This is a genomic window from Streptomyces sp. NBC_01275 (genome assembly GCF_026340655.1).
In the GTDB taxonomy this organism is placed as follows: Bacteria; Actinomycetota; Actinomycetes; order Streptomycetales; family Streptomycetaceae; genus Streptomyces.
Genome location: NZ_JAPEOZ010000001.1, coordinates 2,064,589 through 2,121,680, shown reverse-complemented (window position 1 = coordinate 2,121,680; position 57,092 = coordinate 2,064,589). Strand labels below are relative to the sequence as shown.

The window sequence follows — 57,092 nt, the reverse complement described above, 5'->3', positions numbered from 1 at the left end:
TCCCAGACCAGCCCGCGGGCCCCGGTCCCGGCACTCGTGTCCGCCCCCGTGCCGGCGCCCGCGTCGCCGCCCCTTGCGGCGGTACACGGTACGGCCGGTCCGGTCCGGCCCCGCTTGACGTCGGCGATGTCGGCCAGGTCGGTCGCCAGCGTCAGCTCGACGTGCAGGAGCCGGGAGACGATGCCGACGTTGCGCAGCAGGACGCTCTCGCCCGCACCGGCGGTGCGCACCCGCTCGATGATCACGGTGGGGTCGTCGGTGCTGTCCTCGGGGTAGCGGTGCACCGAGGTGAACCGCACCTGGTCGGGGCCGAGCGGCTGCACGCCGATGGGCTCCGGCTCACGGCGGTCGATCAGCAGCCGGGCCGTGTGCAGCAGCCTGCGGTCATGGCCGTAGAAGCCCTCCGCCCGCTCGCCCCGGAGCTGGCCGTCCCGGGGCGAGGCGGCGAAGGCCGGGGCCGCGACGCAGATCACCACGTCGTGCAGGAGGGGTTGCAGAGCACGCACACTCGAGGAATCCGCGGACTCGTACACGGGGCGTCTCTTCCCACTCCGTACGAACGTCACTCACACGGCGTATGCCGACAGGTTCCCCAGGGGCTGAAACGAGCCTCACGGCCGACGGGGCGCTCGCGCGTCACTCCCAGCGGAAGAACCGTCCCGCCGCCGCCAGCCCCACGACCGCCCAGACGGCCAGAATCCCCAGGTCGCCCCAGGGCAGGCCGGCGCCGTGCTGGAGGACGTCCCGCAGGCCGTCGGAGAGGGCGGAGATCGGCAGCAGGCCGAGCACGTCCTGGGCGGCGGGCGGGAACTTGTCCAGCGGGACGATGACCCCGCCGGCCACCAGCAGCAGCAGGAAGACCAGGTTGGCGGCGGCCAGGGTCGCCTCCGCCTTCAGGGTGCCCGCCATCAGCAGACCGAGCCCCGAGAAGGCGGCCGTGCCGAGGACGAGGAGCAGCAGCACGGCGACCGGGTTGCCGTGCGGCGACCAGCCGAGCGCGAAGGCGATCGCCGTCAGGAGGATCACCTGGAGGACCTCGGTGACCAGGACCGACAGCGTCTTCGCCGTCATCAGCCCCCAGCGGGGGAGCGGAGAGGAGGCGAGGCGCTTCAGGACGCCGTACCGGCGCTCGAAGCCCGTCGCGATGGCCTGACCGGTGAACGCCGTCGACATCACGGCGAGCGCGAGGATGCCCGGGGCGAGGAAGTCCACGGCCTCGCCCGCGCCCGTGTCGACGACGTCCACGCTGCTGAACAGCACCAGCAGCAGCGTCGGGATCACGACGGTGAGCAGCAGCTGCTCGCCGTTGCGCAGCAGCATCTTCGTCTCCAGCACCGCCTGCGCCGCGATCATGCGGGGGAGGGGGGCGGCCCCGGGCCTGGGCGCGTAGGCGCCGGTGCCCGCGGAGGCGGAGGGGGAAGTGGTCATGAGCGCAGCTCCTTGCCGGTCAGCTCCAGGCTGTGTCTTCCCGGGGGGCGACCCCCGGACCCCCAGCAGAGGTCCGTGTCGACGGAAGTCATGAGCGCAGCTCCTTGCCGGTCAGCTCCAGGAAGACGTCCTCCAGGGTGTGCCGTTCGACCGAGATCCGGTCCGGCATCACCCCGTGCTGCGCGCACCACGACGTGACCGTCGCCAGCAGCTGCGGGTCGACCTTGCCCATGACCCGGTAGGAGCCCGGGGTCAGCTCGGCGGCGGAGCTGTCGGCGGGCAGGGCCTTGAGCAGGGAGCTCACGTCGAGCCCGGGGCGGCCGGTGAAGCGCAGGGTGTTCTCGGCGCCGCCGCGGCACAGCTCCTCGGGGGAGCCCTGGGCGATGACCCGGCCGGCGTCGATGATCGCGACGTCGTCGGCGAGCTGCTCGGCCTCGTCCATGTAGTGGGTGGTCAGGATGACCGAGACGCCGTCGGCGCGCAGATCCCGGACCAGGTCCCAGGCGGCGCGGCGGGCCTGCGGGTCGAGTCCGGCCGTCGGCTCGTCCAGGAACACCAGTTCCGGACGCCCCACGACGGCCATCGCCAGCGCGAGCCGCTGCTGCTGGCCGCCGGAGAGCCTGCGGTACGTCGTGCGGCCGCAGCCGCCCAGCCCCAGCCGCTCGATCAGCGCGTCCACGTCCAGCGGGTGGGCGTGCAGCTTGGCGACGTGGCGGAGCATCTCGTCGGCCCGCGCGCCCGAGTAGACCCCGCCGGACTGGAGCATCACGCCGATGCGCGGACGCAGGTCCGCGGACTGCCGGACCGGGTCGAGGCCCAGGACGCGCACCGTGCCGGAGTCCGGCTTCCGGTACCCCTCGCAGGTCTCGACCGTGGTCGTCTTGCCCGCTCCGTTGGGGCCGAGCACGGCCGTGACGCCCGTCTTGGCCACCAGGTCTAGGCCGTCCACCGCGGTCTTCGTGCCGTACCGCTTCACCAGGGCCTGGACCTGGACCACGGGCTCACTTCGCATGGTCCCAGAGTCTAGGTAGCCGAACCCGGCCTCAGACCGGGGGGTACAGGAACTCCTCCTCACGGGGCCGGTGCACCGCCAGCCACCGCGCCGCGTACGCCACGGCGTCCGCCACCGGGAACAGCCGCACGTCCGCCGCGCCCACCTTCCCGCGTACGACGGGACGGTCCCGTTCGAAGTCGTGGCCCAGCTCGTCGAAGCGGTCCGAGGAGACGGCCACCTCGGTCACCGTCTCCCAGCCGTCGGGGCCCGGCCGGCCGACCTCGGCCAGCGGCGAGGGGATCCGGTACTCGGCGAGATGGAAGCTCGTGCACGTGTCGTAGCCCGCGCCGAGCAGCAGCACGCGCGCGTGGAGGGCTTCCAGCCGGGCCAGCGGGCTGCGCTCGCCGAGCCGGCAGTCGGGTGCGTGGCCGTCGACGACCTCGGCCGCGCGCGGGCCGAGGGCGGCGAAGGAGGTCTGCGGATGAGCGGAGCGCAGGGCGCCGGGCCAGGTGCGGACGGTCTCCGGGAGGACGCCGACCCCGCGCGAGGGCGTGACGAGGGGGTCGTAGGCGGGCATGGAGGCCCGGATCGGCGCCCACCACTCCCGGGGCACCGGAGGGTTTCCCCAGGCGGCGGGGTCGGAGAGGTCGCCGGACTGGGTGGGGACGACCAGCGTGCCGTCCGGGCCGAGCGCGTCGAGAAGTCCCTGGACGACCGCGACGGCCCCGCCGCACACCCAGCCGAGTGAGCTGAGCGAGGAGTGCGCGAGGAGGATCTCACCGGGTCGCACGCCCAGCTCGCGCAGCTGCGCGGCGACGGTGTCCCGGGTGACAAGAGGGCCGGTCGGAGGGGGTGTGGGCATGGTTGTGGAGTGTCCCGGAAAGGGGTCGGCGCTGCCACCTGATCGATCGATCAAAGATCGTTTCCGCAGGTCAGATTAGGTATGCCTAAGTGACGCAGGGCACCGTCCACCCGTCCGGACGCGGCTTGCCTGCGTCTGAGGAATTACGCAACAATGGCGTTGTGAAAAACGTTGGCGAGGCTCCGCAGGAGGAACTCGCGACCGGTGAGCGGTCCACCCGCAACCGTGTCGCGCGCTCCATCCTGGACCACGGCCCCTCCACCGTGGCCGACCTCGCGGGCCGGCTGGGCCTGACCCAGGCCGCCGTGCGCCGCCATCTCGACGCGCTCGCCGCCGACGACGTCGTGGAAGCACGTGAGCAGCGGGTCTACGGAGCGCGCACGCGCGGCCGGCCCGCCAAGGTGTTCGCCCTGACCGACTGCGGCCGGGACGCCTTCGACCAGTCCTACGACAAGCTCGCCGTGGACGCGCTGCGCTGGATCGCGGCGCGCGAGGGCGGGGACGAGGCCGTCGTGGCCTTCGCGCGTTCCCGGATGGCCGCCCAGGCCGCCGCCTACCGCAAGTCCGTCGAGGCCGCCGCCCCCGAGAACCGCACGGAAGCCCTGGCCAAGGCCTTGAGCGCGGACGGGTACGCTGCTACGGCGCGCAGCGCACCGGTCGGTGAACAGCTCTGCCAGCACCACTGCCCGGTCGCCCATGTCGCCGAGCAGTTCCCGCAACTGTGCGAGGCGGAGACCGAGATCTTCTCCCAGCTGCTCGGCACGCATGTCCAGCGGCTGGCCACCATCGCCCACGGCGACGGCGTATGCACCACGTTCATCCCCAAGACCACCCATCACGCATCTGCAAGCACCGCCGGGAGGAACCCCGCATGACGCTCCCCATCGAGGAGACTGCCCACCCCGAGCTCGAGGGTCTGGGCAACTACGAATACGGCTGGGCCGACTCCGACGTGGCTGGTGCCTCTGCCAAGCGAGGCATCAACGAGGACGTCGTCCGCGACATCTCCGGCAAGAAGTCCGAGCCGGAGTGGATGACCAAGCTCCGCCTCAAGGGCCTGCGCCTCTTCGAGAAGAAGCCCATGCCGAACTGGGGTTCCGACCTCTCCGGCATCGACTTCGACAACATCAAGTACTTCGTGCGCTCCACCGAGAAGCAGGCGGAGTCCTGGGAGGACCTGCCCGAGGACATCAAGAACACGTACGACAAGCTCGGCATCCCCGAGGCGGAGAAGCAGCGCCTCGTCGCGGGCGTCGCGGCCCAGTACGAGTCCGAGGTCGTCTACCACCAGATCCGTGAGGACCTGGAGGAGCAGGGCGTCATCTTCCTCGACACCGACACCGCGCTGAAGGAGCACCCGGAGCTCTTCAAGGAGTACTTCGGCACCGTCATCCCGGTCGGCGACAACAAGTTCGCGTCGCTGAACACGGCCGTGTGGTCCGGCGGCTCCTTCATCTACGTGCCGAAGGGCGTGCACGTCGAGATCCCGCTCCAGGCCTACTTCCGCATCAACACGGAGAACATGGGCCAGTTCGAGCGGACCCTGATCATCGTCGACGAGGGCGCCTACGTGCACTACGTCGAGGGCTGTACGGCCCCGATCTACAAGTCGGACTCGCTGCACAGCGCGGTCGTCGAGATCATCGTCAAGAAGAACGCCCGCTGCCGCTACACGACCATCCAGAACTGGTCGAACAACGTCTACAACCTGGTCACCAAGCGCGCCGTGGCGTACGAGGGCGCGACCATGGAGTGGATCGACGGCAACATCGGCTCCAAGGTGACGATGAAGTACCCGGCCGTCTACCTGATGGGCGAGCACGCCAAGGGCGAGACCCTCTCCATCGCCTTCGCGGGCGAGGGCCAGCACCAGGACGCCGGCTCCAAGATGGTCCACATGGCGCCGAACACGTCGTCGAACATCGTCTCGAAGTCCGTCGCGCGCGGCGGCGGCCGCACCTCCTACCGCGGTCTCGTCGAGATCGGCGAAGGCGCCCACGGCTCCAAGTCCAACGTGCTGTGCGACGCGCTGCTCGTCGACACCATCTCCCGCTCCGACACCTACCCCTACGTGGACGTCCGCGAGGACGACGTGTCCATGGGCCACGAGGCCACCGTCTCCAAGGTCAGCGACGACCAGCTCTTCTACCTGATGAGCCGGGGCATGACCGAGTTCGAGGCGATGGCGATGATCGTGCGCGGCTTCGTCGAGCCCATCGCGAAGGAACTCCCCATGGAGTACGCCCTCGAGCTCAACCGGCTGATCGAGCTGCAGATGGAAGGCGCGGTCGGCTGACCCCGCCCTCCGGCCAGCACACATCTTGACTTCAGAAAGCGAGCACTACGACAGCCATGGCTGAGGCTCAGAACTCCACGGTGGGCTCCTCCACCACCGCCGGATCGATCGCGGTGGCCGCTGAGTCGACCGTCGCCACGCGCATGAGCGCGCCCCCCTCCTTCGACGTGGCGGACTTCCCCGTCCCCCACGGCCGCGAGGAGGAGTGGCGGTTCACCCCGCTGGAGCGCCTGCGCGGGCTGCACGACGGCACCGCGGTCGCCACCGGCCAGGGCGTGAAGGTGGACGTCCAGGCCCCCGAGGGCGTCACCGTCGAGACCGTGGGCCGCGACGACGCGCGCCTGGGCAGGGCGGGCACCCCCGTGGACCGCGTCGCCGCCCAGGCGTACTCGGCGTTCGAGAAGGCCGGCGTGATCACCGTCCCCAAGGAGACGGTCCTCACCGAGCCGATCCGGATCTCCGTGCACGGCCAGGGCGGGGTCGCCTACGGCCACCAGGTCGTCGAGCTGGGAGCCTTCGCCGAGGCCGTCGTCGTCATCGACCACACCGGTGACGCGGTGCTCGCCGCCAACGTCGACTACCTCCTCGGCGACGGCGCCAAGCTGACCGTCGTCTCCGTCCAGGACTGGGACGACAAGGCCGTCCACGTCGGCCAGCACAACGCGCTGATCGGCCGCGACGCCACCTTCAAGTCCTTCGTGGTCACCTTCGGCGGCGACGTCGTACGTCTCCACCCGCGGGTCGCCTACGCGGGCACCGGCGGCGAGGCCGAGCTGTTCGGCCTGTACTTCACGGACGCCGGCCAGCACCAGGAGCACCGCCTCCTGGTCGACCACAACGTCCCGCACTGCAAGTCCAACGCCGTGTACAAGGGCGCCCTCCAGGGCGAGGGCGCGCACGCCGTCTGGATCGGCGACGTGCTCATCGAGGCCACGGCCGAGGGCACCGACACCTACGAGATGAACCGCAACCTGGTGCTGACCGACGGCGCCCGGGTCGACTCCGTGCCCAACCTGGAGATCGAGACCGGCGAGATCGTCGGCGCCGGCCACGCCTCCGCGACCGGCCGCTTCGACGACGAGCAGCTCTTCTATCTGATGGCCCGAGGCATCCCGGCCGACGAGGCCCGCCGCCTGGTGGTCCGCGGCTTCTTCGCCGAGCTTGTCCAGCAGATCGGCGTCGACGACATCCAGGCGCGACTGCTCGAGAAGATCGACGAGGAGCTGGAGGCGTCGCTCTGATGACTGCCTTCCTTCGCGTCTGCGGGCTGAGCGAGCTGGAGGAGGACACCCCCAAGCGGGTGGAACTCGACGGCACGCCGGTCTCGGTCGTGCGGACCGAGGGAGAGGTGTTCGCCATCCACGACATCTGCTCCCACGCGAACGTCTCGCTCTCCGAGGGCGAGGTCGAGGACTGCCAGATCGAGTGCTGGCTGCACGGCTCCTCGTTCGACCTCCGCACCGGCAAGCCGTCCGGCCTTCCCGCGACGCGCCCCGTCCCCGTATACCCCGTAAAGATCGAAGGGGACGACGTGCTCGTCTCCCTCACCCAGGAGTCCTGAGGCACCCATGGCAACGCTTGAAATCCACGACCTGCACGTCACCGTCGAGGCCGACAACGCCACGAAGGAGATCCTCAAGGGCGTCGACCTGACCGTGAAGCAGGGCGAGACGCACGCCATCATGGGCCCCAACGGCTCCGGCAAGTCGACCCTCGCCTACTCGCTCGCCGGTCACCCGAAGTACACGATCACCGGCGGCACCGTCACCCTCGACGGCGAGGACGTCCTGGAGATGTCCGTCGACGAGCGCGCCCGCGCGGGCCTGTTCCTGGCGATGCAGTACCCGGTCGAGGTGCCCGGCGTCTCGGTCTCCAACTTCCTGCGCACCTCCGCCACCGCCATCCGCGGCGAGGCCCCCAAGCTGCGCACCTGGGTGAAGGAGGTCCGCGAGGCCATGGAGCGCCTCAACATGGACCCCGCCTTCGCCGAGCGCAACGTCAACGAGGGCTTCTCCGGCGGTGAGAAGAAGCGCCACGAGATCCTTCAGCTGGAGCTGCTCCGCCCGAAGGTCGCGATCCTCGACGAGACCGACTCCGGTCTGGACGTCGACGCCCTTCGCATCGTCTCCGAGGGCGTCAACCGCGTCCGCGAGACCGGCGAGGTCGGCACCCTGCTGATCACGCACTACACGCGCATCCTGCGCTACATCAAGCCCGACCACGTCCATGTCTTCTCCGGCGGCCGGATCGTCGAGTCCGGCGGCGCCGAGCTCGCCGACAAGCTGGAGAACGAGGGCTACGAGGTCTACACGAAGGGTGGCGCATCCGCGTGACACAGCTGCCGGGCCTCCTCGACACTGAGGCGATCCGCAAGGACTTCCCCATCCTGGACCGTGTGATCCACGACGGCAGGAAGCTCGTGTACCTGGACAACGCGGCGACCTCGCAGAAGCCGCGCCAGGTGCTGGACGCCCTGAACGAGTACTACGAGCGCTACAACGCCAACGTCCACCGCGGTGTGCATGTGCTCGCCGAGGAGGCCACGGCACTGTACGAGGGCGCGCGCGACAAGGTCGCCGCGTTCGTCAACGCTCCCAGCCGCGACGAGGTGATCTTCACCAAGAACGCCTCGGAGTCCCTCAACCTCGTGGCGAACATGCTCGGCTGGGCCGACGAGCCCTACCGGGTGGACCGCGAGACCGAGATCGTCATCACGGAGATGGAGCACCACTCCAACATCGTGCCGTGGCAGCTGCTGTCGCAGCGCACGGGCGCGAAGCTGAAGTGGTTCGGCCTCACCGACGACGGCCGCCTCGACCTCTCCAACATCGACGAGATCATCACCGAGAAGACGAAGATCGTCTCCTTCGTGCTGGTGTCGAACATCCTCGGCACCGTGAACCCGGTCGAGGCGATAGTGCGCCGCGCCCAGGAGGTCGGCGCCCTGGTCTGCATCGACGCCTCGCAGGCGGCGCCCCACATGCCCCTCGACGTCCAGGCCCTCCAGGCCGACTTCGTGGCCTTCACCGGCCACAAGATGTGCGGCCCGACCGGCATCGGCGTCCTCTGGGGCCGCCAGGAGCTGCTCGAGGACCTCCCCCCCTTCCTGGGCGGCGGCGAGATGATCGAGACGGTGTCGATGCACTCGTCGACGTACGCCCCGGCGCCCCACAAGTTCGAGGCGGGCACCCCGCCGATCGCCCAGGCGGTAGGCCTGGGCGCGGCGATCGACTACCTGTCGGCGATCGGCATGGACAAGATCCTCGCCCATGAGCACGCGCTCACCGAGTACGCGGTGCAGCGCCTGACCCAGGTCCCCGACCTGCGGATCATCGGCCCGGCCACGGCCGAGGACCGAGGCGCGGCGATCTCCTTCACGCTCGGCGACATCCACCCGCACGACGTGGGCCAGGTCCTCGACGAGCAGGGCATCGCGGTCCGGGTCGGCCACCACTGCGCCCGCCCGGTCTGCCTGCGCTACGGAATTCCCGCGACCACGCGAGCGTCGTTCTATCTGTACTCCACACCGGCCGAGATCGACGCACTGGTCGACGGCCTGGAGCACGTACGGAACTTCTTCGGGTGAGGGGTGTACTGAAACCGTGAAGCTGGATTCCATGTACCAGGAAGTCATCCTGGACCACTACAAGCACCCGCACGGGCGTGGTCTTCGGGACGGCGACGCCGAGGTGCACCATGTGAACCCCACGTGCGGCGACGAGATCACCCTGCGCGTGAAGTACGACGGCACGAAGATCGAGGACGTCTCGTACGAGGGCCAGGGCTGCTCGATCAGCCAGGCCTCGGCCTCCGTGCTGAACGACCTCCTCGTCGGCAAGGACCTCGCCGAGGCGCAGAAGATCCAGGAGACGTTCCTGGAGCTGATGCAGTCCAAGGGAAAGATCGAGCCCGACGACGCGATGGAGGAGGTGCTGGAGGACGCGGTCGCGTTCGCCGGCGTCTCCAAGTACCCGGCCCGGGTCAAGTGCGCCCTCCTCAGCTGGATGGCGTGGAAGGACGCGACGGCCCAGGCCCTGGGCGGAGCCGACGCCGAAAGGAAGACGGCATGAGCGAGACCGTTGAGATGAAGCCGGCCTCGGAGGAAGAACTCCGCGAGGCGCTGTACGACGTGGTCGACCCCGAGTTGGGCATCGACGTCGTCAACCTCGGTCTGATCTACGGCATTCACATCGACGACGCGAACATCGCGACGATCGACATGACGCTGACCTCGGCGGCCTGCCCGCTGACGGACGTCATCGAGGACCAGGCCAAGTCCGCCACGGACGGTCTCGTCAACGAGCTGCGCATCAACTGGGTCTGGATGCCGCCGTGGGGTCCGGACAAGATCACGGACGACGGACGCGAGCAGCTGAGGGCGCTGGGCTTCAACGTCTGAGACCGTCTGAGACGTCTGAAGACCCGCAAGCGAACACAGGAGAGCGGCGGCACCCGACAGGTGCCGCCGCTCTCCTGTGTATGCGGTTCAGGACAGTGCGTCCACCACGCGGAACGACGCGTCCGCACGGTAGAGGTCGCTGTTCTGGTACGAGTCCAGCCGGAGCTGGAAGTTCTTGTGACGCAGGTAGCGACCCGGGTAGTTCACCGACTCCAGCATGACCGCACCGGAGTACGAGGAGGCGCGGGAGCAGAAGGTGGCGTCCTTCTGGAACAGGGTCGAGCCGTCGTTGCGTTCGGCGCGCAGCACGAAGTTGCGGTGACGCAGATAGGTGCCGTCGGCCGTCTTGAAGGAGTAACAGGAGCTGTCGGCCAGACCCTTGACCACGGTGAAGGTGGAGTCCTCACGGGACTCCGAGCCGCGGACCGGGTCGAGCTTCACGACGCCGTCGCTGACGTGCCAGTAACGGTCCGGGTAGTTGACCGACCGTACCGACCGCTCGTAGCTGGTCGGCGGCTTGGGGTCGGCCGGCTTCCTGGTCGGCGAGGCGGAGGCCTCGGCCGAGGTGTGCGGCGTGGCGCCGCCACCCGCGGCGGGAGACGACGAGGCACTGCCGCCCGCGGACGGCGAGGCGCTCTCCCCGCCCCCAGTCGCTGTCGCCGTCGCCTTGGCCGTCGACGACGACGTCGATGACGAGGTGCTGCCGGCGGAGGGCGTGGCGAAGGAGATGAGCCCGCCCCCCGAGGTCTCGTCCGACTTGGTCTGCCCCTGACGCGCTTCCGAGTTCTCGTCCTTCTTGTCGGAAGCCTTGTCGTTCACGGCGATCGCGGTCACGCACGCCACGATGGTGGCCACGGCGAGAGCACCGGCCAGCCAGAGGCGTCGTGTTCCGGGAGCCCGGGAGGTGTCGGGTGCCCAGCCGTTCTCCCAGGGTTCTTCCTGGGGAGGCCGGGACTTGTTGTCTGGCATGCGCTGTTCCTCCAGCGGCACCTCTTGAGGCGGCCGCGGCTGCGATGGCCCGGTGTGTATGAACGGTGAAACACTAGTGGACCGTGTGACCCACGAGCAGCCGTTTCAGAGAGCGGTTTCGATAACACTTTCGCACTCCCGCGGCCGCCCCAAAATCTGACATGGCATCAGATCGGCCTCCATGAGGCGGTGTTGAGCGCCCGCCGAACAGGCATTCAGCACGCAACCCCACCCCCGCCACGCACACCCGTACGTATCGGGCGATGTCGTTGTGTACGCTAGTACACATGGGATACCTGACGCTCGCCGGAGCCATCGCCGCCGAGGTGGCCGCGACGACCGCCATGAAGTACAGCGAGGGCTTCAGCAAGCTCTTGCCCACGGTCCTGACGGCCATCGGCTACGTGATCTCCTTCCTCCTCCTGGCCCAGACCCTGAAGTCCGTGGGCATCGGCACCGCCTACGCGATCTGGTCCGGCGTGGGCACCGCGACCATCGCCGTTCTGGGGCTCGCGCTCTTCGGCGAGGCCCTGACCCTCACCAAGGTCGCCGGGATCGTGCTGATAGTCGGCGGAGTAGTGGTGCTGAACCTGGGAGGCGCGCACTGATGCCCCGCCGCCACGACCCCGAGCGCCGCCAGCGGATCATCGACGCGGCGATCCGCGTCGTAGGCAAGAAGGGCCTGGCCGGGCTGACCCACCGTTCGGTCGCGGCCGAGGCGGACGTCCCGCTCGGCTCCACGACGTACCACTTCAAAACCCTCGACGACCTGATGATCGCCGCCCTGCGCCAGGCAAACGAGGGCTTCGCCAAGGCCGTGGCCGCACGCGAGGGCCTCCGCGCCCCCCATCCGGACCTGCCCGCCGAACTGGCGGCCCTCCTCGCCGACTGGCTGTCCGGCGACCGCACCGGCGTGGAACTCGAGTACGAGCTCTATCTGGCCGCCCTGCGCCGCCCGGCACTGCGCCCGGTGGCCGCCGAGTGGACCGAGGACGTGACCGACCTGCTGTCCGCCCACACGGACCCCGTCACCGCCCGGGCCCTGGCAGCCCTGATGGACGGCATCTGCCTCCAGACCCTCCTGACGGACACCCCGTACGACGAGACGTACACACGACAGACCCTGGCCAGACTCATCCCCACACCCCACTGACCGTGGGACCGACCACAGCCTCCACCGTGGCCCTCGACGGCGGGACGGCCGCAGGACGACGGGAGCGGGCCGTGGCGGTACGTCGCAGTCCGCCGCTTAGCTCGTCACTGCCAAGTTCAACTGTGGCAGCAGGCAGCAGTACGTCCGACACGCGGCGGACTCGACGTACCGCCACGGCCCCGACCCACGACGAAAGAGCCTGCGAAACCGCTTGCGAAACCCCTTGTGAGACGGCGCGCACCCGACCCCGACGGCCCGCCACCTGAGACACAACCCCGCTGGTTAGCCTCCGCACCCCGCCTCCGGTTAGGTTGCCCTCATGACCGACACGACTGCTCCTCGCACCACCGGCGCGGTGGCCGCCGGCCTCGCCACCATCGCCGCCGACGGCACTGTTCTCGACACCTGGTTCCCCGCCCCCGAGCTCTCCCCCGAGCCCGGCCCGTCCGGCACCGAGCGCCTGTCCGCCGAGAAAGCCGTGGAGCTGCTCGGCGAGGGCGCCGCGAAGGCGATCGGTCAGGACGCCCGCCGCGGCGTCGAGGTGGTCGCGGTCCGCACGGTCATCGCCGCCCTCGACGACAAGCCGCTCGACGCACACGACGTCTACCTCCGGCTGCACCTCCTCTCCCACCGCCTGGTCAAGCCGCACGGCCAGAGCCTGGACGGCATGTTCGCCCACCTCGCGAACGTCGCCTGGACCTCCCTCGGCCCGGTCGCCGTCGACGACGTCGAGCAGGTCCGTCTGAACGCCCGCGCCGAGGGCCTGCACCTCCAGGTGACCTCCCTCGACAAGTTCCCCCGCATGACGGACTACGTGGCACCCAAGGGCGTCCGCATCGCCGACGCCGACCGCGTCCGCCTGGGCGCGCACCTCGCCGAGGGCACGACGGTCATGCACGAGGGCTTCGTCAACTTCAACGCGGGCACGCTGGGCACCTCGATGGTCGAGGGCCGCATCTCGGCCGGCGTCATCGTCGGCGACGGCTCGGACATCGGCGGCGGCGCGTCCACGATGGGCACGCTCTCCGGCGGCGGCAACGTGATCATCTCCATCGGCGAGCGCTGCCTCATCGGCGCCGAGGCGGGCGTGGGCATCGCCCTCGGCGACGAGTGCGTGGTCGAGGCCGGCCTGTACGTCACGGCGGGCACCCGCGTCACCATGCCGGACGGCCAGATCGTCAAGGCCCGCGAACTCTCCGGCGCCTCGAACATCCTCTTCCGCCGCAACTCGGTCACCGGCACGGTGGAGGCCCGCCCGAACAACGCGGTCTGGGGCGGCCTGAACGAGATCCTGCACAGCCACAACTGACACCAGGCGCTCCCCGCCCCTCACCCCTGGCCCCCGCCACCCCCGAAGCGCCCTGCCCCCGCCCGCGGCAGGGTGCTTCGTCAGGAACTCGTGAGGACGACGAGTTGCCGGGTGGCCCGGGTCATCGCGACATAGCGGTCGACCGCTCCTTCGACGCCCGTGCCGAACGCCTCCGGGTCGACGAGGACGACCAGGTCGAACTCGAGCCCCTTGGACAGCTCCGGGGTCAGCGACCGGACGCGGGAGGTCGCTCGGAAGGCGGGATCGCCGATGACACAGGCGATCCCGTCGGCATGGTCGGCGAGCCAGGCGTCGAGGATCGAGCGCAGCTCCGAGACGGCGCCGTGCACGACGGGTACGGCGCTGCTGCGGATGGAGGTCGGCACGTTGGCGTCCGGGAGAACGGCCCGGATGACCGGCTCGGCCTCCGCCATGATCTCTTCCGGCGTCCGGTAGTTGACGGTCAGGGACGCCTGGTCGATCCGGTCGAACCCGACCCGCTCGAGCCGTTCCCGCCACGACTCGGTGAATCCGTGTCTGGCCTGGGCCCGGTCCCCGACGATGGTGAAACTCCGGGACGGGCACCGCACCAGCAGCATCTGCCACTCCGCGTCGGTGAGTTCCTGAGCCTCGTCCACGACGACGTGCGCGAACGGGCCGGCGAGCAGGTCGGGTTCGACGCCGGGCAGTGCGCTCTCGTCGACCAGGGCGTCCCGCAGGTCCTGTCCGTGCAGCATGCCCAGCGCGCCTTCGCTCTCGTCGATCTCGACGTTCTGCAGCAGGCCGTCGATGACATCGGCCCTGCGCGAGCGTTCGGCGGCGACGGCGGCTTCGTTCCGACGCTTACGCCGCGCCGCCTCGGGGTCGCCGAGCCGCTGCCGTGCCGCGTCCAGGATCGGCAGGTCGGACACGGTCCAGGCCTGGGCGTCCGCGCGCTGCAACCGCTGAACCTCGTCGGGGCCGAGCCAGGGGGCGCACCTGCGCAGATAGGCGGGCACCGACCACAGGTCGGAGACGAGATCGGCCGCTTCGAGCAGCGGCCACGCCCGGTTGAAGGCCGCGCGCAACTCCCTGTTCCGCAGCAGCGACCTGCGGAGCAGATCGGCCGAGACCTCGTCGTCCCGCGCCGAGGCGGCGTCGTCGTGCTTGTCGACGAGGATCGTGAGCAGCTCCTCCCAGACCTGGTCGCGCGCTTCGTTGTGCGGAGTGCCGGGCTCCGCGGCTTCGAAGGCGACGGCCCAGTCGTCGGCGCTCAGCCAGATGTCGGACCAGTGGGTCGTGACCGTCATTCCCTTGGCGGGCGGCTCCTCGTAGAACCTGACGGCCGTCTCGATCGCCTGCAGCAGATCAGCGGACGATTTCAGGCGAGCCACGTCCGGATCGGCCTCGGCCTCGACCGCGGCCGAGGCTCCCTCGGCGACGAGGTCCCGCAGGGTGCAGGTCTGCACGCCCTCCTCGCCGAGGCTGGGGAGGACGTCGGCGACGTAGCCCAGGTAGGGCCGGCTCGGGCCGACGAACAGCACGCCGCCCCGGCGGTGCCCGAGACGGGGGTCGGAATACAGCAGGTAGGCGGAGCGGTGCAGGGCGACGACGGTCTTGCCCGTGCCCGGACCGCCGTCGACGACGAGGGCGCCGCGGGATCCCGCGCGGATGACGGCGTCCTGGTCGGCCTGGATGGTGCCGAGGACGTCTCGCATCCGTGCCGAGCGGTTGCCGCCGAGGCTGGCGATGAAGGCGGACTGGTCGTCGAGGGCGGCGTGCCCGACGAACCCGTCCGAGGTGAACACCTCGTCCCAGTAGTCGCCGATCCGGCCGCGGGTCCAGCGGTACCGGCGGCGGCTCGCCAGACCCATCGGGTTGGCGTGGGTGGCTCCGAAGAACGGCTCGGCCGCGGGGGAGCGCCAGTCGAGCAGCAGCCGACGCCCCGTGCTGTCCGTGAGGCCGAGCCGTCCGACGTAGACGGGCTCGGGGCCGTCCGCGGCGACCATGTGTCCGAGGCACAGGTCCAGGCCGAAGCGGCGCAGTGTGCGCAGGCGGCCGGTCAGCCGGTGGATCTCCATGTCCCGGTCCATGGCCTGCCGGCCGATGCCGCCGGGCGTGCGGCGCTCGGCGTCGAGGCGGTCGGTCAGCTCGGCGATCGACTGCTCGAGGCATTCCGCGACGGCCGCGAAGTGCCGTTCGTCGCCGCCGATCAGTGTCGGGTCGGCCTTGGGGGAGAGGCGGTCGGGAAGGTCGAACGCGCTGGTGGTCAGGGGGTTCACTGCATCAGCTCCCGGCTGACGGTGTCGAGCAGCAGCCTCGCGGCCACCGTCGCACCGTCGGTTCGGATCGTGTCGGCCACGGCGGTGGCCCGTACGCGGGTCTCGGGGTCGAGGGCGGTCTCGAGCGCGGCCGACAGGGACGCGAGGGTCGGCGTCGGACCGTCGTGCGCAGCGCCGATGCCCAACCGGGCCACCCGGTCGGCCCAGTACGGCTGGTCCACGATCTGGGGCACCACCACCTGAGGCGCGCCGGCCCGGGCGGCCGTCGTCGTGGTGCCCGCGCCGCCGTGGTGCACGACGGCGGCGACCCGGCCGAACAGCGCCTGCTGGTTGACCTCGCCGACGGCGAAGCAGTCGTCTCCCGCGTCGATCAGGCCGAGGTCGGCCCAGCCGCGCGCGACGATCGCCCGGCGGCCCTGCGCGCGGACCGCCTCGATGGCCACCTGGGCGACGTCCTTCGAGCCGTGCATGGGCATGCTGCCGAAGCCCACGTACACCGGTGGTTCGCCGGCCGCCAGGAACGCCTCCAGCTCGGCCGGCAGCGGGCGTTCGTCGGGCAGGAGCCACGCGCCGGTCTGCACCACGTCGAGGTCCGACGGCTGCGGCCACGGACCCAGGACCGGGTCGGCCGCCAGCCACGGGCGGTCGGTGAACACATGGCGGCGGACGTCGTCCACCGCAGGCCGGCCGATCGACATCCGGTGGGCGTTGATTCCCGGGCCGTACAGGGCGTTGAAGCTGTGGGCGTTCAGCTCCCACAGCGCCCGGTTGTCGGTCGTGTCCGGGGGGAGCGGCCAGAGCGGCAGCGGGTGCGGCGCGTGGTGCGGGGACGGCAGCATGGTCGGGAAGCAGGCCACGTACACGAAGGGGACGCCCAGCTCCTCGGCCACCGACCGTGCCCCGGCCACGGCCGGGACCAGGCCGGTCGCCACCACCGCGTCACATCCCTCGGCGGCCGCGGCGACCGCCTCGTACTGCGCGGCGACCAACGCCGCCGCGCGCTGCGGCAGGCCCTCCGGCGTCATCGGCGTCGTCCCGGTCACCAGCGTGCGCACGGGCGCTGCGGCCGGCGCCAGTTCCACGCCGACACCGGCCAGCAGCTTCGCGAACTCCTCGTCCGACGGCGCGCACACCCGTACCTGCGCACCGAGCTCCCGCAACCGCACCGCGAGCCCCGCCATCGGCTGGACATCCCCGCGCGACCCATACGTCGACAACAACACACGCACTTCGCGACCCCCGTTTTCCGCAGATTGTGGCCTCGGCCGGAGATTCTGCGGCACGACGGGGGCCTTGCCGCAAGGCCCCCCATGCGCTATACGTTGAGAGTGGAAAGGAGTGGGTACTCCCCTTTCCCTCTCGTCCGCAGTCTCGTGCGCGGTGAACGGACACCCTCCCCGCGAAGCGGCGCCGTCGCCCTTCCCGACTTTTCGGCAGAGTCGTCGTCGGAGTCCTCTCAGATCTTCTTCGGTTTTTCTTCGGAGCGGCAGGCATAGCCGGGGCGCACCGCAGGCGTCACAAGGGGCGCAGGGGCCGGGCACAGGGCCGGCCCCCGGGGGAAGTGAAGGTGACGATGGATGCCGCAGGACTCGAGAGTTTCCGGGACTTCGTGGACAGCAGGTCGTCGGCGCTGCTGAGGACGGCGGTCCTGCTCAGCGGCGGCGACCGGCACGCAGGCGAGGATCTGCTCCAGAACGCCCTGGTCAGGGCGGCGGGCCGCTGGCACCGCATCGACGAGCCCGAGGCCTACGTACGGCAGATCCTCTACCGTCAGCAGATCAGCCGCTGGCGGCTGAAGTGGCCGCGACGCGAGGTCAGCGTCGCCGAGCCGCCGGAGAGCCGCGCCGACACGGACGCCTCCGCCGCCGCCGAACTGCGCGTCGTGATGCGCGCGGCCCTGTCCCGGCTGACCGCCCGTCAGCGCACGGTGCTGGTGCTGCGCTACTTCGAGGATCTGCCGGAGTCGGAGGTGGCCGCCCTCCTCGGCTGCTCCGTGGGCACCGTACGGTCCACCACTCACCGCTCGCTCGCCCGGCTGCGCTCCCTCGCGCCGGAACTCGCAGCCCTCGGCCCCGCGGACGCCGAGCAGGCGTCGTCCCGTGACTTCTCGCCCGTGGAGGTGCGTCCGTGAACGTCGACGAACTCGTGCGCGACTCCCTGCGCGAACAGGCCGACCAGCAGATTCCCGCGGTGGCGGGACTCGCCGACCGGGTGCTGGCCCTGCGCCGGCGCCGCCGGACCCGCCGGATCGCGTCCGTCGCGGCCGCGACCGCCGCCGTGGTGGCGGTCGCCGTGGCCGTGCCGCTGCTGAAGCCCGGCGGTACGACCGACGTACGTCCCGCCGACGTCATGGAGCCGGACCGGATCACCGCGCACCCGGACCAGTCGCCGCCGCGCGATCTGATCGCGGCGGGACGGACGGCGCTGGCCGCGTACTTCTCGCGCGCCGTCGTCCCGGTCCCGCACACGGCCGACCAGGCGATCTCGACGCACACCTACTGGCTGCTGAACCCGACGACGAAGAAGTACGTGAAGACCACCAAGTGGTCATGGGTCGCCGTCGCCCCGGGGCTGCAGACCGCCGCCGTCCTGGAGCAGAACCTCCCCGCCCACCGCATCGGCCTGCTCGACCTGGCCAGCGGCGAGGTCAAGCGGTGGATCCCCGTCGACCACACCGTCGGCGGACTGGCGTTCTCAGGCGACGGCAGCAAGCTCGTGGCGACGACGTACAGCGCGAACCCCGATCTGGTGATCACACCGAAGGACGACTCGGAAGGCGAGCAGCCGGTCGTGGAGCAGTCGCACCGCACCGGCTTCTACGTCCTGGACGTGGCCTCCGGGCAGGGCTCCTGGAGCGAGGTGCAGTCGGGCGATCCGAACGACCCCAGCTCCTTCCTCAACAGCCGTCAGGACTTCGCCTTCAGCCGCGACGGCGGCCTCGTCTGGTCGGGCCTGCCCTCGGAGCCCGGCTACCAGTACTACGACCTGAAGGGCAGGCAGGTCGACGCGCCCGCCGACGGCAAGCACGTGCAGTGGTACGTCGACGCGGGCTTCTCGCCCGACGGCACGAAGCTCGCCGGCGACTTCGCGGGCAAGAAGTACAAGACGTCCTCCTGGATCGTGGACCCCCGCACCGGGAAGAACCTCACCGAAACGCACGGTCAGCAGTTGCTGGCCTGGGCCGACGACTCCTCGCTCGTCGCCTGGGACATCGGAAAGGACGGCAACGAGTTTCACCAGCGGCTGGTGCTGGTGACGCTGAACAGCGACAAGGTGGTCCCGCTCAGCGACTTCCGGGCGACCAAGGACAACACGCCGGGACGTTGGGAGCCGGTCTTTGCGGACCGCTGACCGCCCCCTGCCGCGGACCGCCGACCGCCCCATGCCGCGGACCGCCGACCGGCCTTTGCCGCGGACCGCCGACCGCCCCATGCCACGGATCGCCGACCGGCCTTCGTCGCGCACCGCCGACTGGCCCTCGCCAGGCGTCCGTCCGCGTCTTCGTCCGCGTTTCCACCCGTGTCTCCGTCAGGCGGCCATGAGCCGCTCATAGACCGCCCGCAGCCCGTCGACCGTCTCCCGGTCGGCGGGCCGCAGCGGCGCCCGGACCGGCCCGGCCGGCAGCCCGAGCGCGCTGAGGAGTCCCTTGACGGTCACGGTCCCGGGCAGCCCCGAGGACATGACCGACTCGATGAGCTCCGTGGCCCGTTGCTGAAGCCGGGCCGCCTCGGCCGTCCCGCCCGCGTCGAACGCGTCCACAACCGCCCGGAGTCGGTCCGGGACCAGGTTCGCGACGGTGCTGACATAGCCCGTCGCGCCCACCGCGTACAGGGCGAGGTTGTGCTCGTCGCAGCCCGCGTAGTACGCCAACTCCGTGCGGGACAGCACCTTCTGGACGCCGAGGAAATCGTAGGAGCAGTCCTTGACCGCCACGATCCGGGGGTGCTCGGCGAGCCGGACCACCGTCTCCGGCTCGATGCGGACGCCGGTGCGGCCGGGGATGTCGTACAGCATGACCGGCAGTCCGGAGGCGTCCGCGACCTCCCGGAAGTGCGCCTCCAGGGCGTCCTGCGGGGGTCGGCTGTAGTACGGGCTGACGACGAGCGCCCCGTCCGCGCCCGCCTTCTCCGCGGCGAGGGCGAGGGCGACGGTGTGCCGGGTGTCGAAGGTGCCCACGCCCGCCACGATCGAGGCCCGCTCGCCCACCGCCTCCCGCACCGCCGCGATCAGCTCCGCCTTCTCGGCGTCCGAGGTGGTCGGCGACTCGCCCGTGGTGCCGGACAGCACCAGCCCGTCGCAGCCCCCTGCCACCAGCCGGTCGGCGAGCCGCTGGGCGCCGTCGAGGTCCAGCGCGCCGGTCTCGGTGAAGGGAGTGATCATCGCGCAGAGGGTGCGGCCGAAGGGAGAGTTCCCGGAGCGTGCGTTCGTCATGGAAGCAGTCTCGGTAACACAACCGTGAAGCTCCACTTAAATCTTCTACGAGGTATCGGTAAGGGATGCTGCGAAGAGAGTGTCGTCGGCCGGCGGCCTCGGTCGGCAGCGCCCGGCCGCCAACCGAAAGCTGAAGTCGTCTGGACAAAAAAAGTGTTCGGTGAGACGGTGGACGCATGCTGGACGTGACCGTGATCGAGGACCCCGAGGCCGCAGCGGTCTCCCTGGACCCCATACGGGGCCGACTGCTGGCCGAGCTGGCGGCGGGACCCGCGTCGGCGGCGATGCTGGCCGGCAAGGTCGGCCTGCCGCGACAGAAGGTGAACTACCACCTCAAGGCCCTGGAGCGGCACGGCCTGGTGGAGCTGGCAGGCGAGCGCCGCAAGGGCAATGTCACCGAGCGCCTGATGCGCGCGACCGCGGCCTCGTACGTGATCTCGCCGCTCGCCCTCGCCCAGGTGCAGCCGGACCCGGACCGGTTCCGCGACCAGCTCTCCGCGCGCTGGCTGCTCGCGCTCGGCGCCCGCCTGGTGCGGGACGTCGGCTCGCTGATCACCGGCGCGACGAAGGCCCGCAAGGGGCTGGCGACCTACGCGCTGGACGGCGAGGTCCGCTTCGCCTCGGCCGCCGACCGGGCCGCCTTCATCCAGGAGCTGACGGCCGGGGTCGCCGCCCTCGTCCGCAAGTACGACGCCCCGGACGTCGACGGCGGCCGCGACCACCGGATCGTCGTGGCCGTCCACCCCACGGTCAAGGACCGGACCGCCCCCGAGCTGGACCAGTAATCGAACTAGTAGTCGATCCGGTAGTCGAGCCAGCAACCGAGCCAGTAACCGAACCACCAGGAGCACGTCATGCCGCAGGACAAGGCAAAGGCAAAGGAATTCGAGATCGCCCGCGAGTTCGAGGTCGACGCCACGCCCGAGGAGGTGTGGGCGGCGATCACCAGCGGCACCGGCGGCTATCTGTGGCCGATGGAGCCGCCCGAGCCCCGGGTCGGCGGCACGGGACCCTTCGGGTCGAAGGTCACCGCCTGGGACCCGCCCCACCGCTACACCAACCGGGTCGAGGACGTCGAGGGCATCTCCCAGCAGACCCTCAACCAGCTCGACTACACCGTCGAGCCGCGCGACGACGGCCGGCGTGCCTGGGTGCGGTACGTGCACAGCGGCATCTTCGTCGACGACTGGGACAACCAGTACGACGGTGCGGGCCGGCACACGGACTTCTATCTGCACACCCTGCGCGAGTATCTGGCGCACTTCGCGCCCCGGCCGGTGGCCTTCGCGACCCTGGACGGCCCCGAGCCGTCGACGGCCTCCGACGCCTTCACCGCCGTCGGCCGGGCGCTCGGTCTCGCGGACGACACCGCCGAGGGGGAGCGGGTCCGGGCCCAGGGTCCTGACGGGCGGGTCCTGGACGCCGTACTCGACTACCGGAACCCGTACTTCATCGGGCTGCGCACCGACAGCGCTCTCATCCGTTTCTTCGGACGCAACCACTGGGGCGCGCCGGTCGGGATCAGCGTCCACGACTTCGCGCCGGACGCCGATCCCAAGGCGAACGAACTCGCCTGGCAGGGCTGGCTGGACGAAACGTTCAGCCAGCCCCGGTAGCCACTTCCGAAAGCCCTACGGCAAGCCCTACGGCAAGGCCTACGGCTCGAAGCGCAGCACCTGCGGGTCGTGGTCGCTGATCTGGTCGTGGAACTCCGAGTTGATGTGCACGCTGTCGTACTCGAAGTCGCAGCCGCGCCGGATCGACGGGCTCACCAGGATCTGGTCCAGGACCTGCTGGTTGCCCTGGTAGTCGTAGGAGTAACGCTCGCTCCTGGGCAGCGACTTGATCGCCGACCACAGCGCGCCGTCACTCTCGAGGATCTGCGCGGTGCCGGAGAACTCGAAGTCGTTGATGTCGCCCAGGGCGATGACGTCGGCGTTCTTCTGCACGTCGAGGATGTCCTTGACGAACGCGTTGACCAGCGTCGCCTGCTGGTGGCGCTGGGTCTCCGAGCTGCGCACCACCGGCTGGTACTGCGCGGTCAGCCCCTGGTCGCCGCCCTTGGAGTTGAAGTGGTTGGCGATCACGAAGACCGTGCGGCCCCGGAAGACGAACTCGCCGACCAGCGGCTTGCGGCTGGCGTTCCAGGCGGTGTTCGCAGGATCGATGCGCCCCGGCGAGGCGGTCAGCTGCGGCTTGCCGTGCACCTTCGTCACGCCGACGGCCGTGGTCGCGTCGCCGCCCGCGCGGTCGGTGAAGGAGACCCGCTCGGGGTTGAACAGGAACACCTGACGGATGTTTCCGCCCGGCTCGCCGCCGTCGGCGCCGTTGACGGGGTCGATCGAACGCCACTCGTACCGGGGGCCGCCCGCCGCGACGATCGCGTCGATCAGCTTGTTCACGGTCACGTCGGCGGCGGTCGTGCCGTCGTTCGTCGCGCCGTTGTCGTCCTGGATCTCCTCCAGGGACACGATGTCGGGCGACTTCAGGTTGTTCACGATCGCGGAGGCGTGCTCCTCGAAGGTGGCGTCGGACGGGTCGAGGTTCTCGACGTTGTACGTCGCGACCGCCAGCTCGCCCTTCTTCTGCTTCTGCGTCGTCTCGCGCTCCAGCCCGCCGCTCTTCAGCGTGCCGAGCTGGCTCGCGACGAGCGTGTAACCGCCGAACTGGTTGTAGTCCAGTGGGCCGGTCGTGGCGCCGGTGAGCTGGTCGCCGACGTTCGCGGCGGGGAAGTCGGCCGTGGCGCCGAGCGACTGGATCTGGAGCCGGCCGGTGTTCTGCGAGGTGTACGAGCCGTACACGGTGCCACCGCGGCGGCTGGTGTTCTCGTGCGGCTTCACCGTGACCCACAGCTCGCTGTACGGGTCGGTGCCGGTGACCACCCGGGCGTCCGTGACCTGGACGTTCATGCCCTCGAGGGACTCGTAGTAGTCCAGGGCGTACTTCTTGGGCTCAAGCGTGAGGGCGTTGATCGAGTTGCTCGCCGCGGCGTCGCCCTCCGGGGCGTACGCGGCCGGGACCGAGCGCGCATTCACGACGGTCGCGGCCGGAACCGCGTTGCCGCTGGAGACGACGGTCACCGTCGGCTTGGTGATCTCGGTCACCGACTGGTTGCCGGTCGAGGCGCCGCCCGGGACGAACTCCGAGACCGTGCCGGTGACCGTGACGGAGTCGCCGACGGCGACCTTCGGGGTGGAGCTGGTGAAGACGAAGACGCCCTCACTGGTGGCCGGGTCGGCGTCCGGGTTCGGATCCTGGATCCAGAACCCTCTGGACGAGCCGTAGGTGCGCACACCGGTGACGATTCCGGCCACACCTGTGACCGCCTTGCCGGCGTACGGGGAGATCCGGGTGGTGCCCTGGATGTCGTGGACGGCCACCGTGTCCGCCTGCGCGGGCGCGGTGAGGGCGACGGTGGAGGCCGCGGAACAGACGGCGGCGACGGTGAGCGCGGCGAGACGCGCGGACTTGTTGCTCGGCAACGGGATCCCTCCGGGGACGTGCATGGGCGCCGGGACGAGGGTGCAGCATGAATCGGGGGGCCGCGACCTGTGGGGCGGTGCGCGACGCGCGTAGAAAATACAGTGAACAGATGTCCAGCTGATTTCTACGCGCGTCAATCTCGTGCCTGGTCAGGCCAGTTGTCAAGGTTTCGGCCATGTACGGGACCCGACGGAGACGTGAACCGGGCGGCATGGGTCCATATCCGTCTAGGCTGAGCGCTTGGGCCGTACGCCGTCCAGGCAGCCGTACGGCGTACATGGCGTTCTAGGAGAAACAGTCGATGTCAGACAGCTCCCCCCTGCCGCCGGTGCGGCTGCATCCCGAAGCGGAGCTGGCGCGCGACGCGCTGTCCACGCCGTTGCTCTCCCGCGCCGCCAGGCTCGCCCGCTGGGCCGGTCCCGAGACCCGGGTCGACGCCGGAGGCGGGCTCGCGCAGGAGCAGTTGGAGGCCGCCGCAGAGGTGCTCGGACTGACCGGGGAGGACGCGGTCGCCTACGCGAGCGAGTCCTGGCGGGTCGCGGTGGACGCAGGTCTCGTCGAGGTCGTCGACGAGGAGGCGGGCACCGTCACGGCCGGCGAGGACCTGGCCCTGCTCACCGGCGGCGCCCCGCACGACGTCCTCGCCGTCTGGCTCGGCGCCCTGGAGACCGTCCTCGCCGACGCCAGCGTCCCCGACCTCGACGAGCTGATGGACGCCATGGACGAGGGCGGCGACATCGATTTCTCCCGGCTCGACTGGGACCCCGAGGCCGAGGCCGCGTTCCTGGACGGCGTGCTCGGCAACCTCTATCTCCTCACCGCCAACGAGGACGGCCCCGGCGACGGCCCCGTCCCGCTCCCCGCGCTCGCCGCCTCCATGATCGTCCCCGGCGACATGGACGAGCCCACCAACGACGTCCTGGAGCAGGTCTCCGACGCGATGATGCGACTCGACGACCAGTTCCGGCTGCTGGAGCCGATCGGCCTCGTCGCCTACCAGCCCGTCGACGAGGCGCTCATGGCGGACCCCGAGGAGGAGCCCGCCGCACCGGTCGACGAGACCGACGTCTCCCGCTACGGCATGGTCCGCCTCACCCCGCTCGGCGTGTACGGGCTGCGGGCGAGGCTGCTGGAGTCCGGCTTCGAGGCCCCGGCCGTCGGCGACCTCGCCGACAAGGGCGCCGACGTCCTCCTCGACGGCAGCGCCGGCTTCGGTCCGCGGGCCGCCCGCGCCGAGACCGAGCAGTGGCTGGACCGCCGCGAACCCGTCTCCGCCGCACGGGAGTTGCTGGCCGCCGCCCGCGGCTCGGACCCCGGCGCACCGCTGCGCCGGCTGCGCTGCCAGCAGGCGCTCTCCCTGGTCGGTGCGCAGGCCGAGCCGGCCGTGCGCGAGGTCCTCGACGACGCCGAGCTCGGCGGACTCGCACGCGTCTGGCTGAGCGAGCTCGGCGCGAGCGACGTACCGGCCCCCTCCGAGGACCTGGTCTTCTGGCTGACCATCGACACCCTGGCCGCGCAGCTCGCCGCCGAGGGCAACTCCGAGGAACTCCAGGCCCTCGTCGAGGGGTTGGCCCAGCAGCACAGCGGGTTCTTCGCGGCGGCCTGGCGCGTGGAACACCCGGCGACGCCGGACGTCCTGGAGGCGATGGGCCGCCTCCACCCGGACAAGCGGATCGCGAAGGAGGCGCGCAAGGCGGCGTTCAAGGCACGCTCACAGCAGGGCGGGTGAGCCGACGCCTGGACCGAGGGGCGGACTGAGAGACGATCCGAGCGACGGTCTGAGCGACGGACTGAGAGACGGTCTGAGCGACGGACTTTTTGAGATCCCGTGGGCCGGTCCGTACGGATTCATGGAAGCGGGTCTCTCGAAGTCGCCCTCCGTTCAACTCCCGTTCAGGCATGGGCGGGACGGTGGCGCCGAACCGCGGTCCGCCACCCTCCACGGCACGCCCACCGTCTCAGGAGACACCATGTCGCTCACCCGCAGGGACTTCGCCAGACAATCCGCGATCACCGGCGCCGGGGTCGCGCTGGCGGGCAGCGTAGGCGCCCTCGCCACCGCGCCGAACGCCCTCGCCGCCACGGACACCGAGGTCGCCGGGGACGCCGCGCAGCAGTCGGCCGCCGCGCACGGAGGGGTCGGCTACGGACCGCTGATCCCCGACCCCGACGGCATCCTCGCGCTGCCCGCCGGGTTCAAGTACCGGATCATCACCTACAGCGGGAAGACCACGCTGGAGTCCGGCGAGATCACCCCGTCCAACCACGACGGCACCGCCGCCTTCGACGGCCCGCGCGGCGCGACCCTCCTCGTCAACAACCACGAGCTCAAGGGCCCGCGCTCCGCCTGGGCCCACCCCGTCCCGCTCACCGAGGGCCTGGTCTACGACCCGGCGGCCTCCGGCGGCTGCACGGTCGTCGAGGTCCGCCCCGGCGGCCAGGTCGCCGAGTGGGTCGGCATCGCCGGCACCTCCACCAACTGCGCGGGCGGCAGCACCCCTTGGGACACCTGGCTCACCTGCGAGGAGACCGAGGACAAGGCCGGCCAGAACGGCATGACCAAGGACCACGGCTACGTCTTCGAGGTCGACCCCGAGGACCGCCGCGCCAACCGCGGTCCCAAGCCGATCAAGGCGCTGGGCCGGTACGCCCACGAGGCCGTGGTCATCGACCCCAAGCGCGGTCACGCCTACCTCACCGAGGACGCCTCGGGCCCCAACGGCCTGCTCTACCGCTGGACCCCGCCGGAGGGCCACTGCCACGGCCGCGGCGCGCTGCGCGGCCTCGCCGACGACGCCGGCGTGCTCCAGGCCTTCAAGTGCTTCGACTCCGGCGGCCAGTTCGTCGACGACCTCTCCCGCGCCACGAAGATCGGCACGGTGTACGGCGTCGACTGGGTGACCGTCCCCGACCGCGACGCGAAGACCGTATCCGTCCGCAAGCAGTTCGCCGCCGGCCAGATCACCCGCGCCCGCAAGCTGGAGGGCATGTGGTGGGCCGACGGCGGCACCTACATCGTCTCCTCCTACGCCCGTGAGGAGAGCCCCGGCGCCCAGCACGACGGCGCCGTCTGGTTCTACGACCCCAAGCGCCGCACCCTGACCCTCAAGGTCCTGCTCGGCGTGAACCCCGACCCGTCCGTCGACGGCGCCTTCGACGGCCCCGACAACATCACCGTGTCCCCCTACGGCGGCCTCGTCATCGCCGAGGACGGCGAGGGAATCCAGCACCTCTTCGGCGCGACCGACAGCGGCCGCACCTACCCCATCGCCCGCAACGAACTCAACCTCGGCACCGAAGACGCCCCGGAATACAGCGAGTTCACCGGCGTCACCTTCTCCCCCGACGGCCGCACCCTGTTCGCCAACATCCAGACGCCGGGCATCATGCTGGCGATCACGGGGCCGTGGAAGCGGCAGAAGCGCGGGTAACCCCTCCAGCCAAGGGGCCTCTCCAGCCAAGGGCCCCCTCCAGGGTCTGGCGAAGCGGGGGACTGACATCTAACATTTCAGTTCATGGAGGCCGTGCCACGCACTCTGCTCAGGGACCGCGCCTACGCGGCGATCCGGGACGCCATCGTGACCGGGGCGATCGAGCCCGGGGCGGTGGTGCGTGACGCCGATCTCGCGGAGCGGCTCGGGCTGTCCCGGGCGCCGGTGCGGGAGGCGTTCGCCCGGCTCGTCGACGAGGGGCTCCTGGAGAGCAAGCCGCAGAGCTACACACGGGTGACCCCGGTCGTGGCCGCCGACGTACGGGACGCGGCGGCCGTGGTCGGGGCCATGCACGAGCTGGTCGCGCGGGTCGCGGTGGTCCGGCTGCGGGACGCGGACGTCGAGGGGATGCGCGCGGCCAACGAGCGGTTCGCCGCCGCCGTGCGCGTCGGCGACGTGGACGCCGCCCTGCGCGCCGACGACGAGCTGCACGACGTCCTCGTCCGGGTGAGCGGCAACCGCGCCGCGGCCGCCACCGTCGCCCGCTACACCCCGCTCATCCGCCGGCTGGAGCGACACCGCTTCGGCGAGGGCGGCAACTGTCGTTCGGCCGGGCTGCACGAGCGGCTCATCGAGGCCTGCGCCGCCGGTGACGTGGACGAAGCGGTCCGCGTCACCGCGGAGATCTGGCGGGGTCTCGCGGACCTCGCCGAAGGCGACTGACCCCGGGAGGACCCATGTCCCTTTCCTCGTACGACCGTTACCCCTTCCTCTTCGGCCCCTCGCCCGTGCACCCGCTGGAGCGCCTCACCGCCCACCTCGGCGGCGCCGCCCTGTGGGCCAAGCGCGAGGACTGCAACTCCGGTGTCGCGTACGGCGGGAACAAGACCCGCAAGCTGGAGTACCTGGTCGCCGACGCCCTCGCGCAGGGCTGCGACACGCTCGTCTCGATCGGCGGCGTGCAGTCCAACCACACCCGCCAGGTCGCCGCCTGCGCCGCCCGCGCCGGGCTCAAGTGCGTGCTGATCCAGGAGAGTTGGGTGGAGTGGCCCGACTCCGTCTACGACAAGGTCGGCAACATCCTGATCAGCCGGCTCGCCGGCGCCGACGTACGTCTGGTCCGGGCCGGGTTCGGGATCGGCTTCAAGGAGAGCTGGGAGCAGGCGCTGCGCGAGGTCGAGGAGTCGGGCGGCAAGCCGTACGCCATCCCGGCCGGGGCCTCCGACCATCCGCTCGGCGGCCTCGGATTCGCCGGATGGGCGCAAGAGGTCGCCGAGCAGGAGCGGGAGTCGGGCGTCTTCTTCGACACCGTGATCGTGTGTTCCGTGACCGGGTCGACCCAGGCCGGCATGGTCGCCGGGTTCGCGGCGCTGGAGGAGGCGGGCGGGCGGCCCCGGCGGGTGCTCGGCGTCGACGCCTCCGCCAAGCCCGCCGAGACCCGGGAGCAGATCGCCCGCATCGCCCACCGCACCGGACAGCTCATCGGCGTCAAGCGGGAGTTGACCGTCGAGGACGTCGAGCTGGACGAGCGGTACCACGCGGGCGTCTACGGCGTCCCGGACGAGCCGACCCTGGAGGCGATGCGGCTGGCCGCCCGGACCGAGGGCATGGTCACCGACCCCGTCTACGAGGGGAAGTCGATGGCCGGGATGATCGACCTGGTCGGGCGCGGGGAGATCGGCCGGGACTCCACCGTGCTCTACGCCCACCTCGGCGGGCAGCCCGCGCTGAACGCGTACAGCGCGCTGTTCTAGGCGAGCGGGTGGCCGGGTGGCCGGGTGGCCCAGCGGCTGGGTGGCCGGACGGCCGGGGCGTCACGTGGTGGGCTTCGGCCGGGCGCCGGTGATCACCGAGGCGCACACAAGGAGCGCGGTCAGGGCGATCAGCGCGCCGACGCCGAACGCGCGGGACGCGCCGTGGACGAGGATCTCGGAGGGCGACCCGGTCGTGTGCCGGGTCGCCGTGCCGAACACCGTGACCAGGACGGACAGTCCGAGCGTGCCGCCCAGCCACTGCAGGGTCTGCAGCAGACCGGACGCGGAGCCCGCCTCCCGGGGTTCGACGCCCGCGAGGATCGTCGCGTTGAGCGGCATGAAGCTGAGGCCCACGCCCGCGCCCATCAGCAGCATCGGGCCGAGCAGGCCGGTCGCATAGCCGTCGTCGGGTCGCAGCCGCCACAGCCACGCGGCCGACGAGACGAGCAGGGTCATGCCGGTGAGCAGGACCGGCTTGGCGCCGAAGCGGGCCAGCAGCCGGGGCACGAGGCGGACGACCGTGAACAGCGCGAGGGTCAGCGGCAGGAAGGCGAACCCCGCGCGCAACGGGCTGTAGTCCAGAACCTGTTGGCAGATCAGGGTGAGGAAGTAGAACGCGCCGAACATGCCCGCGGGCAGCAGCAGGACGCCCGCGTAGCCACCCGCGCGGTCGCGGTTGGCGAACAGCCGCAGCGGCATGATCGGCTGGCCCGCGCGGGACTCGACCAGGGCGAAGCCGGCCAGCAGGGCCGCCGCCGCGCTGAACCCGAGCTGTGCCTGGAGGTCGCCCCAACCGTCCGAGGAGACCCGGATGAACGCGTACACCAGCGAGGTCGTCCCGGCCGTGCCGGTGAGCGCGCCCGCCACGTCGAACCGGCCCGCGTGGCGCGGGGTCTCGGCGACGAAGCGGGGCAGGGCGAGGGCCACCGCGACGCCGATCGGCACATTGATCAGCAGGGACCAGCGCCAGGACGCCCAGGAGGTGAGCAGGCCGCCGAGGACCAGGCCGATCGAGGCGCCGATGCCCGCCATGGAGGTGTAGACGCCGAGTGCGTGGTGCCGGCGCGGGCCCTCCGGGAAGTTGGTGGTGATCAGGGCGAGGGTGCTGGGCGCGATGAGCGCGGCGCCGACGCCCTGGAGCGCGCGGGCGGCGAGCAGCCAGGCGCTGTCGGCGGCGAGCCCGCCGAGCAGGGAGGAGCAGGCGAAGAGCAGGGCGCCGGCGCCGAGCGTACGGCGGCGGCCGACGATGTCGCCGACCCGCCCGCCGAGCAGCAGCAGACCGCCGAAGGCGAGCGTGTAGGCGTTGAGCACCCAGGACAGCCCGGTGGGGCTGAAGTCGAGGTCCTTCTGGAGGGCGGGCAGCGCGACGTTGACGACGGTGGAGTCGACGCCGACCATCAGATAGGCGGTCACGATGACTAAGAGAGCGGCGCCGAGCCTGGCGGGTCGGGGTGGTGCGGAGAGAGCATCGGTGGTGGTGGACGGGGTGGACATGGAAGTGCTCCCTGTCTGGCGTCCCCGAGTGAGAGGCGTGCGGGCAGCACGGACGGCCCGTCGCGCACCCGACGACAAGCGGGGACTGTCTCCGTTTAGTACCGGGTAAGATACGGAGGCGGTCCCCGCTTTGCAAGGAGTATGTGGATGACGCAGGTCAAGCCCATGCGTGCGGACGCTCGGCGCAACTATGAGCGGTTGCTGAAGGTGGCGGCGGAGGCGTTCGCCGAGCATGGGGAAGGCGCGTCCCTCGACGACATCGCCAAACGCGCGGGGGTCGGGTCCGGCACGCTGTACCGGCACTTCCCGACCCGGCAGGCGCTGCTGGAGGCGGCGTACGTCGAGCGGATCGAGGCGCTCGGGGCGCGGGCCGACGAGATCGCGAAGGAGCTGCCGCCCGGTGAGGCGCTGACGGAGTGGCTCTACGAGCTCTGTGTCGGCACGATCCAGGTACGCGGCCTGAAGGCCCTGCTGGGCTCGGCCGTCACGGACGGCAGCAAGGCCGCGCTCACGGCCTGCAGCACCTCCATGAAGGGCGCGGCGCAGCGGCTGGTCGAGGCGGCGCAGCGGGAGGGGACCCTGCGGCCGGACATCGAGTCGGTCGAGGTCCTGCGGCTGGCCCACGGAGTGTCCACGGCGTCGGAGCTGGCGAACGGTCAGGGCCGGCAGATCCGCCGGTATCTGTCCCTGCTGACGGAGGGGCTGCGGCCCTCGACGGAGGAGTGAACGCCGGGCGCCCCCTGTGGCCGGGGGCGCCCGCAGCGGTCGTACGGCTGTCTACAGGGACTGGGCCGCCGGCTTCACCATGTTGCGCACGGTGCGGGCCTTGACGAAGTCGCCCATGGCGGTCATCTCCCACTCGCCGGAGAACTGCCGGATGAGCTTGGCCATCATCACGCCCGTCTGCGCCTCGGCACTGGTCAGGTCGAAGCGGACCAACTCCTCGCCGGTCGCCGGGTCCACCAGACGGCAGTAGGCCTTGGCGACCTCGGTGAACTTCTGGCCGGAGAAGGAGTTCACCGTGAAGACCAGGCCCGACACCTCCTGCGGGAGCCGGCCGAGATCGACCGTGATCACCTCGTCGTCGCCGCCGCCCTCGCCGGTGAGATTGTCGCCGGAGTGCTTGATCGCGCCGTTCACGATGGAGAGCTTGCCGAAGTAGCAGCTGTCGACGTGGTTGCGCTGCGGGCCGAAGGCGATGACCGAGGCGTCCAGGTCGATGTCCTTGCCGCGGTACGCCGGCTCCCAGCCGAGGCCCATCTGGACCAGCGAGAGCAGCGGGCGGCCGCCCTTGACCAGGGACACGGTCTGGTTCTTCTGCAGGCTCACCCGGCCCTTGTCCAGGTTGATCTTCCCGGCGCCGGGGGCGGGGGCGGCGGCCGGGGTCGCCGCCGCCGGGGAGGCCGCCGGCTGCGCGGGCGCGGCGGCGGGCTCCTCCACGGTGACGCCGAAGTCGGTCGCGATGCCGGCCAGGCCGTTGGCGTACCCCTGGCCGACGGCGCGCGCCTTCCAGGCGCCGCCCCGCTGATAGATCTCCACGACCACCAGGGCCGTCTCGGCGGCGAGTTGCGGGGGCGTGAACGTGGCCAGGACGCTGTCGTCGTCCGCGCTGCGGATCGTGGCGGTCGGTTCGACGCCCTGGAACGTCTGGCCCGCGGCGTCCGGGCTCGCCGTGACGACGATCTTCTCGATGCCCGGGGGCAGAGCGGAGGTGTCGACCGTGATCGCGTCCGGAGCCGAGCCGCCGCCGGAGCGGTACGTCACGCCCGGGCCGCTCGGCTGGTTGTAGAAGATGAAGTCGTCGTCGGAGCGCACCTTGCCGTCGGCGGTGAGCAGCAGGCCCGATACGTCGAGCCGCACCGGGGCGGCGACGTCCACCGTCACGCGCACGACGGGGAGAGGGATGTTCGAGCCGGGGGTCATAGCGGTCATGCCGGGTGAACGAACGACACCACTTTGCCGTTCCCTTACCTGGGCTACGGATACCTGGGCTACGGAACCACGACGATCCCGCTCGCGAAGAGTTCGGGCGCCTCCGGTCTCCTTGGTGAAGTGGGCGGTGGCTGCGCCCTACGGAGAGAGTCGGTTGGATTTTCAGACGCGGATGACCTGTGGCCCCAGCAGTGAGTAGCGGTGGGCCTCGGCCGACGGGAGGAGCGTGCTCGTCACGATCGTCTCCAGCGCGCCGATCTCGGCGAACCGGCAGAAGCTGACCGCCCCGAACTTGGTGTGCACGCCCGCGAACACCGTGCGGCGCGCGGCCCTGACGGCCTGCGCCTTGACCTCGCCGACAGCCGGGTCCGGGGTGGTCAGACCGTGTTCGCGGGAGATGCCGTTGGCGCCGAGGCAGGCGAGGTCGACGGCGAAGCCGGCCAGCATCTTCGTCGTCCAGTGGTCGACGGTGGCCGGCGTTCCGGAGCGGACCCGGCCGCCGAGGAGCAGCACGGAGACGTTCTCGGCCTCGGCGAGCGCGCCCGCGACCGGCAGGGACGCGGTGACCACGGTCAGCGGTCGGTCCCCGGGCAGCGCCTCGGCGATGAGCTGCGGGGTGAAGCCCTCGTCGACGAAGACCGTCTCGGCGTCCCCGAGCAGCCGGCCGCCGCGGCGGCGATCCGGCGCTTCTCGGGCACATGGCTGGTGGCGCGGAAGGCGAGCGTCGTCTCGAAGCCGGCGCTCTCCACGGGATACGCGCCGCCGTGCGTGCGGCGGACCAGTCCGTGGTCCTCCAGGGCGCGCAGATCCCGTCGTACGGTCTCCCTGGCCACGCCCAGTGCGGCGGCGAGCGCGGCGACGTCGACCGAGCCGGTGGCGCGGGCGGCGCGCACGAATCTCGCGCTGGCGTTCCTCCGCCGTTCTCGGGGGCATGCCGTCACCTCGCTTCCCTGCCCGTTCGGGCCCGCCTGGGGTCCGGTGGGATCCATGGGGGAAGTTCTACCGCCGGGGAGCGGCACTGACCAGGCCTGTTGCACGTTCGATGCTGCCCGGGCGCGCCCGTTTCCCGGGGCGGGTGACCGCCTCGGACCTGCGGGGCGGCCGGAAGGCGTGTGCGATCGGGCAGCACGCGTGCCCGGATGCGGCGACGGGCGGGCCCGTTCGGCGCCCGCCCGTGTCCCGAAAGGTCCGCAGGACCGTGTCCGTACGGGTCAGTACGGCCAGATCGGCGGGTCGTTGACGAAGTGGCCGCCCAGGTGGGCGTGGGCGATGTTCTCCGGGTCCAGCTCGCCCTGCTCGGCGATCAGCTTCTCGGCGTACGGTTCGGAGTCGTCCTGCGGCTCGTAGCCGAGGGCCCGCGCGCTCGACAGGTCCCACCACAGGCGGGTGTTGGCGGAGGAGCCGTAGACGATCGTGTGGCCGACGTGCTCGGCGGTCAGCGCCGCGTGGAAGAGGCGGGCGCCGTCGGCCGGGCTCATCCACAGCGACAGCATGCGCACGCTGGTCGGCTCGGCGAAGCAGGAGCCGATGCGCACCGAGACCGTCTCCAGGCCGTGCCTGTCCCAGTAGAGCTGGGCGAGGTCCTCGCCGAAGGCCTTGGACAGGCCGTAGAAGGTGTCCGGGCGATGAGGGGTGTCGATCGGGATCAGGGGAGCGTCTCCCCGGGGGCGGGGGGCGTAGCCGACCGCGTGGTTGGAGGAGGCGAAGACGATCCGTGCGACGCCCTCCTCGCGGGCGGCCTCGTACAGGTGGTACGTGCCCTCGATGTTCGCGCCGAGGATCTTCTCGAAGGAGGATTCCAGGGAGATGCCCGCGAGGTGGACGATCGCGTCGACGCCCCGCACGGCCTCGCGCACGGCGTCCCTGTCGGCCAGGTCCGCGACGATCGCGTCCGGCGCGTCGTCGATCGGGCGCAGGTCGAGCAGCCGCAGCTCGTAGCCGTAGGCCGGGAGCAGGTCCCGCATCAGGGTGCCGAGGCCGCCGGCGGCGCCGGTGAGCAGGACGGTGCGGGGAGCGGGCATCCTCGGGTCTCCTTGGATCACTTGACTGAGTGGACGCATGCATGGCCGTGGTTCACATGCGTGGACACGCTAAGGAGCGGCGGCGACACCCGTCAAGTGTCCTACAGGAGCGGCAAAACTGCTGGTGTCTGAGGGGTTGCCGTGCTTGACCCGGCCAGATCGGTCGCCTTAGCGTGGGCCTGTTCAGGAATATGGACGCTGCTCAAGAATATGGACCGGGAGAGCCCGTGACGCCAGCCCCCCTCGCCGCCCGCCTCCGCGTCCCCAGCGGACCGCTGTTCTTCCCCGTCACGGCCTACGGCCCCGACGGCTCCCTCGATCTCGACGCCTACCGCGCGCACGTCCGCCGCGGGGTCGAGGCCGGGGCGGCGGCCGTCTTCGCCTGCTGCGGCACCGGGGAGTTCCACGCACTCGACCCGGAGGAGTTCGAGCGCTGTGTGCGGGCGGCCGTGGCGGAGACCGACGGGCGGGTCCCGGTCGTCGCGGGCGTCGGCTACGGCACCGCGCTCGCCGTGCGGTACGCCCGGCTCGCGCAGGACGCCGGAGCGGACGGGCTGCTCGCCCTGCCGCCCTACCTCGTGCTCGCCGGGCAGGAGGGGCTGCTGCGCCACTACCGGGAGGTGGCGGCCGCGACCCCCCTCCCCGTCATCGTCTACCAGCGCGACAACGCCGTCTTCACCCCGGAGACGGTCGTGGAGCTCGCCCGCACCGAGGGCGTCATCGGCCTCAAGGACGGCCTCGGCGACCTCGACCTGATGCAGCGGATCGTCAGCGCCGTCCGGACCGAGGTCCCCGGCGACTTCCTCTACTTCAACGGACTGCCGACCGCCGAGCAGACCCAGCTCGCCTACCGCGCCCTCGGCGTCACCCTCTACTCCTCCGCCGTGTTCTGCTTCGCCCCCGAGATCGCCCTCGCCTTCCACCGGGCGCTCGCCACCGGCGACGACGCCACCGTCCACCGGCTGCTGGACGGCTTCTACGGCCCGTTCGTCGCCCTGCGCGCCCAGGGCCGCGGCTACGCCGTCGCCCTCGTCAAGGCGGGCGTCCGGCTGCGCGGCCTCGACGTGGGCGAAGTCCGCCCGCCGCTGCACGAACCGAGCGAGGATCACCTCAAGCAACTCGCTCAACTGATCGAACGCGGCTACGCGCTGCTGGAGGAGGAGACTCGGTGAAGGCGTCGACCTTCGTCTACCCCTGGGACGTCACCGGCGACCCCGAGGCCCCGGCCCGCATCGCCGCGCTCGGCGTGGAGCAGGTGACCCTCGCCGCCGCCTACCACTCCACCCGCGCCCTCACCCCCCGCCACCCGCGCCACCGCATCGTCACCGCCGAGCACGCGGCCGTGCTCTACCCCACGGACCCGAGGGACGCCCGCTGGAAGGGCCGCGCCCTGCGCCCCTACCCGGCCGGCGACTGGGCCCCCGGCGACGCCTACGGCGAGGCCGCCGCCGCGCTCGCGCAGGCCGGCCTGGAGGTGCACACCTGGGTGGTCCTCGCCCACAACTCCCGCCTGGGCGCCGAGCACCCGGACACCTCCGTCGTCAACGCCTACGGCGACCGCTACCCATGGGCCCCCTGCATCGCGCAGCCCGCCACACGCGCGTACCTCGTCGACCTCGCCGCCGAGGCCGCCGTACGCCCCGGTGCGAGCGGCACGGAACTCGAGTCCCTCGGCTGGTACGGCCTCCAGCACCTGCACGCCCACGACAAGACCGCCGGCGTCGGCCTCGGGGACGCCGGCCAGTACCTCATGGCGCTCTGCTTCTGCCCCGTCTGCCGGGCCGGCTACGGCGCACAGGGCCTGGACGCCGACGCGCTCGCCGCCGCCGTACGGGACGCGCTGGAGCCGTTGTGGCAGGGGGCGTCGGACGACGGAGGCTGGGCGGGGGTCGAGAAGCTGCTCGGGGCGGAGACGGCGGCGGGCACGCGCGCGTGGCGCGACGACAGGGCCCGCACCCTTCAGGAGACCGCCGTCGCCGCCGTCCGGGCCGCCGCACCCCAGGGCTTCCAGGTCCTGCTGCACGCCGACCCCGTGACCCACCACGTCGGCGCCAACCCGGGCGTCGACCCCGCGCACATCCTGTCCGTCGCGGACGGCGTCGTCGTGCCCTGCGCGGGTGGGCCCGGTCTGCTGACCCCGTTCGCCGAGCAGCGCCGCGAGGGCGCGGTCGTCGCCGCCAACTTCGGCGTCGTCTCCGGCATGGGCGGCAGCCCGGCGACCCTCGCGGCCGACACGGCACGCGCGCGTGAGCTCGGCGCGACGGAGATCCGGCTGTATCACGCGGGGCTGGCGTCGGACGCGGACCTGGCGGCCGTACGGGAGGCGCTGGCGGCACGCTGACCGGGTGGTGGTCCGTCCGTGCTTCGGGGGCGTCCGGCCCGGCCTTGTCGTCGGGGCCAGGCGTTCCGCCCTCCCTGTCCTTCCCGTCCTTCCCTGCGGATTCGGCCGGATTTCGGCGGGTGACGGTCGACCGGCGATGAGTTTCGGGGGCCCGGGCAGTCCACCCTGCATGACCGACACGACGACCACCACTCTCGACCTCGGCCCCCAGACCCGGATCGTGGCGCGCCTCGCGGCGGGCGTCCGGGACGAGCAGCTCGCGCACGGCACGCCCTGCCCGGGCTGCGCCGTGCGCAACATGCTCGGCCACCTCGCCGGCCTCGCCGTCGCCTTCCGTGACGCGGCCCGCAAGGACCTGGGGCTCACGACCGACACCCCGCCCGACGCCGCCGCGCCGGACATCGGGCCCGGCTGGCGCGAGGAGCTGCCCGAGGTCCTCGACGCACTCGCCGAGGCCTGGCGCGACCCGGCCGCCTGGACCGGCCTGACCCGGGCGGGCGGCCTCGACCTGCCCGGCGCGGTCGCGGGCGCCGTCGCCGTGGACGAACTGGTGATCCACGGCTGGGACCTCGCCCGGGCCACCGGCCAGGAGTACACGCCCGACCCGGCCGCGCTGCAGGCGTCGTACGGCTTCCTGCGGGCGGCCGCCGACGACCCGGACGGCGGGGGCGGCATCTTCGGCCCCGTCGTGCCGGTCCCGGACGACGCCCCGCTGCTGGACCGGGCGGTCGGCCTGAGCGGGCGCGATCCGGGCTGACGTCTGGGCGGGAGTGATCCGGGCTGGACGCTCGGACGGACGTGATCGGGCTCGGGCGCGTGGCCGAGCGGACGCGTGGCCGAGCCTGATCCGGCTCGGGCGTGCCGGCTGTTCCGGGCGTGCCGGACGTGCCGGATGTTCTGGACGGTCCAACGAGCCGGGCGTAGACGGGCCCATGACGTTGCCGTAGACGGACGTAAACACGGCGCGCCCGGCGGAGGCGAAACGTACGCTCGCCACCATGCCCCTCAGTCTCACCGTCCTCGGCACCGCCTCCCCGCACCCGGGGCCGGGCCGCCCCTGCTCCGGCTATCTGCTGCGCGGGGCGGGTGCCGAGGTGTGGATGGACGCGGGGCCCGGTACGTTCGCCGAGTTGCAGCGGCACACGGATCCCGACCGGCTCACGGCGATCTGGATCTCGCATCTGCACGCCGACCACAGCGCCGATCTCCTCGCCGCCGCCTATGCGTTCGCCTACGGCGGGATGACCCCGCCGGCCCCGATCCCGGTGTACGCGCCGCTCGACTGCGCCCGCCGCGTCGCGGGCTTCCTCGGGCGGTCGGACATACGCTTTCTGAGCAGCTTCCTCGACTTCAGGCCCCTGTACGACGGGCACACCGTACGGCACTGGAACCTGCGCCTCACCTCGCGCGCGGTGGCGCACGACACCGAGGCGTACGGACTGCGCGTGGAGTGCCAGGGGAGCGTGCTCGCGTACTCCGGGGACAGCGGGCCGTGCGACGCGCTCACCGAACTCGCCTCCGGGGCCGACCTGTTCCTGTGCGAGGCGGACCTCGACGAGCATCGCGAAGGCGAACGGGAACAGCGGGTCCATCTCACGCCGGAGGACGCCGGCGACGCGGCCCGCAAGGCGGGGGTGCGCGAGCTGTACGTCACCCATGTCGGGCCCACGCTGACCCGGAAGGCGGCGACCGCCCGCGCCGAGAGCGCGTTCGGCGGCCCGACCCGCACCGCACGCGAGGGCGAGACCATCCCCCTCTGACGCAACCTTCACTTCCTTTGTCAGAAGCATTGACGAAACACAGAGGCGCTCCTACCTTCAACCCGTCGCACTTCGTACGTCATATATGAGACGCGATATGTGAGACGCGATATGTGAGATCCGATCCGAGATCCGTGATCCGTGAGATCCGAGAGGCGCGCATGACCTCTGTGCCCACGCCGATCCCGTCCCGCACGCAGTACGTGCTGGAGGAGATCAAACGCCGCATCCTCACCGGGCAGTTGACGCCGGGTCAGGCCCTGGTCGAGACCGAGGTCGCCGCGCAGTTCGGGGTGTCCAAGACCCCGGTGCGCGAGGCGCTCAAGACCCTGGCCGGCACCGGACTGGTCGTCATGAGCCAGTACAAGGGCGTCACGGTGCGCATGGTGGACGCGGACATGGCGCGCGAGGTCTATGACGTCCGGCTGCTCCTCGAACCCGAGGCGCTCAAGCGGGCCGTGCGGCGCGGGGCTTCCCTGGACGCCGCCCGGGATGCGCTGACCAGGGCCGACGACGCCGCCGACACGGCCGAACGGTCGCTGGCGAACCGGGAGTTCCACCGCGCCCTGTATCTGCCGTGCGGCAACCCGCTGCTCGGCCGGATGCTCGACGAGGTCCGCGACCAGGCCGCTCTCGTGTCCGCCGTCGCCTGGGCCGCCTCGCCCTCCTGGGAGCGGGAGGCCGGCGAGCACCGGGAGATCCTGCGGCTCGCGCTGGCGGGCGACGCGGACGGCGCGGCCGGTGCACTGCACGCCCACATCGCGTCGTTCGTGCAACGAGCCTTCCCCGACGCGCAGTCCGACGCGCAGTCAGACACACAGCCCGGCGCACAGCCCGACGCGCGGTCCGAGGTCCAGGGAGAGGACGGTCAGGAATGAGCGGCGTGGCGTTCGAGACCCAGCGTACGGCCCTGGCCGACGTGGTGGCCATCCCGGTGACCCCGTTCGCCGAGGACGGCGCCGTCGACCAGCAGGCCCACCGGGCTCTGCTGCGCCGGCTGCTCGACGGCGGGATCACCACCCTCACCCCCAACGGCAACACCGGCGAGTTCTACGCCCTCACCCCCGAAGAGCGCCGCCTGGTCACGGAGTCGACCCTGGACGAGGCCGGCGGGCGGGCCGTGATCCTGGTCGGCGTCGGACACGACGTGCCGACCGCCGTGGCCTCCGCCCGGCACGCGGCCGAACGGGGCGCCCAGATGGTGATGGTCCACCAGCCCGTGCACCCGTACGTCTCGCAGAGCGGCTGGGTCGACTACCACCGCGCCATCGCCGAGGCCGTGCCCGAGCTGGGCGTCGTCCCGTACATCCGCAACGCCCAGCTGCACGGCGAGCGCCTCGCCGAACTCGCCGACGACTGCCCGAACGTCATCGGCGTCAAGTACGCCGTCCCGGACGCCTCCCGCTTCGCCGCCTTCGCACGCGACGCGGGGCTGGAACGGTTCGTCTGGGTCGCCGGCCTCGCCGAGCCCTACGCCCCCTCCTACTTCTCCGCGGGCGCCACCGGCTTCACCTCCGGGCTGGTGAACGTCGCGCCGTCCGTTTCGCTGAACATGATCGAAGCGCTTCGATCAGGGGACTATCCCGCCGCGATGAAAGTGTGGGAACAGATCAGGCGGTTCGAGGAGCTGCGCGCCGCCAACGGCTCCGCCAACAACGTCACCGTCGTCAAGGAGGCCCTTGCCTCCCTCGGCCTGTGCCGCCGCGAAGTCCGCCCGCCGAGCCGGCACTTGCCCGAGAGCGAACGTGCCGAGGTCGCCGCCATAGCCGCCGGATGGTCCATATGAAGCGCTTCGACGAGCGGCCTGTGAAGCGCCCGGAAGAGCTGAGAAGCCACCAGTGGTACGGCACCGACGGTCTGCGCTCCTTCAGTCACCGCGCCCGCACCCGCCAGCTCGGCTACCTCCCCGAGGAGCACCTCGGCAAGCCGGTCATCGCGATCCTCAACACCTGGTCCGACATCAACCCCTGTCACGTCCACCTGCGCGACCGCGCCCAGGCCGTGAAGCGGGGCGTGTGGCAGGCGGGCGGCTTCCCGCTGGAGTTTCCGGTCTCCACGCTCAGCGAGACCTTCCAGAAGCCGACCCCGATGCTCTACCGCAACCTGCTCGCGATGGAGACCGAGGAGCTGCTGCGCTCCTACCCGGTCGACGGGGCCGTACTGATGGGCGGCTGCGACAAGACGACGCCCGCGCTGCTCATGGGGGCGGCGACCGCGGACCTGCCGACGGTCTTCGTGCCGGCCGGGCCGATGCTGCCGGGGCACTGGCGCAACGAGGTCCTCGGCTCCGGCACCGACATGTGGAAGTACTGGGACGACAAGCGCGCCGGCCTCATCGGCGACTGCGAGCTGACCGAGCTGGAGAACGGCCTCGCCCGCTCGCCCGGCCACTGCATGACGATGGGCACGGCGTCCACGCTGACGGCCGCGGCCGAGGCGCTGGGCGTGACGGTGCCGGGGGCGTCGAGCATCCCGGCCGTGGACTCCGGGCACGACCGGATGGCCGCGGCGGCCGGCCTGCGTATCGTCGAACTGGTCCACAAGGACCGGAAGCTGAGCGACATCCTCACCGCCGACGCCTTCACTGACGCGGTGACGACCGTCCTCGGCCTCGGCGGTTCGACGAACGCCGTCATCCATCTGATCGCCATGGCCGGCCGGGCCGGCGTCAAGCTCACCCTCGACGACTTCGACCGCATCGCCCGCACGGTCCCCGTCCTCGCCAACGTCCGTCCCGGCGGCCAGAAGTACCTCATGGAGGACTTCCACTTCGCCGGCGGCCTCCCCGGTTTCCTCTCCCGGATCCCGGACCTGCTCCATCTGGACCGGCCCACGGTCTCCCACGACAGCATGCGCGAGCAGCTCGCGACCGCTCAGGTGCACAACGACGACGTCATCCGGCCGCGCGACAACCCCGTCGCGTCCGAGGGCGGGGTCGCCGTGCTGCGCGGCAACCTCTGCCCGGACGGCGCGGTCATCAAGCACATCTCCGCCGAGCAGCACCTGCTGAAGCACACCGGTCCCGCCGTCGTCTTCGACGACTACCAGACCATGCAACGCACCATCAACGAACCCGAGTTGGGCATCACAGCCGACAGTGTGCTGGTGCTGCGCAACGCCGGGCCCAAGGGCGGACCGGGCATGCCCGAGTACGGCATGCTGCCCATCCCCGACCACCTGCTCAAGCAGGGCGTACGGGACATGGTGCGGATCTCCGACGCCCGCATGAGCGGGACGAGTTACGGCGCGTGCGTGCTGCACGTGGCCCCCGAGTCGTACGTCGGCGGACCCCTCGCCCTGGTGCGCACGGGCGACTCGATCACCCTCGACGTCGAGGCCCGCTCCCTCCGACTCAACGTGGACGACGAGGAGTTGGAGCGGCGTCGGGCGCAGTGGACACCGCCGCCCACCCGTTACGAACGCGGTTACGGCGCGCTCTACAACGAGCAGATCACCCAGGCCGACACCGGCTGCGACTTCGAGTTCCTGGCCCGCCCGGGCAAGGTGCAGGACCCGTACGCGGGCTGAACCACCGCACCACGGCACCGCGGCACCACCGCACCGCCGCCGGCCACCCCGGCACACCCCTGTACAGGAAGAAAGCGCTTCACCTGCACACCCGCTTCACCCGCACCTCCGCATCACCGCACGAAGAAAGCCCGCCGTACGAGAACGGAGAACAGTCATGGCCCAAGCCGCAGCCGTGGCGAAACCGCCCGCGCCACCCCGGCGGCGCCGTGCCTCCGCCACGCCGCGCAGGCTGCCGTACCTGCTGATCGCACCGGCGGCCCTGCTGATGGTGGGCTTCATCGCCTACCCGGTCGTCAGCGTCTTCTACTACAGCCTGCAGAACTACAACCCCACCAAACCGTGGCGCAACGGCTTCGCGGGCTTCGACAACTTCGTCCACGCCTTCACCGACGACCCCCAGTTCTGGGACACGCTGACCTTCAGCGCCAAGTGGGTGTTCGTCGAGGTCGGGCTGCAGCTGCTGTTCGGTCTGGCGCTGGCGCTGATCGTCAACCAGACCTTCGTCGGCCGCTCCCTCGGCCGCGCGCTGGTGTTCTCCCCGTGGGCCGTCTCCGGCGTGCTGACCTCCGCGATCTGGGTCCTGCTCTACAACTCCCAGACGGGCATCACCCGTTACCTCGCGGACATGGGCATCGGGGAGTACGGCACCAGCTGGCTGTCGGACACCTCCACCGTCTTCTCGGCGGCGATCGTCGCCGATCTGTGGCGCGGAGTGCCCTTCTTCGCGATCCTCATCCTCGCCGACCTCCAGTCCGTCTCGAAGGACCTGTACGAGGCCGCCGAGGTCGACGGGGCCAGCCGCCTCAAGCAGTTCTGGCACATCACCCTGCCCCACCTCAAGGACGCCATCGTCCTGTCCACGCTGCTGCGCGCGGTGTGGGAGTTCAACAACGTCGACCTGCTCTACACGCTCACCGGCGGCGGCCCGGCGGGGGAGACCACCACCCTCCCGCTCTACATCGCCAACACCAGCGTCGACGCCCACAACTTCGGCTACGCGTCCGCCCTCACCACGGTCGCGTTCGTGATCCTGCTCTTCTGCTCGATGGTCTATCTGCGGCTGAGCAAGTTCGGAGGAGGCGACAAGTGATCACCGAGGAGGCCACCGAGGTCACGCCCGTCCCCGTGCGCGTGCCCGCCGCAGCCGACCAGCGGCCGTCGAGGAGGAGCCGCGCCTGGGACGAGGCCCCGCGCTGGCAGATCTACCTGCCCCTGTCGATCTACCTGGTCTTCACCCTCATCCCCTTCTACTGGATCCTGCTCTTCGCGCTCCGCCCGGCCGGCTCGACCTCGCTCGTGCCCTGGCCGATGACCTTCGACCACTTCGAGAAGGTCTGGAACGAGCGGGACTTCGCGGTCTACTTCCAGAACAGCGTGCTCACCGGCGTCGCGACCCTGCTGCTCACGACCGTCGTCGCCCTCGCCGGCGGATACGCCCTCGCCCGCTTCGACTTCAAGATCAAGCGCGGCTTCATGCTCGCCCTGCTGTGCACCCAGTTCGTGCCGGGCGCACTGCTGCTGGTCCCCCTCTTCCAGATCTTCGCCGAGCTCAAGATGATCAACTCGCTCGGCAGCGTCATCATCGCCGAGACCGTCTTCCAGCTGCCCCTGTCGATCATCCTGATCAGCGGCTTCATCCGGAACGTGCCGTACTCCCTGGAGGAGGCCGCCTGGGTCGACGGCTGCAACCGGCTCACCGCCTTCCGGATCGTCGTCCTGCCGCTGCTGCGGCCCGGACTGATCGCCGTCGGCTCCTTCGCTTTCGTGCACGCCTGGAACCACTTCCTGTTCGCCCTGATGTTCCTCTCCGACCAGAGCAAGCAGACGATTCCCGTCGGCCTCAACACCCTGATGAGCTCGGACAGCGTCGACCTCGGCGCGCTGGCAGCGGGCGGCATCATCGCCGCCGTCCCCGTCGTGCTCGTCTTCGCCTTCATCCAGAAGTGGCTGATCACCGGCTTCAGCGCGGGGGCGGTGAAGGGATGAGGCTCCGCCGGACAGGACACGGCCGGACAGGACACGGCCGGACAGGACACCGTCGGACAAGACGCCGTCAGGCAGGGTCCGGCCAGGTGAAGATCCGTCAGATCGCGGTGGCGGCAGCCGCGTTGGGGCTGCTCTGCGTCCCCGCGCACGCCGAGGCCCGGGACATCGGCCGCGACACCCTCGCCGCCGACGACGGCTGGGCCGCGTACGGCGCCGGCACCACCGGCGGATCGGCCGCCGACGACGCGCACGTCTTCACGGTCACCGACCGCGCCGGACTCGTGCGCGCCCTCGACGGCGGCAGCGACACCCCGAAGATCATCAAGATCGCGGGGACGATCGACGCCAACACCGACGACGACGGCGACCACCTGGACTGCGCCGACTACGCCACCGACGGCTACGGGCTGAAAAAGTACCTGACCGCCTACGACCCCCGTACCTGGGGCTCCGCCAAGCCGAGCGGCGCGCAGGAGGAGGCTCGCCAGGCGTCGGCCGCGCGCCAGGCCGAGCGGATCGTCCTGCCCGTCGGCTCCCACACCACCATCGTCGGCCTCGGGAAAGCGGTGCTGAAAGGCGCGAGTCTCCAGGTCAGAAACGCGGACAACGTCATCCTCCGCAACCTCGACCTGCGCGACGCCTACGACTGCTTCCCCGTCTGGCAGCCCAACACCGGCGGCCTCGGCGACTGGAAGACGGCGTACGACAACATCTGGCTGACCGGCGCGACCCATGTCTGGGTGGACCACATCACGGCGAGCGACCAGGGCCACCCCGATGAGGCCGAGCCCGCCTACTTCGCCCGCAACTACCTCCGCCACGACGGCCTGCTGGACATCACCAACGCCTCCGACCTGGTCACCGTCTCCTGGAGCCGGTTCGCCGACCACGACAAGGCGATGCTGATCGGCAGCGGGGACACGGCGACGGGCGACCGGGGCAAGCTCCGGGTCACCCTGCACCACAACCAGTTCGAGTCCGTCGTACAGCGCGCGCCGCGCGTCCGCTTCGGGCAGGTGCACCTGTACGACAACCGGTACGTGGTCCCGGCCGGCGCCGACTACCGCTACTCGCTCGGCGTGTCGACCGAATCGGCGATCCACGCCGAGAACAACGCCTTCCACACTCCCGGGCACATCGAGGTCGCCGACCTGGTCAAGAGCTGGAACGGCACCGCCCTGCACCAGAGCGGAACCGTCTTCAACGGCTGGCCGGTCGATCTGCTGGCGATCCACAACGCCTACAACAGCGGCAGCGAGCGCGATCTCACGGCAGACGTCGGCTGGACGCCTACCCTGCACGGAAAGATCGACAGCGCCGCGGTGGCCGACCGCGAGGTGGCACGCGGCGCGGGCGCAGGGAGGCTTCCATGAACACCGTACGGACAAGCACGCCGGTTCCGATCGTTCTCGCGGGTGCACGCGGCCACGGACGCTGGCACCTGGACAACATCCGCCGGCTCCAGGACAAGGGCATCGTCCAGCTGGCGGGCCTGTGCGAGCTGACCCCGCTGACCCCGGACGAGATCCCCGAGGGGCTCGGCACGCCCGAGCAGTCCGCCGACTTCGGCGCGCTGCTGGACTCGACCGGCGCGCGCATCGCGGTGGTCTGCACCCCGATCCCCACCCACACCGACCTGGCGCTCGTCGCGGCCCGCAAGGGCGTGCACCTGCTCCTGGAGAAGCCGCCCGCGCCGTCGTACGCCGAGTTCCGCCGGATGGCCGACGGGGTCGCCGAGGCGGGCGTGGTCTGCCAGATCGGCTTCCAGTCGCTGGGCTCGCACGCGGTGCCCGCGATCCGCGAGCTGATCGCCGACGGTGTGATCGGCGAGGTCGTCGGAGTCGGCGGCGCCGGGGCCTGGGCGCGGGCCCAGGCGTACTTCCGGCGGGCGCCCTGGGCGGGCAAACGGCGGCTGAACGGCGTCGACGTCATCGACGGCGCGCTCACCAACCCGCTCGCGCACGCCGTCGCCACCGCCCTCGCGCTGGCCGGCGTCACCCGCGCCGAGGACGTCGCCGGCATCGAGACCGAGCTGGCGCACGCCAACGCCATCGAGTCCGACGACACCTCCTGCGTCCGCGTCACCACCGCCGACGGCCTCCCGATCGTCGTGGCCGCCACCCTGTGCGCCGAGGACCCCGACGATCCGTACGTCGTCGTCCACGGCAGCCGCGGCCGGATCACCCACTGGTACAAGCAGGACCGCGTCCTGCTCCAGCGCGCCGACCACGGCCCCGAGGAGTTCGAGTACGGCCGCACCGACCTGCTGGAGAACCTCGTCGAGCACCTCGCCGACGGCGTGAAGCTGCTGGTCCCGCCTGCCGCGACCGAGGCGTTCATGCAGGTCGTCGAGGCGATCAGGGTCGCCCCCGACCCGGCCGCGCTGCCCGACGACGCCTGGCGCCTGCTCCCCGACGAGGACCGCCGGGTCGTCCCCGGGATCGACGGTCTCGTCGCGGCCGCCGCCGACACCCTCGCCCTCTACTCCGAACTGGGCGCCTCCTGGGCGTTCACGACCGCGCACCCGAGAGATCCGAAAGAGGTGAGCACCTGATGACGGCTCCGGCACCCGACTCACCGGTCGTCCTGCGCGTCGCGGGCCGCCCGGTCGGCCGCTACGTCACCCGGCCCGAGCTGCCCGCCAGGCTCTCCCCGCGCCCCTACCTGCACCCCGTCACCACCCTGGCCGGCACGGCGGTCACCGAGCTCGCCCCCGCCGACCACATCCACCACCTCGGCGTCGGTGTAGCCGTACCCGACGTCGAGGGGCACAACTTCTGGGGCGGACGCACCTACGTCCGCGACCAGGGTCCGACCGAGCTCGACAACCACGGCGCCCAGCGCCACCACTCCTTCCAGCTCCGCGACCCGGACGGCTTCGTGGAGGAGCTGCGCTGGGTGGCCGCCGGAAGCGAGCTGCTGCGCGAGCGCCGTACCGTCTCGGCCACCGAACTCGCCGACTCCGCCTGGGCGTTGGACTTCACCTTCTCCCTCACCAACGTCACCCCTGACCCGCTGTCCATCGGCAGCCCCGCGACCAACGGCCGCCCGGGCGCGGCCTACGGCGGCTTCTTCTGGCGGGCCCGCAAGGAGGCCGAGGCCCCACAGGTCTTCACCGCCGAAGTCGAGGGCGAGGCGGCGGTCCACGGCGAGCGCGCCGACTGGCTCGCCCTGGCCGGCGCGGGCTGGACGCTCGTCTTCGCGGGCGCCACCGACACCACCCGCCGCGACCCCTGGTTCGTGCGCACCGCCGAGTACCCGGGCGTCGGCTCCTCGCTGGCCTCGGAGCGGCGGCTGCCGATCGCCCCCGGCGACACCGCCGTACGCCGGATCGTCACCGTCGTCGCCGACGGCCGCCTCGGCCGCGACGAGGCGGCGGCGCTCGTCCGGAAGGCGGTCAGCCAATGACACGGCAAACGGCACAGGAGACGGCACAGGAGACGGCACAGGAGACGGCACGGGAGACGGCGTACGAAACCGCGTACGAGACGTATACGAACCCCGTCCTGAACGCCGACTGGTCCGACCCGGACGTGGTGTGCGTCGGCGACGACTTCTACCTCACCGCCTCCAGCTTCGGCCGCGCCCCCGGCCTGCCGCTGCTGCACTCGCGGGACCTGGTGAACTGGACGCTGGTCGGACACGCCCTCCCCCTCCTGGAGCCCGCCTCCGAGTTCCGGACGCCCCGGCACGACTGCGGGGTCTGGGCCCCTTCGCTACGTCATCACGACGACCGTTTCTGGATCTTCTGGGGCGACCCCGACCAGGGCGTCTTCCAGGTCAACGCCCCGGAGATCAGGGGCCCTTGGACCCGCCCGCACCTCGTCAAGGCGGGCAAGGGGCTCATCGACCCGTGTCCCCTGTGGGACGAGGAGACCGGCGAGGCGTATCTCGTCCACGCCTGGGCGAAGTCCCGTGCGGGCGTCAAGAACCGGCTCACCGGCCACCGTATGCACCCTGACGGCACGTCGCTTCTCGACGAGGGCAAGGTGATCGTCGACGGGGACCGCATCCCCGGCTGGTTCACCCTCGAAGGCCCCAAGCTGTACCGGCACGACGGATGGTTCTGGATCTTCGCGCCCGCAGGGGGAGTGGAGACCGGCTGGCAGGGAGCCTTCCGCGCCCGGGACTTCTTCGGCCCGTACGAGGAGCGGATCGTCCTCGAGCAGCAGGACACCGACGTCAACGGCCCCCACCAGGGCGGCTGGGTGCGCACCCCGTCCGGCGAGGACTGGTTCCTGCACTTCCAGCAGCGCGGGGCGTACGGCAGGGTCGTGCACCTCCAGCCGATGCGCTGGGGCACGGACAACTGGCCGGTGCTCGGCGACGAGGGCGCGCCCGTCCGGGAGCACCGGCGGCCCGACCTGCCCGCGCAGCCGCCCGCCGCGCCCGCCACCGACGACGACTTCCCCGGCGGACGCTTCGGCCGCCAGTGGCAGTGGACGGCCAACCCGCAGGACGGCCTCGCCACCCAGCACTCCGGCGACGGCCTGCGCCTGACCTGTGTCCGCACGGTGCACGCGCACGACCTGCGCAGAGTGCCGAACGTGCTCACCCAGCGGCTGCCCGGAGTCCCGTCGGCCGTCGAGGTGGAACTGACCCTGCACGGCGAGGAGCCGGGCGCCCGGGCCGGACTCGCGGTCCTCGGGGACGCGTTCGGCTGGATCGGACTCCAGCGCGCCGACGACGGCACGGTCCACCTCGTCCACCGCTTCGCCGAACCGGTCGCGGAGAAGGAACGCGACGCCGCCCCTGCGCGTCTCGCCCCCGAGGGACGGGCGAGGCTGCGCATCGAGATCGGCGCCGGAGCCCGCTGCAGTTTCGCCTACGACGTCGGCGACGGCCTGCGCTCCTCGGGCCCCGTCTTCGCCGCCACCCCCTGGCGCTGGGTCGGCGCCCTGCTCGGCCTCTTCGCGCTCGCGCCGGTCGGGGCGGGGCACGCCGGGGCGGCCTCGTTCACGGAGTTCAGGATCAGCCCCCTGTAACGCACCGCATGCAACGCACCGCATGCAACGCACCACATTCTCACGTTCCGTTATGCCTTCTGGGAGCCGCAATGACGCACTTCCATAGCAAGCGCTTGCCGAGACCGGGCGTGGCCCTGGCCGCCGTCGCCGGCCTGCTGGCGGCCCTCGGCCTCGGCGCGGCCGGCGAGGCGAAGGCCGCCGCTCCGGCGCCGACCGCTGCTTCGGCCGTCGCTTCGGCGTCGGCCGCCGCCGACCGCTGGACCGACCGGGCCCATGGCTTCGCCTCGCTGACCGGCGGCACCACCGGCGGCGCCGGCGGCAAGGTCGTCACGGTCACCGACCAGGCCTCGCTGGCGCGCTACGCGGCGGCCGAGGAGCCGTACGTCATCCGGGTCAAGGGGTCGGTCGCCGTCGAGCCCTTCGGCTCGGACGTGACCGTGACCTCGAACAAGACGATCATCGGGGTCGGCGACACGGGCGAGATCGTGCACGGCGAACTGCATCTCGGCCCCGGCACCCACAACGTGATCATCCGCAATCTGACGATCCGGGACTCGTACGTCGAGGGCGACTGGGACGGCAAGACCACCGACTTCGACGCGATCCAGGCGGACACCGTCGACCACGTCTGGATCGACCACAACCGCTTCACGCACATGGGCGACGGACTGCTCGACATCCGCAAGGACAGCCAGTACCTCACCGTCTCCTATAACCAGTTCACGCACCACAACAAGGCGTTCGGCATCGGCTGGACGACGAACGTCCTGACCCAGATCACCGTCGACCACAACTGGTTCACGGGGACCAAGCAGCGCAACCCGTCGGCCGACAACTGCGCCTACGCCCACCTCTACAACAACTACCTCTCGGCCCAGGTCGCCGACGCCGACCCGGTGTGGACGTACGGGAACTGGTCGCGGGGCCGGACCAGGATGGTCATAGAGAACAGCTACTACGACGGGGTCCAGCACCCCTACCAGGCCGACGCCACGGCCGAGTTGGTCGAGCGCGGATCGATCCTGCGGAACACGAGCGGGCGGACCGACGAGTGGGGCGCGGCCTTCGAGCCGCGGGACTTCTACCCCTACCGGCTCGATCCGGCGGCCGCCGTCCCGGCGCTGGTGAAAGCGCTCTCCGGACCGCAGCGGCGGATCGGCGAGGCGGTGACCCTGCACGTCCCGGGCGACTACCCGACCGTCCAGGCGGCCGTGGACGCCGTGCCCGAGGGCAACGCCGAGGACGTCACCGTCGCGATCGCGCCGGGCACGTACCGGGAGAAGGTCTTCATCCCCGCGACCAAGCCGCACCTCCTGCTGCGCGGGACCGGACGCGACCGCTCCGACACCGTGATCGTCTTCGACACGCCCGCCGCGTACGGGGGCTCGACGGGGAGCGCGACCGTCCGGATCGCCGCGAACGACGTCACCGCCCGCCATCTCACCTTCAGCAACGACTTCGACGAGGCCGCCGTCGAGCTGAACGGCGAGCAGGCGCTGGCGATGAAGACGACCGGCGACCGGATCGTCTTCGACGACACCGCATTCCTCGGCAACCAGGACACCCTGATGACCGACAGCCCCAAGCTGACGACCGTCAGCCGGGTGTACGTCCACGACTCCTACATCGAGGGCGACGTCGACTTCGTCTACGGGCGGGCCACGACCGTGATCGAGCGGTCGGTGATCCGGCTGCTGAGCCGGGGGTCCGCCACCAACAACGGCTATCTGACGGCCGCCTCGACCTGGACGGGCAATCCGTACGGGTTCCTGATCACCCGCTCGAAGGTCGTGAGCGACGCGCCGGAGCAGTCCTTCCATCTGGGGCGGCCCTGGCATCCGGGCGGCGAGCCGGAGGCGGTCGCGCAGGTGCTGATCCGGCAGACCGAGCTGCCGGCCGCGGTCAAGTCCGCGCCCTGGACCGACATGAGCGGCTTCTCGTGGCGGGACGCGCGGTTCGCCGAGTACCGCAACCACGGTCCCGGCGCGGCGAGTTCGGCCGACCGGCCACAGCTGGGCGACGCCGACGCGACGTCGTACACCGTCGCGGACTACCTCACGGGCACGGACGGCTGGGCGCCGTACGCCCGTCACTGACCCCCCTACAACTTCATAGCCGTAACTCCGTATCTCCGGATCCAGAAGAAGAGAGCCGACCACATGAAGAGCAGCATCCGCAGAAGCAGGCGCGCCGCCATGGCCGTCGCCCTGGGCTCCGTGCTCGCGCTGACCGCCACCGCCTGCGGCGACGACGGCAGCGGCGCGGCGGGGGACAAGGGCAACGAGGGCTCCGGCAAGGGCGAGATCACCTTCTGGGACAACAACGGCGGTGTCCGCACCGACATCTGGAAGCAGGTCATCGCCGACTTCGAGAAGAAGTACCCGGACATCAAGGTCAAGTACGTCGGCATTCCCGCGGCGAGCGCCCAGTCCAAGTACGACACCGCGATCCAGGGCGGCGGCCTGCCCGACGTCGGCGGTGTGGGCACCGCGGTGCTCGCCGAGGTCGCCGTCCAGGGCGCGCTGGAGCCGCTGGACAGCCGGCTCGCCAAGAGCCCGCTGAACGGCAAGCTGAGCCAGAACCTGCTCGACGTCAGCAAGTCGGCCGGTGGCGGAGACGCGCTGTACCAGGTGCCGACCTCCGCCAACAACGGCACATTGTGGTACCGGACGGACCTGTTCGAGGCGGCCGGGCTCGACGCCCCGACCACCTGGTCGAAGTTCTACGCGGCCGCCGACAAGCTCACCGACAAGGGCAAGAACAAGTTCGGGTTCACCATCCGCGGCGGCGAGGGATCCATCGCGCCGGCGCTGGACGCGGTGTACGGCCAGACCGGCATCACCTCGTTCTGGAACGGCGAGAAGACCACGGTCAACGACCCGAAGAACGTGGCGGCCCTGGAGAAGTACGTCGCGCTGTACAAGAAGGACACCCCGTCCGCCGACGTCAACAACGACTTCACCAAGATGGTCGCCCAGTGGGACAGCGGCACGATCGGCATGCTGAGCCACAACCTGGGCTCCTACCAGGACCATCTCAAGGCGCTGGGCGCGGACAAGTTCAAGGGCATTCCGAACCCGACGGCGGACGACGGCACCCGCGTGCAGATCTCCAACCCGGTCGACGGGCTGAGCCTGTTCAAGTCCAGCAAGAACAAGACGGCTGCCTGGAAGTTCATCGAGTTCGCCGTCTCGGCCGCGGAGAACTCCAAGTTCAACGAGTCCGCGGGCCAGGTCCCGGCGAACACCGACGCGGCGAAGGACGCCTGGATCCAGCAGTCCGAGCCGACCAAGCTGGCCGCGGAGGCGCTGAACGGGGCCACTACGAAGATCGTGCAGATGCCGTACTACCTGCCCGACTGGAACACCATCTCCAAGGCCGACAACGAGCCGAACTACCAGAAGGTGCTGCTCGGGAAGATGAGCGCGAAGGAATTCCTGGACACGCTCGCCGAGCAGCTGAACGCTGCGCAGGCCGACTGGAAGAAGAACCACGGATAGCTCCGCTGGTTGAACCGTGTGCGGTCGGTCCGGGGTTGTCAGGTCGTACGGCGGCCGCGGACCGGCTGCGGCTGGGCGCGCCCACGCGGCGGAGCCGCATATCGATACAGCCCCACGCCCTTGAAAGGCACATTCACTCAACCCTGTTGAGAGGTGCACCATCGTGTCCCTTACCCGTAGACAGGTCACTTCGGCGGCCCTTGCCGCCATTCCTCTCGGTGTTGCGGGAACCGCTCCCGCGCGTGCTTCCGCGCACCGGCCCCGCACCCTTTTCCTCGCCGGCGACTCCACCGCCGCCCAGAAGTACTCCGACGCCGCGCCCGAGACCGGATGGGGCATGGCGTTGCCGTTCTTTCTGTGCGGGGATCGGCCGGTCGCCAACCACGCTGTGAACGGCCGGAGTTCCAAGAGCTTCGTGGACGAGGGGCGGCTGGACGCGATCCTCGCCGCGATCCGGCCCGGCGACTTCCTGCTCGTCCAGTTCGCGCACAACGACGAGAAGAGCGCGGACCCCGTTCGGTACACCGAGCCCTGGACGACGTACCAGGACTACCTGCGGATGTACCTCGACGGCGCGCGGGCGAAGGGGGCGCGGCCCGTGCTCGCCACCGCCGTCGAGCGCCGCAGGTTCGACGCCGACGGCAACGCCCTGCCGACGCACGGCGACTACCCGGCGGCGATGCGCGCGCTCGCCGAGGAGGAGCGGGTGGCGCTGCTCGACATCCAGGCGCTGTCGCTCGCGCTGTGGCAGGAGCTGGGGGTCGAGGAGACGAAGACGTACTTCAACTGGACCGAGACCGAGCAGGACAACACGCACTTCAATCCGCCGGGTGCGATCGCCGTGGCACGGCTCGTGGTGCGGGAGTTGCTGCGCACGCGGGTGCTCGCGCCGCGTGACGTCGTCCGGCTGGACGACGAGATCCCCACGTCCTGGATCACCTGGCCGCAACCGCTGTCGTAACAAGAGGAGAGCCGCACCGTGCGTACACAGAAATGTCATGGACGTGTCACAGCTGCCCTGGTGGGATGCACCGCGCTGGTGCTGTCCGTCGCCGCAACGGCGCCCGCCCAAGCCGATTCCCCGTCCCGCTCCGCCTCCCGTGACCTCGGCCGGCAGGTCCTCGGCGCGAACGACGGCTGGGCCTCGTACGGGACCGGGACGACGGGCGGGGCGGCGGCCGACGCCGACCACGTGTACACCGTCACCACCTGGGACGAGTTCAAGGCCGCCCTCGCCGCCGGCGGCAGCGCGCCCAAGATCATCAGAGTGAAGGGCGTCATCGACGCCGTCGCGGAGGGATGCGACGCGTTCGCCGCGCCGGGCTACGACTTCGACGCCTACCTGGCGAAGTACTCGCCGGAGGCCTGGGGGCTGGACACCGACCTCGGCGCCGAGCCCGACGACAGCCCCGAGGGACTGCGGCGCGCCTCCGCCGCCGCGCAGGACAAGGCCATCAAGGCGAACATCCCCGCCAACACCACCATCGTCGGCATCGGCAGGAACGCCGGGTTCAAGGGCGTCAGCCTGCAGATCAAGGCCGTCGACAACATCATCATCCGCAACCTCGCCTTCGAGAGCCCCATCGACTGCTTCCCGCAGTGGGACCCGACCGACGGCGCCAACGGCAACTGGAACTCCGAGTACGACACCGCCGTCGTGTACGGGGCCACCCATGTGTGGCTCGACCACAACACCTTCAGCGACGGCACCCACCCCGACAGCGCCGCGCCCACCTACTTCGGCATGCTCTACCAGCAGCACGACGGCGAGCTGGACATCGTCCGCGGCGCGGATCTCGTCACCGCTTCCTGGAACGTCTTCACCGAGCACGACAAGACGATCCTCATCGGCAACAGCGACAGCGAGTCGACCGCGGCCGGCGACCGGGGACACCTCAAGGTGACCTTCCACCACAACCTGTTCTCGAACCTCGTCGAGCGCGCGCCCCGGGTCCGCTTCGGCCAAGTGGACTCCTACAACAACCACTTCGTCGGCAACGACTCCTACGCCTACAGCTTCGGCATCGGCAAGGAGTCCCAACTGGTCGCCGAGCACAACGCGTTCACGCTGCCGACCGGGGTCGTCGTCGGCAAGGTGCTGAAGCGGTGGAACGTGTCCCCGCTCACCGCCGACGACAACTACGTCAACGGCACGCCGACCGACCTGATCGCCGTCCACAACGCGGAGATCCCGGCCGAGGTCCTGCAGTCCGGCGCGGGCTGGACGCCCACCCTGCGCACCAAGGTCGACCCCGCCGGGTCCGTTCCCCGGATCGTCGACTGCGGCGCGGGCGCGGGACGCCTGGGCTGAGCCTCCCGTACGACGGCCGGGGCGGCGTCCGTCGCCGCCCCGGCCCCCTCAGCAGAGAGCCGCACTGCCAAGGAGCACCCGCATGCCCTCGCCCCAGCACCCCGAACTCCCCCTGTCCAGACGGGGAATCCTGGCGGCGGCCGCCGGCACGGCCGCCGCCCTCACCCTGGCCGCCGCGCCCGCGCGAGCTGCCGCCGCGAAGCCGAGGCGCCCGTTCGGCCGCTACGGCGCCCCGGCCGCCCGCCTCACCCCCCAGACCCTGTACGTCGACCCCCAGGGCCGGGGCGACTTCACTGCCGTCCGGGACGCCGTCGCCGCCACGACCGGCAGCGGCTGGACGCTGGTCCTCGCGCCCGGCGTCTACCGCGAGACGGTCGCCCTCGACGTCACCCGCACCGAGGCGACCTGGATCGGCGCCGCCGAGGACCCCCGTGACGTGGTGATCGTCTACGACAACGCGGCCGGCACCGCCAAGCCCGGCGGCGGCACCTACGGCACCACCGGGTCGGCCACCACGACCGTGCAGGCCGACGGCTTCACCGCCCGCTGGATCACCTTCGCCAACGACTGGCTGCGCGCCGACCACCCCGAGATCACCGGCACCCAGGCCGTCGCGATCAAGGTCCAGGGCGACCGGTCCGCCTTCCACCACTGCCGCTTCCTCGGCCACCAGGACACCCTGTACGCCGACTCGATCGCCCTCGCCGCCTTCGCCCGGCAGTACTACGCGCACTGCTACGTCGAGGGTGACGTCGACTTCGTCTTCGGCCGGGCCACCGCCGTCTACGAGCAGTGCCGCTTCCGCACCCTCGACCGCACCGACCTGGCCGCCGCCCCCTACGGCTTCGTCTTCGCCCCCTCCACGGCGGGCGCCAACCCGCGCGGCTACCTGGTGGCCAGGAGCCAGGTCAGCAGTGAAGCCCCGGACAGCGCCTACAAGTTGGCCCGCCCCTGGGTCCCCAGCTCCGACACCACCGCCCGCCCCATGCTCACCGTCCGGGACACGCGCCTCGACGCCGGCATCGACGCGGTCGCGCCCTACACGAACATGTCGGCCTCCTTCCCCTGGCAGAGCCAGCGGTTCGCCGAGTACCGCAACACCGGGCCGGGCGCGCGGATCACCGTGCCGGAGAACCGACCCCAACTCACCGCAGAACAGGCCGAGTCGGCGACCCGTGCGGCCTATCTGGGCGACTGGGAGCCCTGGAAGGGGGAGTGCTGACATGCTCCGCAGACGCACCCTCCTGGCGGGCCTCACCGGAGGCCTGGCCGGGGGTCTCGCCGCCGCCGGCACATCACCGGCCCTCGCCGGTACGGCTCCCGACCTCGCCGCTTCCGCTCCGGCTCCGGCTCCCGACCTCGCCGTCTCCGGTCGCCGTGTCCTGCACGTCCGCGCCGGGGACTCCCTCCAGGCCGCCGTGGACCGGGTCGACGGGCCGGGCTGGACGATCCTCGTGCACCCGGGGACGTACCGCGAGGTCGTCAACATCCCCTCCACCACAGGAGAGTTGACCCTGCGCGGCGCCACCCGTGACCCGCGCGACGCCGTCCTCGTGTACGACAACGCCAACGGCACCCAGAAGCCCGACGGTTCGGGCACCTACGGCACCGCGGGCTCCGCCACCTTCACCTCCGCCGCCCCCGGCCTCACCGTCCGCGACCTCACCCTGGCCAACGACTGGCTGCGCGCCGACCACCCGGAGATCACCGGCACCCAGGCGGTGGCCGCCTATGTCACCGGCGACCGCACGCACTTCGACAACGTCCGCCTCCTGGCCCACCAGGACACCCTGTTCGCGGACACCACCGCGCTGGACGCCTTCGACCGGCAGTACTTCCGCCGTTGCTACATCGAGGGAGACGTCGACTTCGTGTTCGGTCGGGGCCGGTCCGTCTTCGACGCCTGTCACTTCCGCACCCTCCAGCGGGACGTGGCCTTCACCCCCAAGGGCATGGTCTTCGCCCCCGCCACCGCCCGCGCCAACCCCTACGGCTTCCTCGCCCTGCGCGGCCGGATCACCTCGGGGGCACAGGACGCGGCGTACAAGATAGCCCGGCCCTGGGTGCCGTCGTACGAGACGACCGCCTGGCCCTCGCTGGTCGTGCGGGACACCTGGATCGGCCCGGGGATCGACGCGGTGGCCCCCTACACCAACATGCGGGACGCCTATCCCTGGCAGACCATGCGCTTCCACGAGTACGGCAACTCCGGTCCCGGAGCGGTGGTCTCGGTCCCGGAGAACCGGCCGCAACTGACGGCCGAGGAGGCGGCCGTGCACACCCGGCGGACCTATCTCGGGGACTGGAGGCCGTATGGGCGTCGGTGAGGGGGTGGGGCGGCGGGCCTTCGTGGCGGGCGGTGGGGCCGCGCTGCTGGCCGGGGGAGTCGCCGCCCCCGGCGCGCAGGCAGTCGCCCCCGGCGCGGAGCCGGCGGTCGCCGGCGCGCAGGCCGCCGTCGTCGACGGGCCGCTGCCCGACT

At 71.1% G+C, this 57,092-nt stretch carries 52 protein-coding genes and 1 pseudogene (2 of these 53 only partly in view); 40 read left to right on the top strand and 13 right to left on the bottom strand.

The window, feature by feature from the left end:
• The 4 genes from OG562_RS09115 to OG562_RS09100 form a co-directional block, all read right to left on the bottom strand.
• A protein-coding gene (locus OG562_RS09115; RefSeq protein WP_266395734.1) for a glycogen debranching N-terminal domain-containing protein crosses the window boundary here: on the bottom strand, window positions 1-506 show its start. It extends 1,627 nt beyond the left edge of the window; only the first 506 of its 2,133 coding nucleotides appear in the window; its start codon is at window positions 504-506; the stop codon falls past the left edge of the window.
• A 130-nt stretch (window positions 507-636) separates the two neighbouring features.
• The gene (locus OG562_RS09110) at window positions 637-1,428 is read right to left on the bottom strand and encodes an ABC transporter permease (RefSeq protein WP_266395732.1); all 792 of its coding nucleotides are present in this window, start codon (window positions 1,426-1,428) and stop codon (window positions 637-639) included.
• 88 nt (window positions 1,429-1,516) lie between these two features.
• Window positions 1,517-2,440, bottom strand: coding sequence for an ABC transporter ATP-binding protein (locus tag OG562_RS09105; protein ID WP_266395730.1), 924 nt, complete (start codon window positions 2,438-2,440; stop codon window positions 1,517-1,519).
• Window positions 2,441-2,471: 31 nt separating this feature from the next.
• Complete coding sequence (locus tag OG562_RS09100) at window positions 2,472-3,284, bottom strand: aminoglycoside N(3)-acetyltransferase (protein WP_266395729.1); 813 nt, start codon at window positions 3,282-3,284, stop codon at window positions 2,472-2,474.
• Window positions 3,285-3,445: 161 nt separating this feature from the next.
• On the opposite strand from OG562_RS09100, the gene OG562_RS09095 reads away from it, so the two are divergent.
• Genes OG562_RS09095 through OG562_RS09060 form a run of 8 tightly spaced genes read left to right on the top strand, consistent with a single transcriptional unit; the run spans window position 3,446 to window position 9,979 of the window.
• Window positions 3,446-4,159, top strand: coding sequence for a metalloregulator ArsR/SmtB family transcription factor (locus OG562_RS09095; RefSeq protein ID WP_266395728.1), 714 nt, complete (start codon window positions 3,446-3,448; stop codon window positions 4,157-4,159).
• Window positions 4,156-5,580, top strand: coding sequence for a Fe-S cluster assembly protein SufB (gene sufB / locus OG562_RS09090; protein WP_266395727.1), 1,425 nt, complete (start codon window positions 4,156-4,158; stop codon window positions 5,578-5,580). Before OG562_RS09095 ends, sufB begins: the two co-directional genes overlap by 4 nt.
• A gap of 56 nt (window positions 5,581-5,636) precedes the next feature.
• Entirely contained in the window at window positions 5,637-6,821 is a 1,185-nt protein-coding gene (gene sufD, locus OG562_RS09085; protein ID WP_266395726.1) for a Fe-S cluster assembly protein SufD, read from the top strand.
• Window positions 6,821-7,141, top strand: a complete 321-nt coding sequence (locus OG562_RS09080) for a non-heme iron oxygenase ferredoxin subunit (protein ID WP_266395725.1) — start codon at window positions 6,821-6,823, stop codon at window positions 7,139-7,141. The genes sufD and OG562_RS09080 overlap by 1 nt, the downstream gene beginning before the upstream one ends.
• Window positions 7,142-7,148: 7 nt before the next feature.
• Window positions 7,149-7,913 carry a Fe-S cluster assembly ATPase SufC gene (gene sufC, locus OG562_RS09075; protein ID WP_266395724.1) on the top strand — a complete coding sequence of 255 codons (765 nt, stop codon included), beginning with the start codon at window positions 7,149-7,151 and terminating at the stop codon, window positions 7,911-7,913.
• On the top strand, window positions 7,910-9,166 hold the full coding sequence (locus OG562_RS09070; RefSeq protein ID WP_266395723.1) for a cysteine desulfurase: 1,257 nt from the start codon (window positions 7,910-7,912) through the stop codon (window positions 9,164-9,166). Before sufC ends, OG562_RS09070 begins: the two co-directional genes overlap by 4 nt.
• Before the next feature lie 16 nt (window positions 9,167-9,182).
• On the top strand, window positions 9,183-9,650 hold the full coding sequence (gene sufU, locus OG562_RS09065) for a Fe-S cluster assembly sulfur transfer protein SufU (RefSeq protein WP_266395722.1): 468 nt from the start codon (window positions 9,183-9,185) through the stop codon (window positions 9,648-9,650).
• On the top strand, window positions 9,647-9,979 hold the full coding sequence (locus OG562_RS09060; RefSeq protein ID WP_037743875.1) for a metal-sulfur cluster assembly factor: 333 nt from the start codon (window positions 9,647-9,649) through the stop codon (window positions 9,977-9,979). Before sufU ends, OG562_RS09060 begins: the two co-directional genes overlap by 4 nt.
• A gap of 87 nt (window positions 9,980-10,066) precedes the next feature.
• Here the strand turns inward: OG562_RS09060 and OG562_RS09055 are convergent, their stop codons facing one another.
• Window positions 10,067-10,948 carry an AbfB domain-containing protein gene (locus tag OG562_RS09055; protein WP_266395721.1) on the bottom strand — a complete coding sequence of 294 codons (882 nt, stop codon included), beginning with the start codon at window positions 10,946-10,948 and terminating at the stop codon, window positions 10,067-10,069.
• 287 nt (window positions 10,949-11,235) lie between these two features.
• Between OG562_RS09055 and OG562_RS09050 the strand changes: the two genes are divergently transcribed.
• From OG562_RS09050 to dapD, 3 genes are all read left to right on the top strand, one after another.
• The gene (locus tag OG562_RS09050) at window positions 11,236-11,556 is read left to right on the top strand and encodes a multidrug efflux SMR transporter (RefSeq protein ID WP_266395719.1); all 321 of its coding nucleotides are present in this window, start codon (window positions 11,236-11,238) and stop codon (window positions 11,554-11,556) included.
• Complete coding sequence (locus OG562_RS09045) at window positions 11,556-12,101, top strand: TetR/AcrR family transcriptional regulator (RefSeq protein ID WP_266395718.1); 546 nt, start codon at window positions 11,556-11,558, stop codon at window positions 12,099-12,101. The genes OG562_RS09050 and OG562_RS09045 overlap by 1 nt, the downstream gene beginning before the upstream one ends.
• Window positions 12,102-12,420: 319 nt before the next feature.
• Window positions 12,421-13,410, top strand: a complete 990-nt coding sequence (gene dapD / locus OG562_RS09040) for a 2,3,4,5-tetrahydropyridine-2,6-dicarboxylate N-succinyltransferase (protein WP_266395717.1) — start codon at window positions 12,421-12,423, stop codon at window positions 13,408-13,410.
• A gap of 80 nt (window positions 13,411-13,490) precedes the next feature.
• Here the strand turns inward: dapD and helR are convergent, their stop codons facing one another.
• A complete protein-coding gene (gene helR / locus OG562_RS09035; protein WP_266395716.1) occupies window positions 13,491-15,671 on the bottom strand; it encodes an RNA polymerase recycling motor ATPase HelR in 2,181 nt (726 codons plus the stop codon).
• A complete protein-coding gene (locus tag OG562_RS09030; RefSeq protein WP_266395715.1) occupies window positions 15,668-16,900 on the bottom strand; it encodes a glycosyltransferase in 1,233 nt (410 codons plus the stop codon). The genes helR and OG562_RS09030 overlap by 4 nt, the downstream gene beginning before the upstream one ends.
• 344 nt (window positions 16,901-17,244) lie before the next feature.
• Between OG562_RS09030 and OG562_RS09025 the strand changes: the two genes are divergently transcribed.
• Together OG562_RS09025 and OG562_RS09020 are read left to right on the top strand one after the other, a co-directional pair.
• Window positions 17,245-17,802, top strand: coding sequence for a SigE family RNA polymerase sigma factor (locus OG562_RS09025; protein WP_266395714.1), 558 nt, complete (start codon window positions 17,245-17,247; stop codon window positions 17,800-17,802).
• On the top strand, window positions 17,799-19,022 hold the full coding sequence (locus OG562_RS09020) for a WD40 repeat domain-containing protein (protein ID WP_266395712.1): 1,224 nt from the start codon (window positions 17,799-17,801) through the stop codon (window positions 19,020-19,022). The genes OG562_RS09025 and OG562_RS09020 overlap by 4 nt, the downstream gene beginning before the upstream one ends.
• 177 nt (window positions 19,023-19,199) lie before the next feature.
• Here the strand turns inward: OG562_RS09020 and dapA are convergent, their stop codons facing one another.
• Complete coding sequence (gene dapA, locus OG562_RS09015) at window positions 19,200-20,102, bottom strand: 4-hydroxy-tetrahydrodipicolinate synthase (RefSeq protein WP_266395711.1); 903 nt, start codon at window positions 20,100-20,102, stop codon at window positions 19,200-19,202.
• A 176-nt stretch (window positions 20,103-20,278) separates the two neighbouring features.
• Between dapA and OG562_RS09010 the strand changes: the two genes are divergently transcribed.
• Both OG562_RS09010 and OG562_RS09005 read left to right on the top strand, forming a co-directional pair.
• A complete protein-coding gene (locus tag OG562_RS09010) occupies window positions 20,279-20,887 on the top strand; it encodes a winged helix-turn-helix domain-containing protein (RefSeq protein ID WP_266395709.1) in 609 nt (202 codons plus the stop codon).
• Between the two features lie 69 nt (window positions 20,888-20,956).
• Window positions 20,957-21,718, top strand: a complete 762-nt coding sequence (locus tag OG562_RS09005) for an SRPBCC domain-containing protein (protein ID WP_266395708.1) — start codon at window positions 20,957-20,959, stop codon at window positions 21,716-21,718.
• Window positions 21,719-21,757: 39 nt separating this feature from the next.
• Here the strand turns inward: OG562_RS09005 and OG562_RS09000 are convergent, their stop codons facing one another.
• Window positions 21,758-23,584 carry an endonuclease/exonuclease/phosphatase family protein gene (locus OG562_RS09000; RefSeq protein WP_266409116.1) on the bottom strand — a complete coding sequence of 609 codons (1,827 nt, stop codon included), beginning with the start codon at window positions 23,582-23,584 and terminating at the stop codon, window positions 21,758-21,760.
• A 302-nt stretch (window positions 23,585-23,886) separates the two neighbouring features.
• Here OG562_RS09000 and OG562_RS08995 point away from each other — a divergent pair, with 302 nt between their 5' ends.
• From OG562_RS08995 to OG562_RS08980, 4 genes are all read left to right on the top strand, one after another.
• Window positions 23,887-25,314, top strand: coding sequence for a hypothetical protein (locus OG562_RS08995; protein ID WP_266395707.1), 1,428 nt, complete (start codon window positions 23,887-23,889; stop codon window positions 25,312-25,314).
• A 241-nt stretch (window positions 25,315-25,555) separates the two neighbouring features.
• Entirely contained in the window at window positions 25,556-27,016 is a 1,461-nt protein-coding gene (locus tag OG562_RS08990) for an alkaline phosphatase PhoX (RefSeq protein ID WP_266395706.1), read from the top strand.
• Window positions 27,017-27,100: 84 nt separating this feature from the next.
• Complete coding sequence (locus tag OG562_RS08985) at window positions 27,101-27,739, top strand: GntR family transcriptional regulator (protein WP_266395704.1); 639 nt, start codon at window positions 27,101-27,103, stop codon at window positions 27,737-27,739.
• Window positions 27,740-27,753: 14 nt separating this feature from the next.
• A complete protein-coding gene (locus OG562_RS08980; protein ID WP_266395703.1) occupies window positions 27,754-28,770 on the top strand; it encodes a 1-aminocyclopropane-1-carboxylate deaminase in 1,017 nt (338 codons plus the stop codon).
• 60 nt (window positions 28,771-28,830) lie between these two features.
• On the opposite strand, the gene OG562_RS08975 is transcribed toward OG562_RS08980, so the two are convergent.
• Entirely contained in the window at window positions 28,831-30,264 is a 1,434-nt protein-coding gene (locus tag OG562_RS08975; protein ID WP_266395702.1) for an MFS transporter, read from the bottom strand.
• A gap of 147 nt (window positions 30,265-30,411) precedes the next feature.
• Between OG562_RS08975 and OG562_RS08970 the strand changes: the two genes are divergently transcribed.
• Window positions 30,412-30,990 (top strand): TetR/AcrR family transcriptional regulator, encoded by a 579-nt coding sequence (locus tag OG562_RS08970; RefSeq protein WP_266395701.1) that lies wholly within the window; start codon window positions 30,412-30,414, stop codon window positions 30,988-30,990.
• Between the two features lie 51 nt (window positions 30,991-31,041).
• On the opposite strand, the gene OG562_RS08965 is transcribed toward OG562_RS08970, so the two are convergent.
• The 3 genes and pseudogenes from OG562_RS08965 to OG562_RS08955 form a co-directional block, all read right to left on the bottom strand.
• Window positions 31,042-32,187 carry a TerD family protein gene (locus OG562_RS08965; RefSeq protein WP_266409114.1) on the bottom strand — a complete coding sequence of 382 codons (1,146 nt, stop codon included), beginning with the start codon at window positions 32,185-32,187 and terminating at the stop codon, window positions 31,042-31,044.
• 171 nt (window positions 32,188-32,358) lie between these two features.
• Window positions 32,359-33,129 (bottom strand): annotated as a pseudogene (locus OG562_RS08960) (DeoR/GlpR family DNA-binding transcription regulator).
• Window positions 33,130-33,407: 278 nt separating this feature from the next.
• Window positions 33,408-34,217 carry an NAD(P)-dependent oxidoreductase gene (locus OG562_RS08955; protein WP_266395700.1) on the bottom strand — a complete coding sequence of 270 codons (810 nt, stop codon included), beginning with the start codon at window positions 34,215-34,217 and terminating at the stop codon, window positions 33,408-33,410.
• A gap of 227 nt (window positions 34,218-34,444) precedes the next feature.
• Here OG562_RS08955 and OG562_RS08950 point away from each other — a divergent pair, with 227 nt between their 5' ends.
• From OG562_RS08950 to OG562_RS08855, 20 genes are all read left to right on the top strand, one after another.
• Window positions 34,445-35,389, top strand: a complete 945-nt coding sequence (locus OG562_RS08950; protein WP_266395698.1) for a 5-dehydro-4-deoxyglucarate dehydratase — start codon at window positions 34,445-34,447, stop codon at window positions 35,387-35,389.
• Entirely contained in the window at window positions 35,386-36,558 is a 1,173-nt protein-coding gene (locus tag OG562_RS08945; RefSeq protein ID WP_266395697.1) for a hypothetical protein, read from the top strand. Before OG562_RS08950 ends, OG562_RS08945 begins: the two co-directional genes overlap by 4 nt.
• 169 nt (window positions 36,559-36,727) lie before the next feature.
• The gene (locus OG562_RS08940) at window positions 36,728-37,315 is read left to right on the top strand and encodes a TIGR03086 family metal-binding protein (RefSeq protein WP_266395696.1); all 588 of its coding nucleotides are present in this window, start codon (window positions 36,728-36,730) and stop codon (window positions 37,313-37,315) included.
• Between the two features lie 241 nt (window positions 37,316-37,556).
• Window positions 37,557-38,318: an MBL fold metallo-hydrolase gene (locus OG562_RS08935; RefSeq protein ID WP_266395695.1), complete on the top strand. Its 762-nt coding sequence runs from the start codon at window positions 37,557-37,559 to the stop codon at window positions 38,316-38,318.
• Between the two features lie 161 nt (window positions 38,319-38,479).
• A complete protein-coding gene (locus OG562_RS08930; protein WP_266395693.1) occupies window positions 38,480-39,196 on the top strand; it encodes a GntR family transcriptional regulator in 717 nt (238 codons plus the stop codon).
• Window positions 39,193-40,104, top strand: coding sequence for a dihydrodipicolinate synthase family protein (locus OG562_RS08925; protein WP_266395692.1), 912 nt, complete (start codon window positions 39,193-39,195; stop codon window positions 40,102-40,104). The genes OG562_RS08930 and OG562_RS08925 overlap by 4 nt, the downstream gene beginning before the upstream one ends.
• Window positions 40,101-41,846, top strand: coding sequence for an L-arabinonate dehydratase (araD, locus tag OG562_RS08920; protein ID WP_266409112.1), 1,746 nt, complete (start codon window positions 40,101-40,103; stop codon window positions 41,844-41,846). Before OG562_RS08925 ends, araD begins: the two co-directional genes overlap by 4 nt.
• 157 nt (window positions 41,847-42,003) lie before the next feature.
• Window positions 42,004-42,939: a carbohydrate ABC transporter permease gene (locus OG562_RS08915; protein WP_266395691.1), complete on the top strand. Its 936-nt coding sequence runs from the start codon at window positions 42,004-42,006 to the stop codon at window positions 42,937-42,939.
• Window positions 42,936-43,835, top strand: coding sequence for a carbohydrate ABC transporter permease (locus OG562_RS08910; protein WP_266395690.1), 900 nt, complete (start codon window positions 42,936-42,938; stop codon window positions 43,833-43,835). Before OG562_RS08915 ends, OG562_RS08910 begins: the two co-directional genes overlap by 4 nt.
• An 86-nt stretch (window positions 43,836-43,921) precedes the next feature.
• Window positions 43,922-45,208 carry a polysaccharide lyase family 1 protein gene (locus OG562_RS08905; protein ID WP_266395688.1) on the top strand — a complete coding sequence of 429 codons (1,287 nt, stop codon included), beginning with the start codon at window positions 43,922-43,924 and terminating at the stop codon, window positions 45,206-45,208.
• The gene (locus OG562_RS08900) at window positions 45,205-46,389 is read left to right on the top strand and encodes a Gfo/Idh/MocA family protein (protein WP_266395687.1); all 1,185 of its coding nucleotides are present in this window, start codon (window positions 45,205-45,207) and stop codon (window positions 46,387-46,389) included. Before OG562_RS08905 ends, OG562_RS08900 begins: the two co-directional genes overlap by 4 nt.
• Entirely contained in the window at window positions 46,389-47,243 is an 855-nt protein-coding gene (locus OG562_RS08895) for a PmoA family protein (RefSeq protein WP_266395686.1), read from the top strand. The genes OG562_RS08900 and OG562_RS08895 overlap by 1 nt, the downstream gene beginning before the upstream one ends.
• On the top strand, window positions 47,240-48,820 hold the full coding sequence (locus OG562_RS08890; protein WP_266395685.1) for a glycoside hydrolase 43 family protein: 1,581 nt from the start codon (window positions 47,240-47,242) through the stop codon (window positions 48,818-48,820). The genes OG562_RS08895 and OG562_RS08890 overlap by 4 nt, the downstream gene beginning before the upstream one ends.
• A 71-nt stretch (window positions 48,821-48,891) precedes the next feature.
• A complete protein-coding gene (locus tag OG562_RS08885; RefSeq protein WP_266395683.1) occupies window positions 48,892-50,898 on the top strand; it encodes a pectinesterase family protein in 2,007 nt (668 codons plus the stop codon).
• A 63-nt stretch (window positions 50,899-50,961) separates the two neighbouring features.
• A complete protein-coding gene (locus tag OG562_RS08880; protein WP_266395681.1) occupies window positions 50,962-52,302 on the top strand; it encodes a sugar ABC transporter substrate-binding protein in 1,341 nt (446 codons plus the stop codon).
• 163 nt (window positions 52,303-52,465) lie between these two features.
• Window positions 52,466-53,263, top strand: coding sequence for a rhamnogalacturonan acetylesterase (locus OG562_RS08875; protein WP_266395680.1), 798 nt, complete (start codon window positions 52,466-52,468; stop codon window positions 53,261-53,263).
• Between the two features lie 18 nt (window positions 53,264-53,281).
• Complete coding sequence (locus OG562_RS08870) at window positions 53,282-54,613, top strand: polysaccharide lyase family 1 protein (protein WP_266395678.1); 1,332 nt, start codon at window positions 53,282-53,284, stop codon at window positions 54,611-54,613.
• An 82-nt stretch (window positions 54,614-54,695) separates the two neighbouring features.
• A complete protein-coding gene (locus tag OG562_RS08865; RefSeq protein ID WP_266395676.1) occupies window positions 54,696-55,835 on the top strand; it encodes a pectinesterase family protein in 1,140 nt (379 codons plus the stop codon).
• A gap of 1 nt (window position 55,836) precedes the next feature.
• Window positions 55,837-56,940, top strand: coding sequence for a pectinesterase family protein (locus OG562_RS08860; RefSeq protein WP_266395674.1), 1,104 nt, complete (start codon window positions 55,837-55,839; stop codon window positions 56,938-56,940).
• On the top strand, window positions 56,927-57,092 hold the beginning of the coding sequence (locus OG562_RS08855) for a dienelactone hydrolase family protein (protein WP_266395673.1). 1,037 nt of this gene lie beyond the right edge of the window; 166 of the gene's 1,203 nt are visible here — the first part of the coding sequence; its start codon is at window positions 56,927-56,929; the stop codon falls past the right edge of the window. The genes OG562_RS08860 and OG562_RS08855 overlap by 14 nt, the downstream gene beginning before the upstream one ends.

What these genes read in the sequence shown, in the direction of transcription:
- OG562_RS09010 (WP_266395709.1), top strand. Translation starts at nt 20,279, where the DNA reads ATGCTGGACGTGACCGTGATCGAGGACCCCGAGGCCGCAGCGGTCTCC.
- OG562_RS08965 (WP_266409114.1), bottom strand. Translation starts at nt 32,187, where the DNA reads ATGACCCCCGGCTCGAACATCCCTCTCCCCGTCGTGCGCGTGACGGTG.
- OG562_RS09005 (WP_266395708.1), top strand. Translation starts at nt 20,957, where the DNA reads ATGCCGCAGGACAAGGCAAAGGCAAAGGAATTCGAGATCGCCCGCGAG.
- OG562_RS08925 (WP_266395692.1), top strand. Translation starts at nt 39,193, where the DNA reads ATGAGCGGCGTGGCGTTCGAGACCCAGCGTACGGCCCTGGCCGACGTG.
- OG562_RS08990 (WP_266395706.1), top strand. Translation starts at nt 25,556, where the DNA reads ATGTCGCTCACCCGCAGGGACTTCGCCAGACAATCCGCGATCACCGGC.
- OG562_RS08895 (WP_266395686.1), top strand. Translation starts at nt 46,389, where the DNA reads ATGACGGCTCCGGCACCCGACTCACCGGTCGTCCTGCGCGTCGCGGGC.
- OG562_RS08935 (WP_266395695.1), top strand. Translation starts at nt 37,557, where the DNA reads ATGCCCCTCAGTCTCACCGTCCTCGGCACCGCCTCCCCGCACCCGGGG.
- OG562_RS09050 (WP_266395719.1), top strand. Translation starts at nt 11,236, where the DNA reads ATGGGATACCTGACGCTCGCCGGAGCCATCGCCGCCGAGGTGGCCGCG.
- OG562_RS09080 (WP_266395725.1), top strand. Translation starts at nt 6,821, where the DNA reads ATGACTGCCTTCCTTCGCGTCTGCGGGCTGAGCGAGCTGGAGGAGGAC.
- OG562_RS09110 (WP_266395732.1), bottom strand. Translation starts at nt 1,428, where the DNA reads ATGACCACTTCCCCCTCCGCCTCCGCGGGCACCGGCGCCTACGCGCCC.
- OG562_RS08915 (WP_266395691.1), top strand. Translation starts at nt 42,004, where the DNA reads ATGGCCCAAGCCGCAGCCGTGGCGAAACCGCCCGCGCCACCCCGGCGG.
- OG562_RS08955 (WP_266395700.1), bottom strand. Translation starts at nt 34,217, where the DNA reads ATGCCCGCTCCCCGCACCGTCCTGCTCACCGGCGCCGCCGGCGGCCTC.
- dapD (WP_266395717.1), top strand. Translation starts at nt 12,421, where the DNA reads ATGACCGACACGACTGCTCCTCGCACCACCGGCGCGGTGGCCGCCGGC.
- OG562_RS08970 (WP_266395701.1), top strand. Translation starts at nt 30,412, where the DNA reads ATGACGCAGGTCAAGCCCATGCGTGCGGACGCTCGGCGCAACTATGAG.
- OG562_RS08880 (WP_266395681.1), top strand. Translation starts at nt 50,962, where the DNA reads ATGAAGAGCAGCATCCGCAGAAGCAGGCGCGCCGCCATGGCCGTCGCC.
- sufC (WP_266395724.1), top strand. Translation starts at nt 7,149, where the DNA reads ATGGCAACGCTTGAAATCCACGACCTGCACGTCACCGTCGAGGCCGAC.
- dapA (WP_266395711.1), bottom strand. Translation starts at nt 20,102, where the DNA reads ATGACGAACGCACGCTCCGGGAACTCTCCCTTCGGCCGCACCCTCTGC.
- OG562_RS09100 (WP_266395729.1), bottom strand. Translation starts at nt 3,284, where the DNA reads ATGCCCACACCCCCTCCGACCGGCCCTCTTGTCACCCGGGACACCGTC.
- araD (WP_266409112.1), top strand. Translation starts at nt 40,101, where the DNA reads ATGAAGCGCTTCGACGAGCGGCCTGTGAAGCGCCCGGAAGAGCTGAGA.
- OG562_RS08995 (WP_266395707.1), top strand. Translation starts at nt 23,887, where the DNA reads ATGTCAGACAGCTCCCCCCTGCCGCCGGTGCGGCTGCATCCCGAAGCG.
- sufD (WP_266395726.1), top strand. Translation starts at nt 5,637, where the DNA reads ATGGCTGAGGCTCAGAACTCCACGGTGGGCTCCTCCACCACCGCCGGA.
- OG562_RS09055 (WP_266395721.1), bottom strand. Translation starts at nt 10,948, where the DNA reads ATGCCAGACAACAAGTCCCGGCCTCCCCAGGAAGAACCCTGGGAGAAC.
- OG562_RS08980 (WP_266395703.1), top strand. Translation starts at nt 27,754, where the DNA reads ATGTCCCTTTCCTCGTACGACCGTTACCCCTTCCTCTTCGGCCCCTCG.
- OG562_RS08900 (WP_266395687.1), top strand. Translation starts at nt 45,205, where the DNA reads ATGAACACCGTACGGACAAGCACGCCGGTTCCGATCGTTCTCGCGGGT.
- OG562_RS09060 (WP_037743875.1), top strand. Translation starts at nt 9,647, where the DNA reads ATGAGCGAGACCGTTGAGATGAAGCCGGCCTCGGAGGAAGAACTCCGC.
- OG562_RS08890 (WP_266395685.1), top strand. Translation starts at nt 47,240, where the DNA reads ATGACACGGCAAACGGCACAGGAGACGGCACAGGAGACGGCACAGGAG.
- OG562_RS09025 (WP_266395714.1), top strand. Translation starts at nt 17,245, where the DNA reads ATGGATGCCGCAGGACTCGAGAGTTTCCGGGACTTCGTGGACAGCAGG.
- OG562_RS08940 (WP_266395696.1), top strand. Translation starts at nt 36,728, where the DNA reads ATGACCGACACGACGACCACCACTCTCGACCTCGGCCCCCAGACCCGG.
- OG562_RS08865 (WP_266395676.1), top strand. Translation starts at nt 54,696, where the DNA reads ATGCCCTCGCCCCAGCACCCCGAACTCCCCCTGTCCAGACGGGGAATC.
- sufB (WP_266395727.1), top strand. Translation starts at nt 4,156, where the DNA reads ATGACGCTCCCCATCGAGGAGACTGCCCACCCCGAGCTCGAGGGTCTG.
- OG562_RS08885 (WP_266395683.1), top strand. Translation starts at nt 48,892, where the DNA reads ATGACGCACTTCCATAGCAAGCGCTTGCCGAGACCGGGCGTGGCCCTG.
- OG562_RS09105 (WP_266395730.1), bottom strand. Translation starts at nt 2,440, where the DNA reads ATGCGAAGTGAGCCCGTGGTCCAGGTCCAGGCCCTGGTGAAGCGGTAC.
- OG562_RS08930 (WP_266395693.1), top strand. Translation starts at nt 38,480, where the DNA reads ATGACCTCTGTGCCCACGCCGATCCCGTCCCGCACGCAGTACGTGCTG.
- OG562_RS09045 (WP_266395718.1), top strand. Translation starts at nt 11,556, where the DNA reads ATGCCCCGCCGCCACGACCCCGAGCGCCGCCAGCGGATCATCGACGCG.
- OG562_RS08985 (WP_266395704.1), top strand. Translation starts at nt 27,101, where the DNA reads ATGGAGGCCGTGCCACGCACTCTGCTCAGGGACCGCGCCTACGCGGCG.
- OG562_RS08860 (WP_266395674.1), top strand. Translation starts at nt 55,837, where the DNA reads ATGCTCCGCAGACGCACCCTCCTGGCGGGCCTCACCGGAGGCCTGGCC.
- OG562_RS08975 (WP_266395702.1), bottom strand. Translation starts at nt 30,264, where the DNA reads ATGTCCACCCCGTCCACCACCACCGATGCTCTCTCCGCACCACCCCGA.